Raw genomic sequence first — 57,671 nt, 5'->3', positions numbered from 1 at the left:
TATCGATGCATTCCGCCCAGAAAATCTGCCGAAGCATTATGGTATTCAAAAGGACGGTTTGTACAAGCTGTCCGACGATCAGGCGCAAGAAATTTTGCAGATGCGTCTGCAACGTTTGACTGGTCTGGAACAAGATAAGATCGTCAACGAATACAAAGATGTGATGTCGGTGATTGCTGATTTGCTGGATATTTTGTCCAAGCCAGAGCGCGTCACGGTCATCATTACTGATGAATTGACTGCTGCCCGCAATGAGTACGGTGAAGGTAACAAAGACGTTCGTCGTTCCGAGATCACGCACAATGCGACCGATCTCGAAACAGAAGACCTGATCACGCCAGTCGATATGGTCGTGACACTGTCACATACCGGTTACATGAAATCGCAGCCTTTGTCCGAATATCGCGCGCAAAAACGCGGCGGTCGCGGGAAGCAGGCGACCGCGACCAAAGATGATGACTGGATCGAGCAATTGTTTGTCGCCAATACGCATGACTACATCCTGTGCTTCTCGAACCGTGGCCGTCTGTACTGGTTAAAAGTCTGGGAAGTACCGCAAGGCTCACGCAACTCCCGCGGCAAGCCGATTGTGAATATGTTCCCGTTGCAAGATGGTGAAAAAATCACAGTGATTCTGCCATTGTCGGGTGATAACCGCAGCTTCCCTGAAGACCATTACATCTTCATGTCGACCAGCCTTGGTACTGTGAAGAAAACGCCATTGAATGATTTCAGCAATCCACGTAAAGCCGGCATTATCGCGGTGGATCTGGATGACGGTGACTTCCTGATTGGTGCCGCGCTGACTGACGGTAAGCACGATGTCATGTTGTTCTCTGACTCTGGCAAGGCAGTGCGCTTTGACGAAAACGATGTACGTCCAATGGGCCGTACGGCACGTGGTGTGCGCGGTATGAACCTCGAAGAAGGTCAGCAAGTGATTGCGCTGTTGGTGGCTGAGAACGAACAGCAATCGGTATTGACCGCGACCGAAAATGGCTTCGGTAAGCGTACGCCGATCACCGAGTACACTCGTCATGGTCGTGGTACCAAAGGTATGATTGCGATCCAGACGTCTGAACGTAACGGCAAAGTGGTTGCGGCGACACTGGTGGATAGCAATGATGAAATCATGCTCATCACAACCGGCGGTGTGCTAATACGTACCCGTGTCTCAGAAATTCGTGAAATGGGTCGTGCAACACAAGGCGTTACCTTGATCGCGGTAGAAGATGGCACCAAGCTATCTGGCTTGCAGCGTATTGTGGAAACGGATGTTGACGAACCAGATACCGATGCAAGTGCGGATACGGCTGCTGATACCGGCGCTAATGACGAGCCAGCTGCTGCGGAGTAAATTGTATGACAACGATCTACAATTTCTCTGCCGGACCTGCCGTATTACCTAAAGAAGTATTGCAGCAGGCCGCAGCAGAAATGCTGGACTGGCATGGCAGCGGTATGTCAGTGATGGAAATGAGTCATCGCGGACCGGAATTTATGTCCATCATCGCCGCAGCGCAAAGCGATTTGCGCGAGCTGCTGGCGGTGCCGGACAATTACAAAATTTTGTTTCTGCAAGGTGGCGGTTTAGGTGAAAACGCGATTGTTCCCATGAATCTGATGGGACGTAAACCGCAACCGGCAATCGCAGATTTCATCCATACTGGATCGTGGACTGCCAAGTCGATCAAAGAAGCGCAAAAATACGGCAAGGTGAATGTCGCCGCCTCCGCCGAAGCGAACGGACACACTGTGATACCGTCCCGTGATAGCTGGACCTTGTCCAAAGATGCTGCCTACGTGCATCTCTGTACGAATGAAACCATCGATGGCGTTGAATACCATTTCGCACCGGATGTGAGTGCCGACACGGGCGATGCGCCTATTGTGGCGGACATGTCCTCGCATATTTTGTCGCGTGTGATTGATGTTGCTAAATACGGTGTGATCTTTGGTGGCGCGCAAAAAAATATCGGTCCTGCCGGCTTGACCATCGTCATCGTGCGAGAGGATTTGCTCGGTCATGCGTTGCCAATTTGTCCCTCAGCCTTCGACTGGAAAATCGTCGCCGACAATGATTCCATGTACAACACGCCGCCAACCTATGCGATTTATATTGCCGGTCTGGTGTTCCAGTGGCTGAAGCGTCAGGGGGGCGTTGCCGCCATGGAGCAGAAAAACATCGCCAAGGCGCAACTACTGTATGACTATCTGGATGCGTCGGACTTCTATGTCAACCGGGTTGCTAAGGATTGCCGCTCACGCATGAACATACCATTTTTTTTGCGTGATGAAAGTTTGAATACTGAATTTTTAACGCAGGCAAAGCAACACGGCTTGCTGCAATTAAAGGGACATAAAGCGGTTGGTGGTATGCGCGCCTCGATTTATAACGCCATGCCGATCGAAGGCGTACAAGCCTTGGTTAGTTTTATGAAAGAATTTGCCCGCGCTCATACTTGAGCAGCGAGCGATCCGATAGCCTCTCCTCTTTAGCCCTTTCTTTGCATGGCATTCACCATCACCTGGAAACCGTGGCGCTAAGGACAACGACCAAAAGTCGGAAGAGAGGCGAGCATCATTACCATCACGCTACGCTAACCAGCGGGGATGCTGTGACTGGTAGAAGTGTGACTACGCCGCGACGTTTTCATCAACTCGCTAAACGGTTTTTAGGTTTCTTATGAGCGATAATAAATTACTCCCTTTGCGTCAAAGAATTGACGCCATCGATACACAAATTCTGTCTTTATTAAATGAGCGTGCTCGTGTTGCGGAAGAGGTCGGTCATGTCAAGGCCGAGACCAATGCACCGGTATTTCGCCCGGAACGTGAAGCGCAGGTTCTGCGTAGTGTCGCTGAGCGCAATCCGGGGCCGTTAGCGAGTCAGGATATCCAATTGATTTTCCGCGAAATCATGTCCGCTTGCCGTGCGCTGGAGCGTCGTGTCGTGGTGGCTTTTCTGGGGCCGGTCGGTACCTTCAGTGAGCAGGCGGTGTACCAGCAATTTGGACATGCAATTCAGGCTTTGCCATGCGTGTCGATTGATGAAGTGTTCCGTGCAACCGAGGCAGGCACCGCCGATTTTGGCGTGGTGCCGATAGAAAATTCAACTGAAGGCGCGATTAACCGCACTCTCGATTTGTTATTGCAAACCAGTCTCGCCATTAGCGGCGAACTCGCGATTGCGGTACAGCATAGTCTGATGACCAAGACCGGTAATATGGATGGCGTGACGCGGATTTGCGCGCACTCACAAGCTTTGGCGCAATGTCAGGCCTGGCTGAATCAGCATTATCCGCATATCGAACGACAAGCGATGGCATCTAATGCCGAAGCCGCACGCATGGCCAGTGGCGACGCTACGATGGCTGCTATCGCCAGTGAAATCGCCGGTCAGCAATATCAGCTCGGTGTGGTCAGTGCGCATATTCAGGATGATCCGCATAACCGCACCCGCTTTGCCGTGATCGGGCGTCTGCATACAACGCCAAGCGGTAAGGACCAGACCTCTCTGGTGCTGGCGGTGCCGAATAAAGCCGGTGCGGTATACAACCTGTTAGCGCCTTTGTCCAAGCACGGCGTTTCGATGACACGCTTCGAATCACGCCCGGCACGCACCGGCAACTGGGAATACTATTTTTACGTCGATGTAGAAGGCCATGTGCTGGACGATAAAGTTGCCAGGGCGATGTCGGACTTGAATGACAATGCCGCATTTTTCAAAATACTGGGCTCTTATCCTTGCACGATTTAACGCGTAGAAAATACATTGAACTTGCTATCCGCAACGTAGATGCGCCTTTCAAGTCAAAAATGCTTTGAAACCCGCACCGATATTGCGTGATGTAATTAAAAATATCATTTGTTTTGTCAATCCAGCCAGACGCTGGACAATTTTTGGAGTTGCTATGTCTATACAATTTGGTCCTGAATTTGGCCCCGCCTATGTTCGCGCAATTGCCCCTTACCAAGGCGGCAAACCTATCTCTGAAGTCGCGCGTGAATTTGGTCTGGACGAATCAAAAATCGTCAAGCTGGCATCAAATGAAAACCCGCTCGGCGTACCGCAATCTGCACAGGCAGCGATGCTCAAAGCGGCGGCTGATCTGGGACGTTATCCTGATGCGAATGGCTTTGAATTAAAAGCTGCGATCATGGCGAAATACCATGTGCCGCAGGACTGGATTACCTTAGGTAACGGCAGTAACGACATACTGGAATTAGCTGCGCATTCTTTTGTTGAGCCAGGGCAGTCGGTCGTGTTTGCGCAGTATTCATTTGCCGTGTATCCATTGGTAACGCAAGCGGTTGGAGGGCGTGCGATTGTGGTCGCAGCAAAAGATTTTGGTCATGATCTGGCCGCAATGGCGGCGGCGATTACTGCAGATACTAGATTGGTCTTCATTGCAAATCCTAATAATCCGACAGGCACCTTTTTGCCAGCGGCGGAGATTGAGGCCTTCCTGAAAGAAGTGCCTGCGGATGTCGTAGTGGTGCTAGATGAGGCGTATAACGAATTCCTCGCCGCCGACTTGCAATATGACTCGATCGCCTGGGTCAGACAGTTCCCTAACTTGCTGGTATCGCGCACCATGTCCAAGGCGTATGGCCTGGCTGGTTTGCGTATCGGTTTTGGGATCGCGCAGCCTGGCATCACGGATTTACTGAATCGTGTACGCCAACCGTTTAATGTTAATTCCATGGCACAAGCCGCTGCGATTGCTGCCTTGAATGACGCAGAGTTTTTGCAAAAAAGTGCGAAGCTGAATGCGGATGGATATGCGCAACTGACTACGGCTTTTAAAGAACTGAATCTGGCATTCGTTCCTTCTTTCGGTAACTTTGTTTTAGTCAAAGTCGGTGACGAAGACAGTGCTGGCGCGCGTATTAATCTCGAACTTTTGAAGCGCGGCATTATCGTGCGTCCGGTTGGTAACTACGGTTTGCCACAATTCCTGCGCATCTCCATTGGTTTACCGGAGGAAAATGCCGTGTTCATCTCTGCTTTAAAAGAAATACTGGCTGCCTGATCGCTGGATATTTGTGAGATTGATGATGGCTAATGACAAGCGATGATGAGTAACGATAAGTTGAAACCGACAGCGCAGCAGCCGATCCAACACCAGCTGAAACGGGTCGCTATTTTCGGCGTTGGCCTGATAGGCGGCTCATTTGCTCTGGCCTTAAAAAAGGCGGGAGTCGTTGAGCATGTGGTTGGCGTCGGCCGCAGTCTGGCCTCGTTGCAACGCGCGCAGCAACTTGGCATCATCGATGAGATTGCGGATTCTGCTGCCGCTGCGGTACGTGACGCCGATCTGGTGCTGATCGCCGCGCCAGTCGCACAGACGGCGACAATTTTGTCGTCGATTCAGCCGTATTTGCAGCCCGACACCGTCGTTACTGATGCGGGGAGTACCAAGTCCGATGTAGTCGAGGCGGCGAGGCTGGTGATGGGCGATCAGCTTGCGCAATTCGTTCCCGCGCATCCGATTGCGGGACGTGAACAAAACGGTCCCGATGCGGCATTAGTCGATTTGTATGTGGGAAAAAAAGCCGTTATCACGCGCTTGCCGGAGAATACGGATGAGGCAGTCGCCAGAGTCGCGTACGCGTGGCAGCAATGCGGTGCGATCATTCATTATCTGAGTCCGGCTGAGCATGACGCGGTGTTTGCCTCGGTCAGTCATTTGCCGCATTTGCTGGCGTATGCTCTGGTGGATGATATTGCGCGCAAACCGCATGCGGACACCTTGTTTCAATATGCTGCCAGCGGCTTTCGTGACTTTACCCGGATTGCCGGTTCGTCGCCGGAAATGTGGCGAGATATTACGCTGGCAAACCGTAGTGCAATGTTGCAGGAGTTGGACTCTTACACTGCGCGACTGGCGATTCTGCGTGAGCATCTGGTGAATGCCGATGCGACTGGTATTGAATCCATTTATAGTCATGCGCAGGCAGCGCGCCATAACTGGATCACGGCAATAGAAGCTGCCGAGAAGCAGAACAAGGAGGGTGGGGACTGAGCTTGATTATAGCAATGCAGTCATGCGTTGAAATAAATACTCCCCCATTTTTTACTTAAAATATGCTTAATCCCGCAACAATGATACGGACTATAAAAATATACTGATAGGAGTATGTACTTCTCTTAGTATGATGAGTGCATAACAAGCGCGCAATGAATGTGCATGCATATCCGTTCCAACCTTATTTAGTCGATATAAACCATCCGCATGAGCCAACAAGCCAAACACTATCCGCACTACCTCGATTTACATCCTGTGATGCAGGCGCAAGGCACGGTGCGTTTGCCGGGCTCTAAGAGTATTTCTAACCGGACTTTGTTGCTGGCGGCGCTGGCACAAGGAACGACGCAAATTCTTGAGTTGCTGGCGTCTGACGATACCCTGGTCATGCTGAATGCCTTGCAAAAATTAGGCGTGCAGTGGACGCAGGACGGCGCGACGCAGAACTACACGGTCACGGGAGCCGACGGCGTGTTGCCGCAGCATCAGGCCGATTTATTTATGGGAAATGCGGGTACCGCGATTCGCCCGCTGGTCGCTGCTCTCGCGGTGATCGGTGGCGATTACACCTTGCACGGCGTGTCGCGTATGCACGAGCGTCCGATCGGTGATCTGGTTGATGCCTTAAATCAAGTTGGTGCGCAGATTGACTACACCGGCAATCCCGGCTTCCCGCCGCTGCACATTCGTCGCGGTCATATTCATGCCCATCGTTTGCAGGTCAAAGGCAATGTTTCCAGCCAGTTCTTGACGGCATTGCTGATGGCCGCGCCGCTGATGGCGCGTGACCATGATGTGACGATTGAAGTGATTGGCGAGTTGATTTCTAAACCGTATATCGAAATTACCTTGAACCTGATGCAGCGTTTTGGTGTCATGGTGCAGCGCGATGGCTGGCAGGCATTTACGATTGCGACGGGGCAGCGTTATGTATCGCCGCAGACGATTCATGTCGAAGGTGATGCGTCGTCGGCGTCTTATTTCCTGGCTGCCGGTGCCATTGCTGGCGGGCCGGTGCGGGTTGAAGGCGTGGGGCTGAACAGCATCCAGGGCGACGTACGTTTTGCCGAAGCCCTAGAGAAAATGGGTGCGACAATCACCCGTGGCGACAACTGGATAGAAGCCCGGTCGAATGGCGCGCTGCAAGCGATTGATATGGATTTTAACCATATTCCTGATGCGGCAATGACGATTGCGGTTGCCGCTTTATATGCCAATGGCACAACGACCTTGCGCAATATCGCCAGCTGGCGCGTTAAGGAGACGGATCGTATCACTGCCATGGCGACAGAATTGCGTAAGCTGGGGGCGATTGTCGAAGAGGGTGCTGATTATATGACCGTCACACCACCTACCGAGATCCACCCTGCTACTATTGATACCTACGACGATCACCGCATGGCCATGTGTTTTTCTCTGGCCACTCTGGATGGTGCTGCACGCCGCGGTGCTGCAATGCGTATCAATGATCCTAAATGCGTGGCGAAAACCTTCCCTGATTATTTCGATGCGTTTGCCAAAATCAACCATAAGGAATTGTTTTGAGTATGCCGACTGTGCCAGTCATTACGATCGATGGGCCTACTGCCTCAGGTAAGGGTACGGTAGCGCATCGCGTCGCTAAGCAATTGGGTTTTCATTACCTCGATTCCGGTGCTTTGTATCGCCTGACGGCCTTATCGGCACAGCAAAATCACATTGCGCTCGATGATGAAGCGAGGCTGGCTGAGCTGGCAAGAGTGTTGCCTTGTCGTTTTGTGCATGGTCATGTGTTGCTGGATGAGCAAGATGTGACCGATGTCGTGCGGGCGGAAGCAATCGGTGTTGCTGCCTCCAAGATCGCGGTATTGCCTGAGGTCCGCAAGGCGCTGGTTGACCTGCAAGTGGCGTTTCGCTACCCCCCGGGACTGGTGGCGGATGGGCGTGATATGGGAACAGTGATCTTCCCCGATGCCACTCAAAAAATTTATCTTACGGCAAGTGTTGAGGCGCGTGCGTCAAGAAGATATAAGCAATTGATTGAAAAGGGTTTTTCTGCTAATATGGAAGACTTGGTAAAAGATTTGACGGAGCGTGATGCGAGAGACAGTGCCCGCACTGCGGCGCCGCTCAAGCCCGCACCAGGGGCGTATATCCTCGATACCTCAGCAATGGGAGTCGAGCAGGCGGTGCAGATCGTGCTGGATTTATACGCTGAAGCAAGCCGGTAATTCAATAACGTCACTGGAAAAAATGTCAGTGAAAATGTGGTCAGTCGGCGGTAAATTAATTTGTCAATTTGTGCATTCAATTGATTTCCGGTGCATCAGTCTTCTGGAAATCAATGCTGAAGTGCCTGTGCTGATGCAAAGTCAGTGCGGGTTTGTTTAACCTAACCCAGTGTACACAGCGTTTTTGCCGTGTTCTGGATAACTCGAGTACCTTATGTCTACTGTTTTTATGTCCCAAGATTTTGCTACCGGTGCAGATAGCTTCGCAGCTTTATTCGAAGAATCCCTGTCACGCCAGGATATGCGTTCCGGTGAAGTAATCTCTGCTGAAGTCGTTCGTATCGACCACAACTTCGTGATCGTGAACGCTGGCCTCAAATCTGAAGCCTTTATTCCTGTTGAAGAATTCAAAAACGACCAGGGCGAACTGGAAGTTAACATCGGCGATTTCGTTTCCGTAGCGATTGATTCGCTGGAAAACGGTTTCGGCGATACAATTTTGTCCCGTGACAAAGCTAAACGTCTGGCCTCATGGCTCGCGCTCGAAAAAGCGCTGGAGTCTGGCGAGATGGTTATCGGTACTGTCAATGGCAAAGTCAAAGGTGGCTTGACTGTTCTGACGAACGGCATCCGCGCTTTCTTGCCAGGTTCTTTGGTTGATACACGCCCAGTTAAGGATACAACTCCTTACGAAGGCAAAACCATGGAATTCAAAGTTATCAAGCTCGACCGTAAGCGTAATAACGTTGTGCTGTCCCGCCGCGCTGTTGTTGAAGCGTCCATGGGCGAAGAGCGTCAAAAACTGATGGAAACCCTGAAAGAAGGCACAGTGGTTACCGGTATTGTCAAAAATATCACTGACTACGGCGCGTTCGTGGATCTGGGCGGTATCGACGGTCTGTTACATATCACTGATCTGGCATGGCGTCGTGTACGTCACCCTTCCGAGGTGTTGACAGTTGGTCAGGAAATCACTGCAAAAGTATTGAAATTCGACCAAGAGAAAAACCGTGTTTCCCTGGGCGTAAAACAACTGGGCGACGACCCATGGACAGGTTTGTCCCGTCGTTACCCAGCGAACACACGTCTGTTCGGTAAAGTAACAAACCTGACCGACTACGGCGCGTTCGTTGAAGTCGAACAAGGTATTGAAGGTCTGGTTCACGTTTCCGAAATGGACTGGACGAACAAAAACGTTGCACCAAACAAAGTTGTTCAGTTGGGCGACGAAGTTGAAGTCATGGTTCTGGAAATCGACGAAGAACGTCGTCGTATCAGCCTGGGCATGAAACAGTGCAAAGCCAATCCTTGGGATGATTTCGCGATCAACCACAAGAAAGGTGACAAAGTTCGCGGCGCGATCAAGTCCATCACTGACTTCGGCGTATTTATCGGCTTGTCCGGTAACATCGACGGTCTGGTGCATTTGTCCGATCTGTCCTGGAACGAAACAGGCGAGGAAGCAGTTCGTCGCTTCAAGAAAGGTGATGAACTGGAAGCCATCGTGTTGGCAATTGATGTTGAACGTGAACGCGTTTCTCTGGGCGTTAAGCAATTGGAAGGCGACCCATTCAACAACTACTGCGCAATGAACGACAAAGGCGCAATCGTGACTGGTACAGTGAAATCTGTTGAAGCTAAAGGCGCAGTCATCCAGTTGGCTGATGATGTTGAAGGCTACTTGCGTGCTTCCGAAATCTCCCGCGATCGCGTGGAAGATGCCGGTACACACCTGAAAGTTGGCGACAGCGTTGAAGCATTGGTGTTGAACATCGACCGCAAAGCTCGTGGTATCCAGTTGTCTATCAAAGCAAAAGATAGCGCTGAAACACAAGAAGCAATGCAAAAAATGACAACTGACTCCAATGCAGCTTCCGGCACTACAAGCCTGGGCGCATTGTTGAAAGCTAAGCTCGACAACAAAAACTAAGCATCAATTAAGACGCTGAGTTTTAGATGACAAAGTCTGAGTTGATTGGTCGCCTGGCTGAGCGATATCCACAACTGGTAGCAAAGGATGTGGATGTCGCAGTCAAGACCATATTGGATGCAATGTCAGATGCGCTGGCAACAGGGCATCGCATTGAGATCCGTGGTTTTGGCAGCTTTGCCTTGAATAGTCGGCCTCCACGCATTGGACGTAATCCCAAGTCTGGTGACAAAGTGATGGTGCCTGAAAAACGGGTGCCGCATTTCAAACCAGGTAAGGAATTGCGTGAACGTGTGGATGCAATGGTAGGGCAACCGATACAAGACGATTAGTTTAGTCGTCAGTTCGGCGGCCTGACACTTAAAAAGTATGCAAAAAAGTGAAAACGGTATATCGGCTTGACCGATATACCGTTTTTTTTCACGTACAATTCCGTATGAGTTTATAGATGCCACCATGCATGCTTCAGAGCTTGTCGCTCTACTCTGTGTTACGGTGTCAATAACTCCATAAGAGCTACTTAGGATACTGTTATGAAAATCATTTCTCGCATCATTACTTTGATCTTATTCATCATCTTTTTTGGTTTCGCGATGAAGAACGATCAAATTGTTACCTTGCAATATTTTTTGGGATATCAGCAATCCGCACCTCTGGTTATACTGTTACTCGCCTTTTTTTTGTGCGGCGGTATTCTTGGTGCATTGGCGATGGTTCCTATGGTTTTTCGTCACAAACGTGATATTTCTAAGCATAAAAAAACTATCGCAGAAATTGAAAAAGAAAGACTTGCAGCACAACGTGCAAGCACCGAAGCGCCCCAGCCTGATGGCATTCGAAATATCTGATCACCATATAAGCGAAAATAAAAATGGAATTTGATATTTGGTGGTTGCTGGGCATCCCTCTGTTTTTTTCCCTGGGCTGGATTGCTGCACGCGTCGATATTCGTCAACTGATTTCCGAATCGCGCAGCCTGCCGCGTGGCTATTTCAAAGGATTGAATTTTCTCCTTAATGATCAGCATGACAAAGCGATCGATGCCTTCATCGAAATCGTTAAACTGGACCCTGAGACAGTGGAATTACATTTCGCGCTCGGTAATTTGTTTCGCCGTCGCGGTGAAACTGAACGTGCAATTCGCGTACATCAAAATCTCTTATCTCGCCCCGATTTGCCGCTAGATCAACAGACCCAGGCGATGTTTGAACTTGGTCAGGATTATCTGAAAGCAGGCCTGTTAGACCGTGCCGAAGAAACGTTTAATCAGCTGGTTGCCGGACAATACGCCATTCAGGCGAGGCGCGCGCTACTAGAAATTTATCAGCGTGAAAAAGAATGGGCGAGGGCGATCGAGGCGGCGTATGCCTTGCAAGAATCTGGTGCCGGCGGGCGGCAAAAAGAAATCGCACAGTTTTACTGCGAAATGGCACAGGATGAATTGGTACATACACATCCAGATGCCGCATTGGCGATGCTAGAAAAAGCGTTGGCCGCTGATCGCCATAATGTACGTGCAGCGATCCTGATGGGTGATGTCCATCTGGCAAACGGCGAAGTCGAAAAAGCCTTGCTTGCTTGGCGTCGTGTCGAGCAGCAAAGTGTTCCTCATGTTGCACTTGTCGCACAACGGTTGATGGATGGTTATCGTAAGTTGGACCGGCCGCAAGAAGGTTTGAATTTACTTAAAGGCTATCTGGCAGAAGCGTCCTCTATTGATTTATTGGAGGTCGTCTTTAAAGCGACTTTGGAGCTGGATACGGTTGATGCAGCGAACCAATTAGTTAGTGACGAATTACGCCGCACGCCAACCTTATTAGGTCTGGATAAGTTGCTCGATGCGCGTCTGATGGTAGCGCCGCCGGAAGTCAGGCCTGAACTGTCTTTAGTCAAAAATCTGGTGCATGGCTATGCACAAAAACTTGCACGTTATCAGTGTTCTCATTGCGGTTTTAAAGCACGCCAATTTTATTGGCAATGTCCAGGGTGCAGTCGTTGGGAAACGTATCCACCGCGCCGTACCGAAGAATTAAATGTAATGAATTGAGTTTTTGTACTCATAAAGAATAACGTAAAAATTATCTAGGGATTGTGATCACAACATGAAAATTACAATTATTGGTACGGGTTATGTAGGGCTGGTCACCGGTGCTTGTCTGGCTGAATTGGGTAATGACGTATTTTGCCTTGACGTCGATCAACGCAAAATCGACATCTTGAATAACGGTGGTATTCCTATTCATGAGCCGGGTCTGGAAGAACTTGTCGCACGTAACCGTGCTGCCGGACGCATCCAGTTTTCAACCGATGTTGCCGCTAGTGTCGCCCATGGCGATGTCCAGTTCATCGCGGTGGGTACTCCGCCGGATGAAGACGGATCCGCTGACTTGCAATATGTATTGGCCGCGGCACGTAATATTGGCAAATACATGACGGGTTTTAAAGTCATCGTCGATAAATCAACGGTGCCGGTCGGTACCGCGGATAAAGTGTCTGCTGCGGTCAAAGCAGAATTGTCTGCGCGTAATTCAGAGGGACAATTTTCGGTTGTTTCTAATCCGGAATTTTTGAAAGAGGGCGCTGCGGTAGAAGATTTCATGCGTCCTGACCGGATTGTGATTGGCTGTGACGATACACCGCAAGGCAGTATCGCGCATTCGCAAATGAAGAAACTGTATGCGCCTTTCAATCGTAATCACGAACGTACTTTCTGGATGGACGTGCGCTCTGCGGAGTTCACCAAATATGCCGCGAACGCAATGCTGGCAACGCGGATTTCGTTCATGAATGAGTTAGCGAATCTGGCAGATCATGTCGGTGCTGATATTGAGGCAGTAAGGCATGGTATTGGTTCGGATCCACGTATCGGACATAGTTTTTTATATGCCGGTTGTGGTTATGGAGGTTCTTGTTTTCCCAAAGACGTACAGGCTTTAGAGCGTACTGCACAGGATTATGGTCTGGACTTATTAGTCTTGCAGGCAGTTGAGGCTGTCAATGAACAGCAAAAACTGGTGCTTGGTAAAAAAATTGTGAAGCGCTTCGGCGATGATTTGCGCGGTAAGCATTTTGCGATCTGGGGTCTGGCGTTTAAACCGAATACGGATGATATGCGCGCTGCATCGTCACGTGTTCTGCTTGGCGAACTATTGCGTAAAGGCGCCAGCGTTGCAGTGTACGATCCAGTCTCTATGCCGGAGGCAAAGCGTGTATTTGCACTGGACTTCGCAGATAGTCCGGCATTACTGGAAAAAATCCGTTTCGCCAGCAACCCTATGGATGCCCTGAACCAGGCGGATGCTTTGGCCATCGTCACTGAGTGGAAGGCATTCCGCAGCCCCGATTTTGATAAAGTGAAATCCTTGTTGAATCATCCGGTGATTTTTGATGGACGTAACTTATTCGAGCCAGCGGTCATGACCGAAATCGGTATTGAATACCATGGCATCGGCCGCTCTGTCCTGACACGCACATGATCCGTATGCTTGAATCAAAACGTATTCTGGTCGCTGGCGATGTCATGCTGGACCGCTATTGGTTCGGTGAGGTCAATCGCATTTCTCCGGAAGCGCCGGTACCGATCGTTCGGATAGAAAAGCGTGAAGAACGTCTCGGCGGTGCTGCTAACGTCGCACGCAATGCCGCCGCATTGGGTTTGCACGCTGGCTTGCTGGGTGTGATCGGTGATGATGAGGCGGGTAATAGCGTCGAGCAATTGCTGGGGCAATCGGGCATTGATAGTTATTTAAGCCGTGATAAGGCGATCTCTACCATCATCAAGCTGCGCGTCATTGGACGGCAGCAGCAATTGTTACGCATTGATTTTGAAGAAAAACCGACCGAGCACGTTTTACAAGACAAACTGTCGCGTTTCAATGCACTCATTTCTGAGTATGATTTAATCGTCTTATCCGATTATGCAAAAGGCAGTTTGGTGAATGTTGTGGCGATGATTGCAGCGGCTAATGCAGTGGGCAAACCTGTGCTGGTGGATCCGAAGGGAAGTGATTTTGCGCGTTACGCAGGAGCAACCATGCTGACGCCAAATAAGTCAGAATTGCGTCAGGTTATTGGCGACTGGACTAGTGAGGGTGAGTTGACAGAAAAAGCGCAAGCCCTCCGTCACCAATTATCTTTAGATGCTTTATTGCTGACTCGCTCAGAAGAGGGGATGAGCCTCTACACAGAACATGATGTCACTCACGTGCCAGCGATGGCGAGAGAAGTCTATGATGTCTCGGGTGCGGGAGACACCGTCATTGCGACGATGGCAGCAAGCCTGGCTTCCGGCATGAGCATGAAAGATGCGGTGATGTTAGCAAATCGTGCGGGCGGTATCGTCGTTGGTAAGCTCGGTACTGCCACCGTATCCAAGGAAGAATTATTTGCCACAACATAACTCACTTTGTTAATCAAAGTTAATTTACTGTTAATATTGTTGTCGCTGTCAACCTGTGCATCCTCAGGTCGTTAATTGAAACAGAACGAGGTGGTATTTCGGTCTGATCTTATAAATCAATTCGACAGCGTCAATAATGAACGCAGTTCAATTCAACTTAATTGGGAGTGCTTATATGTTCAAGAAATTTCTTTTGGCTATCGCCGCAATGATTGTCACGATGGGTTTCGCTTTTGCGGACGTCGATGTGAATAAAGGTGATCAGGCCGCATTGGATGGCATTAAAGGTATCGGGCCAGCAAAATCTAAAGCAATTATCGAAGAACGTACCAAAGGCGGAAATTTCAAAGATTGGGCTGATTTTGAAAAGCGTGTTAAGGGTATCGGTGAAAAGAGCGCAGTCAAGTTGTCCGCTGCAGGTTTGACGGTCAATGGCCAGCCTAAAGCAGGCGCAGAGGCAAAGCCAGCAGAAAAACCGGCAAAACCAGCTAAGGCTGATAAAGCTGAGAAAGCTGAGAAAGCTGCTAGTGCATCCGCAGCTGCATCAACGCCTGCCGCTGCGTCAGCTACCGCTTCCACCGCCAAAGCGTCTGCCAAAGCATCCGCATCTAAGTAAGAAGTATCCGGCTGTATCTGCTGAAAAGTCAGAATCAAACAACCCTTGGGTATGGAAATACTCAGGGGTTTTTTATTTACACGTAAATTGATCGCACCTTGATTGGGAACCAAGCAGTAAGGCGCTACAGCGTTTAAAATGATGTTTTAAATTTCACACCAACGATCACCATGCCTTATTTGACCATAGAAGATACGATAGGAAATACTCCGCTTGTGATGCTGCAAAGAATTCCCAGCGAGGAAATTAAGCGTCGCAACAATATTATCTTAGGCAAATTAGAGGGCAATAATCCTGCTGGGTCGGTGAAAGACAGGCCTGCATTGTCCATGATCAAGCACGCCGAATTGCGTGGCCGTATCAAGCCCGGTGATACTCTGATTGAGGCAACTAGCGGCAATACCGGAATTGCGTTGGCCATGGCGGCGGCTATGCGTGGTTATAAGATGGTGTTGTTGATGCCTGAAAATTTAAGTATAGAGCGCCGTCAAAGTATGGCCGCTTATGGAGCGCAGATTGTATTGACTCCTAAAACGGGTGGTATGGAGTATGCCCGTGATCTGGCAGAGCAAATGCAAAAGGAAGGCAAGGGAGTGATCCTTGATCAGTTCGCGAATCCAGATAATCCGTTGGCGCATTATGAAACCACTGGCCCTGAAATCTGGCGTGATACAGAAGGTCGCATCACGCATTTTGTAAGTGCGATGGGAACTACAGGAACGATCATGGGAGTATCCGCTTATTTGAAAGAGCAAAATCCTGAAATTCGTATTGTCGGTGCGCAACCGGAAGAAGGTTCACAGATTCCCGGTATCCGAAAATGGCCAGAAGCGTATTTGCCAAAAATCTATGATAAGGCAAGAGTCGATCAGGAAGAGTCAGTCAGTCAGTCAGATGCTGAACACATGGCACGTCGTATGGCTGCGGAGGAGGGTATTTTTTGCGGTATCTCTGCAGCAGGTGCCTGTGAAGTGGCATTACGTATTGCGCATACAGTAGAAAACGCAACGATCGTATTTATTGTTTGCGATCGTGGCGATCGTTATTTGTCTACAGGTGTATTTCCTGCCTGAAATAGTATTGCGGATTGAAATGGCACCTCACAATACGTTTTAGGTACAAAAATGCCGTAAATGTACTCAGATACATTTACGGCATTCTCAATTAATTTAGTGTCTGACGACAAAATTTTTGTCGAAATTTTTTAGCTATTCGCCGCAGCTTCTTTTGGTTTGAATTGTTTGTCGCTGATACGGAATTTCGCACGACGGTCACCCATCAATTCACGCAAATCTTTAATGCTGACATCGCTGATTTCGTGCATGCGAATCAACAGGGATGCGCCAACTGGCAGACGGCGGTGACGGATTTTACTGATTACTGGCGGAGCTACTTCCAAGGCCCTGGACAAAGCGGCATCATTTTTTAAATGCAATTGTTTAATCAATGTGTCCAACAAATTATTTGGATCGTAGTCGATTTCATCGGATTCAAGCTGTGTCAGATTTGCCATAATTACCTCGCTATTTAGCTTATTGATTCAAAAAAACATTGCTTCAATAAAAGATTAATCAAACGGTAATATTGTATCTTTAAAATAGATTTTTCTTGCCAGAAGAATAGCAAAACATTGTTAAATCTCTTGACACATTGCTTTCTGATAACGTAAATGTATCATTAGATAATATTAATGTAGTTTAAGTCATACTATTTAGCAATATTAATCGGTGAAAATATCATTCAGGCGTGGAAAATTCTGCATGGCAACTTTTAGCTAATTCCGGTGATTTTTGTCGTAATTCGCCTTATTTTGTACGCGCAGCGGCAATGACTTTACCCAAATCAATCACCGACATGGCATAAAAATAGCTACGGTTATACTGAGTAATGGTAAAAAAATTCTCAGTAGCAAGCCAGTATTCTGTTGGTTCATTTCCGTTTTGCAAATCGATCAAACCATAGAGCAAGTTGTCTGCTGCATCGTGGCTGGCGGTTGTCGCCACCGGGCGTAACTCGTCAAGCTTATAGTTCGCCCGTAATCCCTGACCTAATATCGAACTGAGTTTGTTTGCATCTTGTTCATTGTCCGGATTAATCATCAGGGTAGCCGGAAATGCCGTCGGTAAATTTTTCTTCCAGCCATGCATGGACAAATAGTGCGCCACACTGCCAATGGCATCGGTTGGCGATGCCAGTAAATCAATTTGCCCATCGCCATCAAAATCGACAGCAAATTTTCTGATGCTGCTAGGCATGAATTGCGACCAGCCTATTGCGCCCGCATAAGACCCTTTGAACTGGAACGGGTCGAGACGCGATTCTCTCGCCATCAACAGCATGTTCTCTAATTCCCCGCGGAAAAATTCCATACGAGTTACGCGTGTTGGCGTATCAGGATAAGCAAACGCCAACGTTGTGAGTGCATCCATCACACGGAAATTGCCGGTATTTTTACCAAATACCGTTTCTACACCGATCAGGCCGACAATGATTTCCGCAGGAACGCCGTATTGGTTTTCTGCACGGTTCAGTGCGTCTGCGTATTTATCCCAAAATGCGATACCGGCATTGATACGATATGCGTCGACAAAGCGGGCGCGATAGGCTTTCCAGTTTTTGGGTTTGCCAGCAGGCGCAGGTTTCATGAGCTGAATTGCTGATTCTACGTACCGGATCTGATCAAATGTCGCAGTCAGTTCGGCTTTATCAAAGCCATGTTTTGCTACCATCTGATCAATAAATTCTGCAACTTCTTTCCACTGCGCAAAGTGTGCGAATTCTGCACTCTCTTCCTGTTTGGAAGGCATTTTTGTTGTTGTCGCAGAACTCGTTTTTTTCACCGCTGCTGTCGCATAGGGCGCGCTTGTTAAGGCGATGATGAGTAATGCAATGAGGCCGATATAGTTGGTCAGAGAATGAGTTTGTGCAGATAGTTTGAGCATGGAAATCAATAGGTCAGCGATATTGCTTAAGTAAAGTTTTTAAACGAGAAACGAGGATAGCAGATGGTAACTCGGCTTTGCCATATTTTGCTGCTGTATATAGATTCAGAAAAGCTTCTACCGTACCGTAATTATTCTTTGGCATGATCGTTTTTAGCCGCAGCAAATATGCCTGAGGTCCTTCATGAGGCGCTTTATGCCATCCCTTGAACTCCAGTTTTTTACATAACGCAAGATAAACGCTGTCCAGCGGTGATAGTTGCGTACGGTAGCGCATTAACGGTAACGCATACAGCGCCATCAACAGAGCACTAATGGCGAAAAATAACATTGTCATTTTCGGCCAATCTAAATCTCCCAAGCCAAGAGAGCGCATGAAGTCGAGTTGCTTCGCCTGGTTGTAATTCAGAACCCATTGATTCCAGGAGTTATTAACGGCATCCCATTGCATGCGTAATCCGGTCAACAGGGAGTTGTTACTAAGAGCGTTACTGATAGCACCTGTGATGCCGTTGCGAGGGATAGCATCATTTAAACTTAACATAACCCGATTTGGTGCTACGGCAGCAGTCGGGTCTACTCTTATCCAGCCTTTACCTTTTAGCCAGACTTCGGCCCAGGCGTGAGCATCTGATTGCCTGACCTCCATATAACCGTCAACAATATTCATATCGCCGCCCTGATACCCGGTCACGACTCGCGCCGGAATATCGATGGCACGCATTAGAACGACAAATGCGCTTGCATAATGTTCACAAAATCCTTCGCGTGATTTAAACAAAAAATCATCAATGCTATTCGCACCTAATAACGTAGGCTCTAATGTATAAACAAAATTCTCATCGCGAAAATAGTTAAGCACAGCCTTGATGACGCTTTCGTCATCTTGAAATTTTTGTCTGAGATCCGCTGCAAATGCTAGTGTTCGCGGATTGAATCCCGCTGGTAGTTCGACTTCAGGAATCAGATCTGCCAGTTCAGATTCCGCTTGCCATTGATAGGCAGGATAGGATCTCACCTCATAGCGCAGCCGACTATGGATTGCTTGGGATGCCGTCATTTCTTTGAGCTGATTGAGATTGCTACCAAGGTCTGTCAGGCTTGCGGGTTCGGCAGGCATGTCCAGCGCCATAAGCCAGCGCTGGTTGTTTGGCTCCATGATGATTTCTTGGTGTATCGGCTTGTCAGAAAATGCGATGACGTTTTTAGAGGTGGAGGCATTATTACTTAGCGGTATATCGCTATGCGTCCAGTTCCTCCCGTCAAAGTGAGTGAGCACGATGCCGCGCCAGTACAGCAGATTTTTAGGTGGTGCTTTGAATGGCGAAAAATCTGGAAATTTGACTCTGAACGCAATGTCTTCCGAAAGAGCAAGTTTGCTGATATTTCCCGGCGCCATCGAGTCTGATAATCCGGTATGTCCACTTTGTGCATCACCGGGTAATTTCCACAAAGGCCCTTGAATCCTGGGCACCAGATAGAACGCGACAACAGTCAACGGAATCGCGAGACCTAGAATCGACAAGCCTAATTTTAATCTTTGCCACAACGACGGTACTACGCCCGTATAGTGAAAGGACAATTGCGCCGTGAGTAAAGCGGCTAAGGCACACAATGACATCGCGGCGGTGCCGATCGTTTGGGCGTCAAAAAAATGCGTCAATAGCAAAAAATAACCCAAATAGATGACGACAAATAAATCCCGCTTGGCATGCATTTCTAATAGTTTACAGACTAGCAGCATCATCAACATGGTTACGCCGACTTCTTTACCGAAGAACGTGCGGAATTGCCAGAACACCGCGCACATCATCATGCTGGCAATCGGTACCAGCACCCATGATGGTGGCAGGCGGCGTCCGGTCAGCGTCACCCAGACTCGCCATGCAAACAGCCCCAGACAACTCGCCGATACCCACCATGCTGCGTGTAAAGTATGTGGCAGCAGCACCAGTAAACAGGCGAACATCAGTAGCAAGGTATCGGCCTTATCACGCGCCAGTGGCAGCTTGCGCCAACTGGTATGCATGGAGGCGATCCCATTTTCACTTTGCATGTTCGGGGTTGATTGGTTCATGAGTGACGCGTATCGGTGAGTTCGTGCAAGGCAAGGGCACGCAGACAATCCTGGCGATGTGCCTGACCGGTCGTGACGGGATAATCTATATTTCCAAGCCGAAATCCATATGGCAACGCCGTTGCATCTGCCTCAAGTACCCAGCTCGTCATTCTGGCGAGCTTTAATTCTAAGTCCATTGATCTTGGTAAGCTGGCAAAATCGAGAATGATATCGCTGGCGGAGCCGCCCGAAAATTGCTTTGTCACGAGTTGACCGCCCGACTCCAGATCAAGTTTGGCTATTTGTTTCCATGCTAGATGTTTCATGGGGTCACCGGTCTGGTAGGCGCGCACACCCGAAAAATCCTCATCTCCGGCATGGCCTTGACCGTCATTTTTTTCGTTACCTTGTTGTGGCAAGGGTGGCGCATTTTGTTCCGGTCGAGGATAGACTAATACCTGCGCATCAGGTAACCACGTGCTCCAGGCTCTCAATAAACCTAATGGAAACCAGGTTTGCAAACGTACTCTGGGGATAGACATGTAACCGCGCTCCGCTGTCGGGTAACTCAGTGTGACACTCGTGCGGCTCTCCTGTGCGACGTCGATTGCATGATCTGTCGCCCCTTTTTGAGAAAAACCTATCCAGATCGCATAACGCTGACGTTTGCGCCGGTTGATGATGTACAGGATGAATTGCGCATCCTCACCTGCAAATACGGGCTGTGCACTGCCAGCAAGCAAGTGCAGGTAGGCGAGGTTTAAAAAAGCAAAATATGCATTGATCATGCCACACGCAACCAGCACAAAAGTCAGTGCAAAACCCAGGCTAAGATTGTAGTTGGTGGAGGCAATGAATAAAACAATCATGAGTAAGCAAAACATCCATCCAGCTTTGCTAGGCAGCGTAAACACACGTCGTTGCTTGAGCAGTACCTCACCGCTCTCTGGTTTGTGTTCAAGAAAAACCAGTCGACGAAAGCGTGCGCGTATAGAGGTCAGCATAGATGGGCAATAATGACGATGGTCGTCCGTTGGCTGTTATTGGGCTATCGTTACACTGCGATACGCAACATCAGTTGCTGGAGCAATTCGCTGCTCGCATTGGTTTTGCCGCTCACAGATTTGAGTGGCCGCAAGCGATGGGCAATTACTGGTATCAGTACTGCCTGAACATCCTCAGGAATTACATGATCACGTCCCTCCAGGGCCGCCCAGGCACGGGCAGCTTGTAATAGTGCAATTGCAGCACGCGGGCTCATCCCGTCGGCAAACGTATCGCCCTGGCGAGTTGCATGCGCCAGAGACTGCACATAGTCAATCAGCGATGGTGAGGTGTGAATATGACGCAATAACTTTTGCGCTTCGACTAATTCCTCTGCTCGCATCACTGCCGGCAGGTTTTGCAACAGGGTCCGGCGATCTTCGCCCATCAGCAACGCACGCTCTGCCGCAGCGTCTGGGTAGCCGAGTGACAGGCACATCAAAAAGCGATCGAGCTGCGATTCTGGTAAAGCAAATGTGCCGACTTGGTGCGTAGGATTTTGTGTGGCGATCACAAAGAAGGGGGAGGGGAGTGGGCGCGTTTTACCTTCTACACTGACCTGGCGCTCCTCCATTGCCTCTAATAATGCCGATTGAGTTTTTGGTGTGGCACGATTGATTTCATCAGCGAGCAATACCTGGGTGAATACCGGACCAGGATGAAAAATAAACTGACTTTTTTCTCTGTCAAAAATCGAAATGCCCACTACGTCTGCTGGCAAAAGATCACTGGTAAATTGCAAGCGATTAAACTGCAAACCCAGAGAAATCGCTAAAGCATGTGCCAGCGTAGTTTTGCCCACACCAGGTACATCCTCGACCAGCAAGTGACCGCCAGCGAGCAGGCAGACTAAGGCCTGACGTATTTGCTGGTCTTTGCCAATAATGACTTGATTAACTTGTTTTGCGACAGCGTGAACTTTAGAAAACATAGTGGGCCTGTTAGGTCAGTCGGAGAAAGCATGCAAGGAGAAGCCGCTTAGTGTAAACCGAATCAAGGCGTTCTGTATTTTTGACACGCCAACATAAGCGCATATCAGTATCAGAAACCGTGTCAAAGCCAGAGGTAATTTGCAAAAAACATTAAATAGGGTGACACTTCTCCATGGAGACGTACTAATTTACCTAGGACACGCACAAATTCGCCAGACACCTGAATAGACGTTTGATGAGAGGCGCCAGTCCTGTTACGACAGCACACTAATGACAACCGCGTTTTATACCCACGCTGACTGCAAACGCCACGAGATGGGTTCATGGCATCCAGAATCACCCGAACGCCTGCAAGCGATTGAGGATCAGTTGATTGCAAGCCGTATCGACAGTTTGCTGGAATTTCGAGAGGCGCCAGTCGCTGATGAAAAAGATCTGGCAAGAGTGCATACGCAGGATGCCATTTATCGTATCCGTGAGAACTGCCCTGGGATCAATTCTGAATGCCAGCATTTTCCGCTTGATGCGGACACCCTGCTCAACGCTTACACCTGGCGTGCTGCGCTGCGTGCAGCGGGCGCAGCAATCGCGGCCACAGATGCGGTGATCGCCGGTGAATTAGACAATGCATTTTGTTCGGTCCGGCCACCCGGACATCATGCGACCCCGCGTGAAGCCATGGGCTTTTGTATGTTCAATAATGTTGCGGTCGCCGCCAAACATGCGATGGAAGTACATGGGCTTCAGCGTGTCGTCATTGTCGATTTTGATGTTCACCACGGTAATGGCACGGAGGAGGCTTTTCGTGATGATCCGAGGGTACTCATGGTGAGTTTTTTTCAGCACCCTTTTTATCCCTATACTGGCACAGATCGTCCTGCTGCCAACATGATTAATTTACCGATTCCAGCGCATAGCTACGGTGATGTTGTGCGTCAGGCCATTACCGAAAAATGGCTTCCGGCTTTACATCAGCATCAACCTGAGATGATTTTTATTTCAGCAGGATTTGATGCGCATAAGGAAGACGATATGGGGCAGATGGGCTTAGTCGAAGCGGATTACAGCTGGATTACTCGTCAGATCATGACGATTGCAAGACAGTACTCAAGAGGCAGGATAGTGAGCTGTCTTGAAGGGGGCTATAACTTGTCTGCACTCGGCCGCAGCGTTGTTGCACATATTAAAGTGTTAGCGGAATTAGATTGAGATGGTGTCAAAATGCGATTTTTGTATTGTTTATGATGAAAGACTTTGCAAGCCTCTCCTTGCTTGTGTAGAGTAAGTCACATTCAACTGCATTGAAGACCCTTGAAAGGAAGACGAATGGCAAGACCAGAGAAAGTCCGGTTAGGGGAAATTTTGCTGCAACAGAAGCTGATGTCGGAAGAGCAGCTTCAAATAGCATTGACTGAGCAAAAACGTAGCGGCAGAAAGCTCGGTAAAGTGTTTGTAGAAAATGGCTTTGTCACCGAAGAGCAAATCTCCGGCGCACTGGCGAAGCAACTCAATATCCAGTATATCAATCTGAAGCAATACAATCTCAGTCCCGGTGTTGTGAAGCTGCTGCCTGAGATTCAGGCCCGCCGATTCAGGGCGCTCGTTCTGGAGAATCAAGGAAGTGCAATACTGGTCGGCATGGCCGATCCTACCGATCTGTTTGCGTATGACGAAATCACCCGTATCGTCAAATCTCCAATTCTGTTAGCTGTTGTCAACGAAACAGAGCTACTGCAAACAATTGATCAGGTGTATCGGCGTACCGATGAAATATCCGGCTTGGCCAAAGAGCTGGAGCAAGAACTTGGTGACACCAATATCGATTTTGGCATGCTCAGCGTCACGCCGGGGATGGAAGACGCTCCGGTCGTCAAACTACTGCAATCAGTTTTTGATGATGCAACTCAGATACGTGCCTCAGACATTCATATAGAACCTCAGGAAAAACGGTTGCAAATACGTTTCCGGATTGACGGTGTCTTACATCTGCAAACTGAAACCGATATTAAAATCGCTCCGTCCATGGTGCTGCGCTTGAAGTTGATGTCCGATATGGACATCTCAGAAAAACGCATACCGCAAGATGGCCGTTTTGTAATCAAGGTAAGGCAGCAACAGATTGATGTCCGTATTTCCACGATGCCGACTCAATACGGTGAATCAGTCGTCATGCGGCTACTGAATCAAAGTGGCGGTACGCTAAATCTGGAACGCATCGGCATGCCTAAGCATATGCTGGCAAGATTTCGTTCTATCATTAACCGGCCTAATGGCCTGGTATTGGTCACCGGTCCTACCGGTAGCGGCAAAACGACGACACTATACGGCGCCTTATCTGAATTAAATACTGAGGGACGTAAGCTGATTACGGTCGAAGACCCGGTTGAATATCGCCTTGCAGGCATCAATCAGGTGCAGGTAAATGAGAAGATTGAGCTCAGTTTTGCAAGGGTATTGCGTGCCAGCTTGCGTCAGGATCCTGATGTGTTACTGGTCGGCGAAATGCGCGATCAGGAAACAGCACAAATCGGTATGCGTGCTGCGATGACGGGTCATTTGGTATTGTCTACTTTGCATACGAATGACGCCGTCAGCACGCCGATACGTTTGATGGATATGGGTGTGCCACGTTTTATGGTCGGCAGTTCTTTGCAGGCAGTCTTGGCGCAAAGGCTGGTCAGGGTCATCTGTGAAAGTTGTAATGAGCCGACACCGCTCAGCGCTACCGAGAGGGAGTGGCTAAAGCAAGAACTTCGTGAGAATGTGGATGCATACGCCTACCATAAAGGTCGTGGTTGCAGTCATTGTAATGGCACAGGATACCGTGGCCGGGTTGGCGTGTACGAATTACTTGAGGTCACCCAAGCCGTAGCGGACGCGGCAAATCACGCTGATCCGGCAAGCTTCATTAAAATTGGCCAGCAGCAGATGGCAGGACATACTTTGCGTAAGCATGCGGTAGATTTGGCTATTGCCGGTAAAACGACGATTGCTGAGGCAATGCGCATCAGTAATCAACTAGAGGAATAACATGCCTTTTTTCGCTTACAAAGCCAGAAATGCTCGCGGTGAGCTAGTCGAAGGCGTCTTGGAAAGCGCGGATAGTGGCGCGGTAGCGAGTCAGTTATTTAATAGCGGAATTACACCGATACATATTAATCCCACCAGTCAACCAGCCCAAAGCGGTGAGATGACCTGGTGGAAAAAGTTTACCGAGCCCAAAGTACTGTCGCTGGATGTGCAGCTTTTTAGTCGTCAGCTCTACACTTTACTTAAATCCGGCGTGCCTATCATGCGTGGCCTCGCGGGCTTACAAGAGTCTGCAATCAATAAATCATTTGCCAGAGTGATTTTGGATCTGCGTGAGTCCTTGGATGGCGGGCGTGAGCTCTCAGCAGCAATGCGTCGCCATCCTGATATATTTTCGACGTTTTATATCAGTATGGTGCGTGTGGGAGAGATGACGGGACAGCTGGAGGATATTTTTATCCGCCTGTACGCGCATCTTGAGTTTGAACGAGAGATGAAGGAGCGCGTCAAGTCAGCATTGCGTTATCCGACTTTCGTCATGATTGCGATGGTACTCGCGATGGCGGTGATTAATATTTTTGTTATTCCTGCATTCGCTAAGGTTTTTGCCGGATTTAATGCGGAACTACCTTTGATGACCAGGATTCTACTAGGCGTATCAAATTTTACCGTGGAGTATTGGCCGGTCTGTTTATTTGCGTTAATTGCTTCGATCGTTGCTTTCAAAACCTATGTTGGTACACGTAATGGCCGTTATCAATGGGATAAAATGAAATTAAAAATCCCGATTGTTGGCCGCATCATCCTTAAAGGAACTCTGGCCCGTTTTGCACGTAGCTTTGCCCTGTCCAGCAAAAGTGGTGTGCCAATTGTGCAGGCACTTAATGTTGTGTCTCAAACGGTCGATAACAGCTACATCTCGGTCCGGATAGAGCAAATGCGTGACGGCGTAGAGCGCGGCGAAAGCATTTTACGTACCGCTGTAGTCGCCGGGATTTTTACCCCCGTCGTATTGCAGATGATCGCGGTAGGCGAGGAAAGCGGCGAGCTGGATGATCTGATGGACGAAATCGCCAGTATGTATGAGCGCGATGTTGAATACGAATTAAAAACCTTATCCTCTAATATTGAACCGATACTGATTGTCGGGCTAGGTGTTTTGGTGTTGGTGCTCGCTTTGGGGATTTTCTTACCGATTTGGGATTTGGGGAAAGTCGCGCTCAAGAAATGAAGACTCCCCTGCGCGATTAGGCCTGGAAAATATGAGCGTAATTTTTAAACTAAGAAGCATATACGGAGCTAATACGAGCGTTTGTCATTAAGTGTAAACACGGCTTTTGTGATTTTGCTTAAGTCCTAGAAGTGTTGTAATTTTGATAGACCTATACCAACGGACTAGGTGAATGGTGGTGGAATGTCCTTCTTTAACAATTGTTTGCTACTATTGCGGTATGGAAATGCTAGTCTGAATCGAATATGATTTTAGATGCCTTTTGTATCCTCAAACAGTATGGTCATCATCTGGAAATCTGGAGTACATCATGAATAAAACAGCTCAACGACAAAATGGCTTCACGCTGATAGAACTGATTGTCGTTATTACGATTCTTGGTATTCTGGCTGCTTTAGCCTTGCCTAGATTTGCGGCGATACAGACAGATGCTCGTATCGCCAAAATGAATGCTGCTTTGGGCACAATTAAAGCCGCTGCGGTGCTGGCGCACTCTATCCAGTTGACGCAACAACTTGCCCCGGGTGCATCGGTTGTGATGGAAGGTTCAACGATATTGATGACCGATGGCTATCCGACCAGTGCATTGACATCAATTGGTCATGCTGCCGGATTTACGACGGCTGCAGGCCTTGCTTTATCAGACTATGTACCCGTCGCAACCTCGGCAACGGTCTTTACCGTAAGTGCTGATGCATCCCATGCTGCTTGCGCCGTAACTTACACCGTACCTGCCGGCGCTGGCTTCGCACCAACTTACAGTAACGCCGGCGTGACCGCTGCAAACTGTTAATGTGTATTGAGATTGATGCTCAAAAATGAGCTTATTGTCGGTATGATTTGTTATTGAGCAACAGGGATAGTTTATTATGTCTACTCAATGGCTACAGAAATGATGCAGGCATGACGTAAGTATCGGGTAACAGTTCACGTAAAAAAAGGAGATGAAAATGAAGAAGCAACAATCGGGTTTTACCCTTATTGAATTGGTCATGGTAATTGTGATTCTTGGTATTTTGGCCGCAACCGCCCTGCCCAAATTTGTCGACTTGAGATCTGATGCAAATGCATCCGTCGCAGCAGGATACGGCGGTGCGCTTAGCTCTGCTGCAGGTATTAACTATGCCGGCTGTGCAGCCAAAAATTTTACTGTGACAGCGAATGTCTGCGTGAAAGTAGCAAAATGCTCCGATGCCGGTGCTTTACTTAACCCTGCTGTCACGATTACTGTCGGTGCATTACCAGCACCAACGGTGGCAAAAACCTTGTACATCGTGACCGATACTGCTGCAGCGACAAGTGCGACTGCTACATGTAATGCTGTCTATGGTGATGGTACTAATGCTGGTGTTGCATTTGCCTATTCGATAACTGGCACCTGATTCTCATCGTCTGGTTGCAATTGTAATGAAGCGGACATGAATTTCTTCTAGTTCATGTCCGTTATGTATTGATCTCGCTGTAGGGAGTTTATGCCAACAATATGAGGCTTCTTCAGTGACCACCAGTGTTGTATCAATACCGTATCGAACTAAGCTTTATTCTTACATGCCTGAATTGCCGGGCATGCCATCGGATTCAAATAAATCAACTTGGTAAGCGATCTGATTATGCGAACCAACAACATCCACATTTCATTGAAGGCGACAGGATTTACTTTGATCGAAATGATCATGGTACTGGTATTGATCGGTATTCTCTCCGTAGCAATCATCCCTCGGTTTTCTGATAAAAAGGCCTTCGATGCGCGCGGTTTTTTTGACCAGAGTCAAAGCATGGTGCGCTATGCACAAAAAGTAGCGATTGCGCAGCGAAAAAATGTATTTGTCCGGATTGATTCCACTGCAGGTCCTATTTGTGTTTTATACGTATCAACGGTCACTTGTCCGTCGGCCACACTTGCCAATGCTGTGTTGAATCCGGCAGATCAAAAAATATTTTCCCGCACACCTCCTGGTGCCATCAGTTTTACCGGCTCTGCACTTTTTTCTTTTGATGCGCTTGGTAAACCGAGTTTTTCCAGTGCCATCACTTTAGGTGTAACAGGAGATGGTTCCACACGAACGATGACCATAGAAAGTGATACGGGTTATGTTCACTAAGCTCGTCATCACCACCAGGCAATCGGGTATGTCGCTGATCGAGCTGATTATGTTTATCGTCATCGTCAGTCTGGCCATGGTCGGCATTTTGTCTGTGATGAATGTAACGAGTAAAGCCAGTGCTGACCCTATGTTGCGTAAACAGGCGATTGCGATAGGCGAGTCTCTGCTGGAAGAAATCACATTGCAAGCTTTTACTTACTGTCTTCCTACTGATGCGAATGCAGGTACAGCAACCAATACGTCGGCTTGTACTGGCGGAGCTCCAAATTCAGAGGATGTACTGCCGGCGACCGCCAGAGTGAGCAATCTCGCCGGTGTTCCTCGTACCGCGAATAATGTGGCGGACTACAATAATCTGGATTTGCCGACGACTATTTATGACATCAGTGGTAACGCGGTCGGTACAACTGGCTATACCGCCAAAGTCGCCATCACACAGGTGGGTGCGACTGCCTTTACGCCGGCCCTCAATAATAATGACGCGCTGCAGATTGATGTGACAGTCAAGGATCCCGCTGCGAATACGATACTGCTCACTGCTTACCGCTTGCGTTATGCACCCAGGGCGGTACCCTGATATGTCTCATCATCCGCTTTTTCAGCATGACCAAAAAGGATTTACCTTAGTTGAAGCCATCATGGTAATGACAATCACCGGCATATTAGCTGCCGGTGTTGCCGTGTTTATACAAAAGCCGGTACAGGGTTATTTCGATCTGGCAAGGCGTACAGAATTGAGTGATATCGCAGACACAGCGGTGCGACGTATTTCGCGTGACTTGCATCTGGCTTTACCGAATAGTGTCAGAACAGTAGCTGCTGATACCAGCTGTATTGAATTTTTACCGACCAAAATGGGAGGGCGTTATCGCGCCGATGTTCCTGGTAATGTGGTAGACACAGCCGTCGCGACATCGATTGTAGAGACCATCGGTCCGTTGAGTACCGCGCCTGTCGCTGGTGATAGAGTGGTTATTTACAATCTCGGTATCACTGGTGCTGATGCTTATAACAGTGATAATTCAGGTGTAGTCGCCTCCAGTGCGACCAGCGCTACATCGACTCAGATCACTTTGTCACCTTCAAAATTATTTCCTTTTACCTCACCGGCAAATCGTCTTCATATCATTTCCGGAACAGAGCAAGCCGTGTTTTATGCATGTAAGCTAACAGGCGTAGATGCGGCAGGTAATGGTCTGGGGCACTTATATCGTTTCTCCGGTTATGGCATCAATTCTAGTGTTAGTAGCTGTCCGGCTATAACCTCCAGCACTCCTGTACTGGCCGATAATGTCAGTAGTTGTAGTTTTAACTTTGCCTCTGGTGTGACAGCAAGAACCGGTCTGGTCTCGATACGGCTGGGTATCACCAAGAGTAATGAAACCGTTACGCTTTACCATGATGTTCATGTCAGCAATGTGCCCTGAATTTTATTCACTCCGTGAGAATGCAAAGCCCGCCTGTTGCGCTGATTCTGTCCATTCTATGAGCGCGGTGCGTGCACGTGGGTTCTCCTTGGTGGCTGCTATTTTTTTATTGGTCATATTGTCTGCACTGGGAACGTATATGCTTTCTCTCTCGACGATGGAACAGACTAGTTCAACGCAGGATTTATTAGGAAGTAAAGCCTATCAGGCAGCAAAAGCCGGGATAGAGTGGGGAACTTACCAGGTCATGACACCGGAAAACGCCAATCCGGCAACGACACCATTTACAACCCAGTATGCCTGTCCGTCATCACCGACCACTATTACGACTCTTGCCGGAGGATTAAATAAATTTTCTGTTCAGGTGAGCTGTCAGAGTACGAGCTTGCCTGAGGGGGGCAACGTCATTACGGTGTATCAGATTACATCGACAGCGACATTTGGTACATCACCGGCATCGAATTTTGTAGAGCGACAGATTTCTGCCAGTGTGAATACCTGTCGTAAGGTGGTAAATGGTGCTAGTTGTTAAGTTGATAAACGGATCAGGCAGATTCTTTAATGTGGACAAGCGGTTTTCAATTGTGTTGTCCTCAGAATGTTATTGGAAGTGAGTGAAATGAATTCCTTCATCAAGTCAGCCTCTTATCGGTATTGTCTGTATGTGATGAGTCTGTTGTTATCGGGCTTTGGCGTAACGACGGCATCTGCTGCCGGAATCGAATTTAATACGACGGGTGGTAGCAACGCCAATAACGGTTTGCATATCTATATTGAAGACACGACACACATTCAGGTGAAGCGTCTTGATGGCACCGGGCAGGTCTACAGTCCGGGTGCTGTGCCACCGAGTACCAGTCTGGATAACGGCGTGTTTTTGCGTGCAAATGGCAAGGTATATGGACCAGGCCATAACGTCACGACTTTTACGCCAACCGGCGGTATGTTTAGTACCTACAGCATTTCGGCAACAACACCACCCAATCCGGCTTCTTTTGGTGTTCAGCAGACGGCAACCGGTAATTTTGGTGTCACATCCGGCCCTCAGGTTACCGTTGTTTGGCGGTACACGACGCCACTCGATTTTATGACGGCTGAGGTAACACTGGTGATCCCTGCGGCTTACGCTGTGAGTGCTGCCAATCCGGTGCGCTACTACCATGTATTCGATACTTATTTGGGAGGCAGTGACAACGGTTGTGGTGTGAAGTACGGTGGTGGCGGTGCTTCGGTAGTCGTCGGTACTTATCCCCCTCCGGCGCCGAGCACGACTTGTACGTCAAGCACCAGTATTCCCAGTGGCGTTAATATTGTAGAGTCCTTTCGCGAGCGCAGCGGGCTCTCCTTCTCGCATTATTGTGCCTCGGGATGGAGTACTTTTTTTACAGGTAGTACTTGCTCCGTATTACAAACTGCCTCAATGAACGACACTATTGCGACGACGTATCAGGATACGGGTATCGGCATTGAATATGATTTCATCGCTCCTGGCACCTATACTTTCAGTTACGACTTTGTGATCGGTTCGCCAGTTGTACCACCTTATGATCATCTGGAGATTCAGCATGACGGCGTTGGAACTTTATGTCCGGAAAATGTCACTGTCCTAGCATGTAAGACTTCGACTGTGCCATGCAATGCCAGTGACTATGTGAATTCTGGTACTTTGACAGGCAGTCTGACGGTCACTCCCGCAGCACCTGTCGTAACGGCTACACCGTCTACATTTACACTAGGTTCGGGGGCGCCTAGCGCGACTGTCGCTTTGCAGCCAACGGCACCTGGCGGCGCTTATGTCTTGGGCGTCAGCAGTCTGAGCGCACTTCCTCTTAATGGCGTCAAATGTTATAACACCGCTACCAGCACAGCCAGCTGCGCGATTGTTTTTGCGAATACACCTTGCGTCGCTAATTTTGAATGTATGGAAACTGGCAAGCCGACCCAGTTGGCATATAACAATCTGGTTGTGACGCCATCTGCAAGAAATCCTCTTTATACCAAGTTGGCCGGAAGTAATTTTAAGTTCGATATCGTTGCCTTGCTGGCTAACGGATCTCAAGCGACCAATTACACCGCTGCATCAAATGTAGTGGTTGAGCTTTTTGACGATACGACGCCACCCGCATCATGCAGTGCCTACAGCTCACCGATTGCGAGTCAGTCCATCACGTTTGTTGCAGGCGATGCAGGTCGCAAGACATTAGTGACAGATTTTAATCTTCCTCAGTCGTACAAAAATCTGCGTTGCCGCGTCCGCGATCAGAATATGACACCGAATATTTATGGATGTTCGTCGGATAATTTCTCCGTTAGGCCTGTGGCACCGGTAATGAACACGACAGCCTTGGCTGTGCCGGCCTCGATTAATGATACAACCGTCATCAAAGCTGGTACGCCTTTCACTTTAGGCGCAACGACCAGCCCCGTCGCAGGTTATAACGGTATCTTACTTCTCGATATATCCAAATTAACTGCGCAAGATCCAAGTGCCGCCTCGCAGCAGAATGGCGGTCAGGTCGGTAATCTGTACGCCGCTAACACGACGAACAACCTGACTGTCGGCACCAACGCCAGTGGTGTTAGTAATAATGCGAGTTATTCCGAGGTTGGCTATCTGTATGCAAGTATTGGTAGTTTTCGCGATGATAATTTCACCAGTATCGATCTCAAGCCTGCCAATTGCGCGGCTAGTAATACGTGCGATTGTGTGACCTCAACGACAGGCAATGCATACCTCTCAGATGTAATTGACGCGAACGGACGTTATGGATGCTCGGTCGGGAACAAGACAACGCAGTCATTTGGCCGATTCATTCCGGATCATTTTTCTGTTGTCAAACCGACGACCTTCAATGGATTTTGTACCGCAGGCGGATTCATTTACATGGATCAGTCTTTTAACCTGACTGCCTCCATAGAGGCGCGTAATTTCAGTAATGCCAAAACCTTGAATTATCAGCAGCTATACGGACACGCCACCGTGACGGGGCAGATGCTGGATGGCTCTACTACGGTTGCCATTAATCGCCTGGCGATTACTGCACCTCCAGCCTCACCGTGGGTGAGTGGTGCCTATTCTTTTGTCGCAAATAAATTTACGCGACTGGCAGCTCCCGATGGCCCATTTGACGCTTTATCAATTGGATTAGGCGTTGCTGAGAGTTCAGGCATTGATAATGGACTTGTTCCACTTTGGGACAGAGACATGGATACAACCAATCCCGCATGCGTCCCCGATCCTACAGGCACCAGCAGCAACGCAGCCAGTGCCTGTAAAGCCGTCAAAATAGCCAGCACCAAAATGCGCTATGGACGCTTGAAATTATCGAATGCATCTGGATCTGAATTGCTGGCCTTGCCTGTTCCGTTAAAACTCGAGTACTGGAATGCAGCTTCTGGCTGGAATCTGAATACTCTGGATAGCTGCAGTAATATCGTGGCCAGTGATATGGCGTTTGCCTATCCCGCAACGAGTACTAAAACTCAATTGACGGCATGTGAGACGGCAATCACCGTAACCGGTACAGCGCCGAACCAGACTCTCAAATTAAGTGCTCCCGGCGCAGGCAATTTTGGCTGGACAGACTTGACGCTGAATCTGGATAGCGTCGCTGCAGGTAATCGGTGTGTCGCTGTTGGCGGAACCGGACCGCTCGCAACGACGGCTAATTTCCCCTGGCTTAAATATAATTGGCTGGGCACAGGCGTAGATAATCCAAAATCAAAAGCCAGCTTTGGCATTTACAAGAACGCCGGTGAATTTATCTATTTGCGTGAAAATCACTGACATCTGTCTGCTTATCGTCGTCAGCGCATCATTTTTGCGCATCATTGATTGACACTGGTTCGATATTAACTTAACGTCAAGTGAAACAATTCTTTGGATTCTGTGCATGAGATTTTTTGCAAAAAACAAGAAATATGCAGGATGGATGGCAATCAGTCTGGAGCGTGATTGTGCGCGAGTCGCACACGTGACCCGACCTGCAAATGGTAAGCCGGTATTAGAGATGCTGACCTCATTTCCTAATGCGGCAAGCCTGACAGAAACGCTGAAGCTCCTCAAAAAACAATTGAATGCGCAAAACTATCGATACAGTCTGATGCTATCGCAGGGTGAGTTTCAGTTGTTCTCGATTGAGTCACCGAATGTGCCACCAGATGAACTAAAAAATGCGATGCGCTGGCGGTTGAAAGATATGCTGGATTATCACATTGACGATGCCACCATTGACGTTCTTGATATTCCCGCAGACAAAGCGATCCAGGGGCGAGCACACTCCATGTATGCGGTAGCCGCCCGTAATCAAATTATTTCCGAGCGTCAGGCCGCTTTTGAGAATGCCGGTATTCCATTAGATGTCATCGACATCACTGACCTCGCACAGCGCAATGTATCCGTATTGCTGGAGCCTGAGGGCAGGGGGCTGGCCTTATTATCATTTGATGGAAATGGCGGTCTATTGACAGTCAGCTATGCCGGTGAGTTATATCTGTCTCGTCGAATTGATATCAATCTCACGCAGTTGCAGACTAAAGATACCGATAGCAAAAATGCTGTTTATGAACGGATCGCGCTTGAGTTGCAACGCTCACTCGATAATTTTGACCGGCAGCATACTTTTATTACCACGGCTAAACTGGTATTGGCACCATTAGGCGATGAGATATCCAAAGATTTGCAGGCCTATCTTGCTGCGAATATTTATATGGGGGTAGAGGTACTGAATTTTGCAGATGTATTGGATATATCGAAGACGCCTGTGCTGGCTCACCAGGATAGTCAGCAAGCGTTTTTTATGACAATCGGTGCTGCGCTACGTCATGAAGAGACAGTGTTATGAGCCAGCAGATTAATCTCTTTAATCCGATTTTTCTCAAGAAAAATACATATTTTTCAGCTGCCACCATGTTGCAGACCGCGGGTTTGCTGATGTTGGGCGTATTCGCCATCACCATCTATACCTCGCTACAAACGGCTAGTTTTGTCAAAACGGCAGATATCGTCAATATACAATTGCGCGACGCAGAAGCGAAAGTGGGAAAAGTAAGGGCGAATGCCATCGAGCCACAAAAAAACAGGCAAATCGAAAATTCAATTTTGAAAACAGAAACAGAACTAGCCAGCAAGCAAAAAATTTTGAATTTATTGCAAAAAAGTGATTTTGGTAATACCAAAGGTTACTCGGCATATTTGCAGGCATTTGCAAGGCAAATTCCCAATGGTGTCTGGCTTACGGGATTAAGTATTGACGGTGCAGGTAGCGATATCGGATTGCAGGGAAGAGCGCTTAAACCTGAATTGCTGCCTGTCTATGTCAACAGACTCAAGCAAGAAAATAGCCTGCAAGGAAAAAGCTTTTCTTCTTTACAGATGCAGATGCCATCCGGTGACGCAGATAAGCAAGATGCCGGTGCCGCCGCTTTAATAAAATCAAAAGGGCAGGTTTCGTTTATCGAATTCTCGTTAAAATCCTCTGGCAGTGCCGATGCCGCAGATGGTACCGGAGTCAAACCAAAATGAACCAACAATTACGTCTGCAATGGACTAACTTTGCCGCTAAAGTTGATAAATTGAGTTTGCGTGAACGATGCATTACGTTTGCCGTTTTAGTGATGGCGATCATGCTTGGCGCAAATACCTTTTTTATTGAGCCCCAATTCTTAAAACAAAAAACGCTATCAGAGAAAATTAAACAAGAGCAAGCACAAATCAGCGCAATACAAGCAGAGATCGGGCAGAAAATCACGATCAAGCAGGTTGATCCAGATGCCGGGAACAAGCAAAGATTGCTGTCTGTCCAGCAGCAGTTAGCAGAGCTTGAAAAGCGTATGCAGCATGTGCAAAAAGATCTGATTCCTCCTGAAAAGATGGGGACATTGCTGGAAAATATCTTAAAGCGTAATCAGAAATTGCAGCTCGTGTCACTGAAAACTTTGCCCGTGTCCAGTGTTGCCGAAGAGGTCGATGCCAATGCCAGAGTGGCGCCAGTCGCTACTTCGATTACTCCTCCAGCGGGTGCCGCAGCCGGCGTTGCCACCGATAGTATGAGTACCGAAAACGGTGTCATTTATAAGCATGGGTTCGAGATAGTGGTGTCCGGTAATTACCTTGATATGTTGACGTATATGCGTGAGCTTGAGCAAATGCCTGAACAGGTCTACTGGAGCAAGGCAAGAATTCGGGTAGATACCTACCCCACCGCAAGCCTGACACTGACTTTATTCACCTTGAGTCTGGAAAAGAAATGGCTCAATTTATGAGTTACTTTAACGAGAACCCCGGACATGACTCTCGTCAGCCTTTGATCTTGACTCTTGTGACCTTGTTTATTGCCGTGTCGTTGTTGAGTAAGCCTGCGCTTGTCGCTGCCCAGAGTATCCCGGATCCTACCCGTCCACCGGATACCTTGCTGCTGCCAGCGACGATGGCTAGTAATGAAATAGCTGCAGGCCCGGTATTGCAATCGGTATTGATTTCACCCAGTCGCAGGCTGGCGATCATTAGTGGTAAAACCGTTAGGGTGAATGACAAATTCAATGATCAGACGGTAATCAAGATTAATGAAACAGAAGTTGTTTTGCGCAATGGTAAAGAGTTGCAGACACTGAAGCTATTTCCGGATTTTGAAAAAAAATCTCATCGCGCGCCAAGCACTCTTCCCGCTAACGCGAACAAATAATACGGTGCGACTTTAAAGGTATATCAGCATGAGAAAAAACATATCGTCACATTTTCTAACGACATTTCCCGCGATAGTGCTATTGCTGGCGGGTTGCGCTGCACCTGCATCGAAACAAGAGACATATGATTTGATCAAGGAAGAAATACGCAAGGCCGCGATTGTGCCAGTGAAGCCCGCGGCACCCGAGACGGTATCGTTGTCCTTGCTCCCCGAACTTAAAGTAGATTTGCCGCTGGCCAGTAAATCTGTTGAGGAGCGTTTTAATCTGAATTTTATTAATGCGCCTGCGAATCAATTTTTTATGGGGATTGTCTCTGGAACGCGCTATAACATGTTGGTTCATCCTGATGTTACCGGTACGATTTCGGCGAATCTGAAAGACGTCAGCCTGATGGAAACACTGGATGCGATCAGAGAATTATACGGTTACGAATATAAGGTGGAAGGCACCCGCATTTATATCAAACCATTGACTTTGCAGACCAGGATTTTTCAGATCAGCTATCTGGCGTCAAGCCGTAAAGGGACATCGGATATCCGCGTCATCTCAGGCTCAGTATCTGACTCAGTACAAAGTAGCAGCAGCTCGTCGAATAACGGTGGCCAAAATAATCAGGGTAACAATTCACAGTCGATTAATTCGAGCAAAATCACAACAACATCCAATAGCGATTTTTGGTCCGAGTTAAAGCTGTCTTTAGACACCATCGTTGGCGCTGGTAAAGAAGGTCGTCAGGTCGTCATCAGTCCTCAATCCGGTGTTGTCGTGATCCGTGCAATGTCGGATGAGATGCGTAATGTCAGTGCCTATCTGAAGGCGACGCAACTGTCGGTTGATCGCCAGGTCATTCTGGAAGCAAAGATACTTGAAGTCGAATTGAATGACCGCTTTCAGTCTGGCATTAACTGGGCGTCATTCGCTGCCCTGAATGCGGCTCCAAACAGTCGTGCTTCGCTGGGATTTGTGTCGCCGGGCACCAACCTCAGTACGACGACGGTGACGGCGACAGATACGGGTTTAACAGCAACTAGCGGTACTGCACTGGGTGCTGTCAGCACTGCTGCCGGCTCCTTATTCGGATTGGTTTTTCAGACCAGCAATTTCGCTGCACTGCTATCCTTTTTAGAGTCTCAAGGTAATGTTCATGTCTTGTCCAGCCCGCGAATTGCGACACTGAATAATCAAAAGGCTGTACTTAAAGTTGGTAAAGACGAGTTCTTCGTTACCAAGGTGACCTCTACGCCCGGAACAAGTTCTACTACAGGCTCTTCTGCGCCGACATCAAGTGTCGAGGTACAACCATTCTTTTCCGGTGTGGCTCTGGACGTGACACCGCAGATTGATGAGAACGGCAATATCACTTTGCATGTACACCCGTCTGTCAGCAATGTCACAACAGTTGAAAAAACCTTGAATCTCGGAACGTCCGGCACGCTGACATTGCCACTGGCATCGAGTGCCGTGTCAGAGACTGATAGTGTCGTGCGCGGACAGGATGGCCGTATCGTTGCGATCGGCGGACTGATGCGCCAGGCGACGACGAATGATCGCTCACAGATCCCGGGGGCAGGTGATGTACCATTGGTCGGCGCCTTGTTCCGTAATACGAATCAGGTCGTGCAAAAGCGTGAGCTCGTGATACTGATCAAACCGACCATCGTGCAGGGCGACGGCGCATGGGAGCAGGATATTCTGGAAAGTCAAAATCGTATTCAGAATCTGGCACCGCGCGGGAAGATAGAAAAAAAATAAGTATGTACAAGTCTCACTTTGGTTTGCGTGAAATTCCGTTCAGTATCACGCCGGATACGAGTTACTTCTTTTTATTTGCAACTTTCCAGGCGGCCCTAAATACTCTGCTGGTTGCCGCAAAAAATGGGGAAGGCTTTATCAAGATTACCGGTGAGGTCGGTACCGGTAAAACGATGTTGTGCCGGAAATTCATGGCGACTCTGGGGTCTGATTTTTTCACTGCCTATATCCCTAATCCTTTATTGGATCCGGCAAGCCTGATGCGGGCAGTGGCTGATGAGCTTGAAGCGCCCGCAAATCAGGATCCGCATCAGTTACTCAAATCGATCAATCATCGTCTGCTTGATCTGGCCAGACAAGGCAAGCGTGTTTTGTTATGCATTGATGAAGCGCAGGCGCTGCCTCTGGAGACCATGGAGGCCTTGCGTCTGCTCAGTAATCTGGAGACGGAAAAAAGAAAACTGCTACAGATTGTTCTGTTCGGACAGCCCGAATTAGATATCAAGCTCGCCCGCAATGACATTCGCCAGTTAGCACAACGCATCACTTTTCACTACCATCTGCGTCCCTTGAACAGGCAAGAAATCCGGATCTATATTGCCCACCGTCTGGCGGTCGCAGGCTGTCAGCGGAATAACCTTTTTACTCCGGCTGCCCTGAGTACGCTGTATTTGTGCAGTCACGGCATCCCGCGCCTGCTGAATGTACTCGCCAACAAGGCACTGATGCTCAGCTTTGGCGAAGGCAAGCAACAGGTTGGCTTGCGTCAGGTACTTCTGGCTGCTAACGATACGCTGGGCAGCGTTAGTTTGTTAAGTGCCCGACATTGGTTTTCTCGTCTTTCGCTTGGAGTTTTGGTGCTGGCGTTCATTTCGGTCTGGGTCTATTTCAAATGAGTCTGATCAATCAAATGTTGCAGGATCTGGACAAGCGCGGCGTCGCGATTAATCCGGTTGAAAACGGCCCTGCAATGGTCCGGGCAGTTCCTGATGTATCGTTTGACCGTGGCAATAGTACCGGTCTGCTGATAAAAATACTGATCGCCGGTATGATCGTCGTCGTTGCCGTTATGGCCATCTGGATGAACTGGCGACCTGCCAGACCTGCTGGCGGCATCACCATATCAGCAACGCCTGCGCAAAAAAAATCTACTGACGTGCCTGTAGTTTCTACTGCTACGCCAATTGCCACATCGCTTGCTAAGACTGTTACTACAGCAGTTGCTACAGCGGCACCGGCGGGAGCAGACACCGCTCGTTTAAGTCCGGTAGAAAAGCAGCTCAATACCGGTACTTTGTCTCCCTTACCCCCACAATTGCTGCATCTAAAAATGAGTTCTGATCTTGACGCGATGGGACGCTGGGCGATTGCAGAAAAAAATGCCCGCTCTCAAGAGGACGACCGCAACAATAACCGCCAACAACAGAAAACGACCAGAGTAGTGCCTAGCAGTGTGTCAGCTAACGCTGACGGACGCACAGTAAGTGGCAAAACAAATCCTGCTCCGGCAGTGCCGTCAAATACACCAGCTACAGTACCAATACCATCAGGAGCGTCAACAACGTTCCCCGCCGCACCTGCCGCAACCTCCGTTGTAACAGCGATGAAAACGGTTAAAGAAATCACACCGCAACAACAAGCAGATAACGAATACCGGCAAGCCAGAGCACTGCTGCAACAAGGTCGTAATGCCGATGCGATTGCCAGCCTTGAACAGGTACTGAAATTTGACCCTCAGCATGCCGCAGCAAGACAAACCCTGATCAGCATACTGATCGATAGCAAACGTCATGAAGAGGCGATGCGCTGGCTGCAAAGTGGCCTGGCGCTCGACAAGAGTCAAGTCAATCTGGCGATGATACTGGCGCGACTACAGGTTGAAAAAGTGAGTGTCCTTTCCGCGATTGAGACTTTGCAGCGTAGCGTCAGTTATGCCGCGGAACGCGCAGATTACCTCGCGTTTCTGGCCGCATTACAGCAACGTGAGGGGCGTCATAAAGAAGCCGCAGAACTATACTTAAATGCGCTGAAGAAAAATCCACAGAGCGGATTATGGTGGATGGGATTGGGGATTTCATTGCAGGCAGACGGACGTTCCGGCGAAGCGGCTGACGCGTTCCAGCGGGCAAAGTCAAGCAACAGCCTCAGTCCCGAATTGCAAGCCTATGTAGAGCAAAGAATCACACAATTACATACGCGCTAGAGATAGTGGAGCGCTACGCCGGACCGCTTGCTCTTCTATGTACGCTTGCAATGCGTCACCTGCAAAAACTGCGCTTAACTATCCGTCGTCAGATACACCACGCACTTACGCACGAGTGGCGCAATCACCAGTACGGTAGGAAAAGCAATCGGCCACGTGCTCAAAAAGCTTTTGAGCCAGCGTGTAGCGAAATCAGGTGTTATGCCTTGATTGACCACCAGCACTACCGCAGAAATAATCGACACCATAATGATGGACAGCATGCCACCAAATAATATCGGTGCGAAGCGGGCAGGGATACGGCCTCTCATGTAAATTTCCTTTGTGCTAAGGGATGACAGTCAAGCAAAATTGATCTGTGCATCGCCATCTGATCTACTGATAAATCGCATCTTAAATCGTATCTTAGGTCGGATATCAGATCGATCATGCAATAGCGTATAACGCACTATGTATGAACATTGATCAATTGCTATACTGGTTAGTGTATATTTTAAACACTAGGTATTACAAGCGTATAAGACATTAAAAATGCCTATACTCCCTTTATTGTCTGCTGATGCGAATCAGTGGACGTTACCGACAGAAGGTGGCGCGATGAACAAACGATGCTCTCAATATTTTCGTATCTTTCTAATTGCAGCGAGTTTATCTGCAATAACCTTTGCCGCCGGTGCAGCGCCCGCGGCAGAGCCTTCCCTGTCGCAAGCCGCTCAACCCGCCGAGATGAAGGCGCTACATGCTTTTCTCGACGAATGGCATGACGATGCAGCGCATTCCCGCCTCGCCTATTTCGATAAGATCGCCAAGAACGGCGTGTACATCGGTACCGATAAAACCGAGCGCTGGACACGCGATGAATTTAAAGCCTGGGGCAAAGTCCATTTCGAACGACCCAGCGCCTGGACGTTTAAAGCAATCAACCGCCATATTGCCATGTCGTCTGACAAAGCCTGGTTCTGGTTCGACGAGCAGCTAGCCACACAAATGGGTATCTGCCAGGCATCCGGTGTCGTACATAAAACGGACAAAGGGTTTGAGATCGAACACTATCAACTGTCGATCGCTGTGCCAAATCCACTGGTGAACCAGCTTGTCGACAGTATCAAAAAATTTGAGGCGGATGAATATAAGAAATAATTATTTCTAGTGAACTACTTTATTTTCTTTAACCCTATTTTTTTCTCAATATAACTTGTTCCATCGAATAGGAAATGGGTTGCCTCTGAGGACGCAGCACCTCCTGGCAATCCTGTTAATCCGTAGTAGTCGTTGAGCAGAGTGGCTTTATTGATCTCGATAGAATGTGCATGTAAGTGCCCTGCAAAACAATATGAGGAGCCACATTGCCGGATTATCCAGAACGAGCAGGTATGAGCGCCGCAAAGGCAGGATTCTGCTGGTTTAACCAAAATACTCAGCTTATCAGTGGGTGAAAGCCTTACAAAAGAGGCTTCCAGCGATTGCCTTAGTGATGCAGCGCATCCAGACCTTTCAAATGGTGAATCAAGATGTTCATTAACCAGTGACACTAATTTACTGGGTAGTTTTATTGGCGTGATAAATTGTGTCTCCATGTTGTATGTTTCAGCTACGCAAACCGAACTTAAGACAAGCAATAGAAACATAAAAACGCGAGAGATCAGACGCATACGATTCCTGATTGATGATGAATATGCCGGAAAATTATTACTCTTCATTGACGAGTGTTTGACTGAGGATGAGCTAGTTTACTTGCGCTTACGATCAAATTTTTGCCAGTATTGAAATTCTTCTTCGTGCACCTCAAAGTCTAATTCTTGCACTCGCGCGGCTAGCCGCTGTTGTGCATCGGTTACGGCCTGGTTATAAATAATCGGGCCAATCTCTTCCAGAAAATAGCTCAGTAAGGCGTCTGCAGCGAGGTTGCCGATATTCTCATCCATGTTTTCCTGAAAGTAACGCTCAATGGAGGAGATTGCTCTGGTGCGGATCTCTTTTGGGATGTTGATGCTCATGATTTGATTGAAAATTGATAGTCCTGAATAAGTGGTTGCAGGTATTTTGTTGGTTGCTGCTAGATGAATTGACCGGCGGCGTATCCGCGCATTACGCCAAATTATTCCAGGCGCTACACCAGCCTTTTGCAGTGACCAGCTTATCAGGGAATATGGAGCATGCGCCGCTGGCATCGCTCGATTTACCTTGATAAAGAGCGCAATTCGCGCATTCTTGTCCGACGACATAATCAGGAAATTTCTTGCTATCGACTTTGCTCGCATCAGATTTATAGCCCAAGCCAATTGCCGTTGGATCGCTTTCGCTGAGCAGGGTATTTTCTGCACTAAGCTGAGAACCGGCTAATGCGCTACTTGCCAGACTAATCTGGAGGATAAATTGGCGGCGGCTGATCATATATTTTCCTGGTTTGGTTGAATAATTTAGGGCTGATCCAGTGAGGTTGAAATATCCTCGAATGGATATGTAGAGGACGAGATTATCGCAAATTGATTCACACAATCTTATATTTTTATGTGAGCGTAATGAGTCGCGGCGATGCGCTCCTCTTCTTATCGGTACCCAAACACCCATTCTAAGACGATGTTAATTTGCCGATGCGAATTAATGACGCAAACACATGTCAATGTTTTATGATTGTATAAACAGGTAGCATTCATCCGGGGGTATTTTTAATGGCAACGGTTAGAGAAGGTAGTAAAAGCGTCTTGCTGGTCGTCGATGTGCAGGTCGGTGTGATGAAAAGTGCGTGGGATGCACCGAGAATTATCAATAACATTGCGCGCACGGTGGAGCGCGCTCGCATGCAGGGAATTCCGGTAATTTGGGTTCAGCATGCCGATGAGGATTTACCGTATGACAGTCCGCAATGGCAATGGGTGCCAGAGTTAGTGGCACTAAAGGATGAATTGCTCATCCACAAGCATTTCAATTCGTCGTTTGAGCAAACAGTGTTAGACGAGGAGCTTGCCCGGCTTGGCGTAACGCATATCGTGCTCGCCGGAGCATCAAGCAACTGGTGTATTCGCGCCACGGCCTACGGCGCGCTGGAACGTGGATACGATCTGACGCTAGTCAAGGACGCCCATGCGACCAACAGCATGGATCTCGATCATGGCACAAGGCTTGAGGCATCAAGTATCATCAGCGAGCTCAATATCGCGATGACCTGGTTGAGTTATCCTGGTCGCGTTAACGGTATTGCGACGGCGGAGACGGTCGATTTCAGTCTGCTTGGTGGTGTTCGAAAGTAAGATTGATTTGATCATTTCACATTTCACATTTCGCAGTTGGTAAAGGAGACCTCGTATGTCCGACCGAACCATTCAATTGCACCGGGTATTACGTACTAAGCCTGAAAAAGTGTATCGCGCCTTTCTTGAGAGTGGTGCCATGGCAAAGTGGATTCCTCCATATGGCTTCACTTGTACGGTGCATCACATGGATGCCCGTGTCGGAGGTACATTCCGCATGTCGTTTCATCACTTTTCTAGCGGGAATAGCCACTCGTTTGGCGGCGAGTATCTGGAGCTGGTGCCGAACGAGAGGATTCGCTATACCGATCAATTCGACGATCCTGGTTTGTCTGGTGTGATCGAGGTGACTGTGACGCTCAAGCCTGTGTTATGCGGGACGGAGCTCTGCGTAACTCAGGCGGGTATTCCGGATGTCATACCGCTTGAAATGTGTTATCTCGGTTGGCAGGAATCGCTAGTCCAACTGGCGGCGCTGGTCGAGCCTGATATTCCGGGGTAATTATGAGCACTGATTTTTACCAGGTGGTATTGGTTAGTATTGATCAGTTTCCTCAATGAGATTAGCCCCTGTTAGTGCGACCTGCCATGGAGGCCTCTGATTGGGGCGGCACACTGAACCGGGAATCGGATGTCGCTAAAGTTCAGATTTCAAGGTTTTTTCAAATATATATACTGGGATAGAGTATATTTTCATCACCCCCATAAAACATGCGGAATTGGCACTAAATTAGCCAATACTCCCCTAAAAATAGAGTTTAATCGGCTTAATCCAGAAACTTCCGGCTCATTGGCGGCAGACTTCCGTACAATATCGCTTTGTTTTACCAAAAAGAAGAATAAGCATGTCCATACAATGGTTCCCCGGTCACATGAACGCTGCGCGCAAAAAAGCCGCAGAGACCATGGAAAGTACCGATCTGGTGATAGAAGTGCTCGATGCACGTATCCCGCAAGCGAGCTGCAATCCCATGGTTGAGCAGTTGCGTAATTTTCGTCAGCGTCCCTGTCTGAAAATTTTGAATAAAAGCGATCTGGCCGATCCGCATGCGACTAAGGCATGGCTGGATTTTTATAATGCGCAAAAGGGCGTGCATGCGGTTGCACTGAGTTGCAAGAAGCCGTCGGATGTCGCCAAAGTACCCGGTCTGGCGCTGGCGCTGGCACCGCACCGAGGCGTACCGACCAAGCCTTTGCGCATGATGATCATGGGGATTCCCAACGTCGGTAAATCGACGCTGATGAATGCCTTGCTAAAAAAACGTGTGGCCAATGTGGGTGACGAGCCTGCGGTGACTAAGGTGCAGCAACGCCTGTACCTCGGCAAGAATATGATTCTGGTCGATACGCCGGGTATGTTGTGGCCAAAGATTGCGCATCCTACCGATGGCTTGATGCTGGCGGCGAGTCATGCGGTCGGCGTAAATGCCTTGATCGAGGAAGAGGTCGCGACCTTTTTGGCAGAGCGTTTATTGCTGAATTATTCTAAATTTCTCACCGCCCGTTATGGCTTTTCTACAGACGGTATCGATGGCGTTAGCGTGATCGAAGGCGTGGCAAAAAAACGTGCGTATCGACTCAAGGGCGGTGAGTGGGATCTGGAAAAAGCCGCGCACACTCTGTTACTCGATTATCGCAGTGGCGCGCTCGGTCGCGTCAGTCTGGAGACGCCTGCAAGCCGCGAACATCTGCTGGCAACTTATGTGCCGCCAGTGCTGCTCGGTCAGGGCAAAACGACGGATGTCTCGCAAGGTGAACAGGGCGAGCTGGATCCGCTGCCACGTCAATAAATAATCGGTGAGCGGCGATGATCTCTTTCTTCTTCCGCTTGCTGTTTTGTTCCGCCATGTCCTATGTGGCGTGGAAAATCGGCGCTATTCTTGATGAAAAATACGCTCCGATCGGACTGTTAATCACATCGCCCTTATGGGGGCATTTATTTGCCCGCGATCTGCTGGCAATTCTTCCTGCAATCAAATATTGGGCCGAGTATGCTGCGCTACATAAATGGCAGGGCAAATACTATGTATTTGACGGCTACCATCTGCGCTTTTATCTGGTTGATGATGTGGTATGGGTACCGCTGAAAGACGTGTCTGAGCTGATCAAACCAGTGGTCGCCGAACGCGAGTTACGTCTGCTCGGTGCTGACTATGCGACGATCCCCGAACATACGATGCTTGGCATCACCGAGTCAGGTTTGTTGAAGTTGTTAATGGCACGCACCGAACACCGGCGCGTCGATCCGCAAATGATACGGCTGAAATTATGGTTGTTAAGCAGCGCATTGCCGAACGTCAAACGCTTGCCCGGATCGCGGGCAAATGCCAAATAGATTGCCGAAAAATGATCACAGGTGAATTTTACCCCGCTCCTTAATGTGATAAGCGATTGGTAAGAGATTAGCAAAAATCTGCATCGCAGCGGTTATCGTATGATGCATTGGGCCTAGCGGGGGAGTGGTCGCATCGGATGGCATGGTCAATACCAGCTCTCTCAGCCGTTGATGACCTTACGCGCAAATGATTCCAGATAATCCATCAATGATTCTGCGGCTTTGACCGCTTGTTCTTCATTGCCCTTGGCAATTGCTTTGGCAAGTAACAGGTGGCAGCGCGCACCCTCTTCAATATCACCTTCATGCTGAAACGCATACCAGAAGCGGCGGCATTTAATCACTAAAGGCACGACCGCCGCGACAGCAGAGGGATTGCGGCAAGCCTCGTGTACCACATGGTCGAGCGCCTGATCTGCTGCCATATAGGCATTTAGATCCGCGCATTTGGCGGCAACGATCATGTGATTCGCACATTCGACCATGTTGATACGATGCTGAGGTGTCGCGCGGCGGGCAGCACTACTGGCGATCAGTCGCTCGATCACGCGGCGGGTCTCAATCAGCGTCATGTGTTCAGCGGCTTCGATATCGCTCACTATTAGACCGCGGCGCGGCAATTGTTCTATCAGGCCGTTCGATGACATGCGCATCAATGCTTCGCGTAGCGGCGTGCGTCCCATGCCTGTGAGGTCGACTAAATCGGCTTCGACGATGGGTGAGCCTGGTTTGAGTTGCAGCGTAACGATCATGCTCTCTATCGCATCGTAGGCGATATCGGCGGCGCGTAATTTCGGGGCCGGAAGACTCAGTGGCGTCATTGGTGCTGGGGGCGACTTGGGGGCTGTGGCAAACATCGGGTATCCGAATTCTGTATTTTGTATGGATTTTATCGCTAATTTTTCGAATTTTACTTTGTAATTTTGATGTTTTATCAAATTCTTACTTGTTCTGTTTGTTTGGGCACGGATTTGTCATGCAGACCCGTGCCGGTGTTATCGTGAGAAATGATGATGGAGGCCGGTGACGACCTGCCACTCTGGCTTAGGTAGCTTAGGTTGTTTAGATGGCTTAATTAGCCTGAAGATAGGCCGAGACGTCAGGGCGGGTATCGAGTGCCTTGCGCACGATTGCGCTTACCCGGTCACGTTCTGCGCCGATCAGAGGCTGGCGTGGCAGGCGGACATTTTCATTGCCGACACCAACGAGTGCTTCGACTAGTTTCAGGTTCTGGACGAGCTTGGTCGACACATCGAGATGCAGCAGAGGCATAAACCATTGATATAGCTTCAGCGCTTCGTCGTAACGTTTTGCCTGCATCAATTGATAGAGCGCAACGGTCTCTTTGGGAAATGCAACAACCAGACCTGCCAGCAAGCCGTCCGCACCGACGGCCAGCCCTTCAAATGAAAGGTCATCGACTCCCATGAATAACTGATAGCGGTTGCCTACAGCGTTGCGCAGATCCGTGATACGTCGGATATTGTCGGTAGATTCTTTGATCGCCACCAGCCATTCGCAATCGGCCAGATCCTGGAAGTCTTCGGGCGTCAGGTCGACTTTGTAGGTTACCGGATTGTTGTACACCATGATGGGCAGTTGCGCTGCTTTGGCAATGGTGCGCAGATTGTCTTTAGCCTCGCGTGCATCGGCGGCATACAGCACGGATGGCATGACCATAAAGCCCTGCACTCCCATCTCTGCTGCGCGCTGGACAAAGCGTACCGCATTGGCGGTGCGGGTTTCAGAGACGTTGACCAGCACCGGCACTCGCTTGTCGGCAACCCGCAAAGCGATCTGAGCAATCTCTAGTTTTTCATCAAACGACAGGGTGCTGGCTTCTCCCAGGGAGCCGCAAGTCACCAGGCCATGCACGCCGCTCTCAATCTGGAAGGCGTAATGCTTTTCCATCTCTGCATGATCAAGATCCTCATTGGCTTTAAATTTTGTGGTGACTGCGGGGAAGACACCGTGCCATTTCCTGTTGTTCATGCTGTTTCCTTGATGGTTGATGATGTTAGTGATGACTTTATTGAATTCGCTTGATTTATTGGACGAAACTTTTGAGCGACGCTGGTCAGTGATGAAGTGGAAGTCTCAGTGCGGGTTGAAGCTCATTAGCTCATTCGATATGCTAATATACTTTAAATATATTTACAATATATGTGAAATGTTGCATGATATTCAAAATATTGTTGAATATTTATCTTGTTGTTGTTGTTCCATGTAAAATGAATAATATTAATTATCCTTAAAATAATATTCACGGCCACCATTCATGCTTATTGATTCCATGCCCATCACCTCCAGCGCCGACGTTAATTCCAAGCGACATCAGATTGCGAATGAAATTGCCGACGTTTTTTTTGCTGAAGCTTTATTTGATGCGATGCCGGATGTTGTCTTTTTCGTGAAAGATATGGCAGGGCGTTATGTGGTGGTGAATCAGACTTTGGTCAATCGGGTCGGCGAAAGAGAAAAATCAGCGTTAATTGGCAGAACTGCTGCAGAGATTTTTCCGGCGTCTTTGTCGGTAAATTACGATGAGCAAGATCAGTTGGTATTGAACGGTGATGCCGCACTCAATGATCAGCTAGAACTGCATCTATACCCGAATATGGATCCCGGCTGGTGTCTGACCAAGAAGTTACCTTTGCGCGATGTGAATAATGTCATCATCGGCTTGACCGGAATCTCACGCGATCTGGCGATGCCGGATCAGCGGCATCCGATTTATCATCAGATAGCTGCTGCAGTAAGACACTTGCATAGTCATTACTTTCAGAATATCCAGATGGCAGATCTGGCGCAGCTGACAGGCTTGTCCGTGGCTCAGATTGAACGGTATTTCTATAAAATATTTGCTTTGACACCACGTCAGATGATAGTCAAGATTCGCCTCGATGCAGCCTCATCGATGCTGGCTGATCCGACAAAGACCATTACTGATATCTCCGCCGCATGCGGTTATCAGGATCACAGTGCGTTCTCCAGAATGTTCAAGTCTACCGTCGGCATGACGCCGAGCGATTACCGCGATGTTGTATTGAGTCGCGCTTAAACTAGCTCCGCCGCACCGCGGAACGCTGTACCTGGTGCAGATCTTTTTTCGACGATCCTAGCTAATTTTTCTTTAGCGAATTCCCCAGATGAACGGATCGTTCTCATTCAGAAGTAAGCTCGCTTCGGCATTCACATAAGCGCGACCGCGTATGCTGGGCAGAATGCTAGTTACCTGAGCGTTGTCCGGTGCGCGTTTGTATGAGGCTTCAAATACGCTGCCGATGATGCTCTCCTGCCGCCAGATTTCGCCCTCTGCCAATTTGCCATCAGCTGCCAGACAAGCCAGCTTTGCGCTGGTGCCTGTGCCACAAGGCGAACGGTCATAAGCTTTGCCGGGACATAGAACAAAATTCTTGCTATGGTTTTGCGACAAGTCCGGTGCTGCAAACAGTTCGATATGATCGATCACGGCATCGTTTTCGCCAGTAATGCCTTGCGCCTCAAGTGCTTGCCGTACTCGCCAGCAATAATCGGTGAGGGTATCAATATCCGCCCGGTCCAAGCTCAGTCCATGTGTTGCGATTAAAAAGAACCAGTTGCCCCCCCAGGCTATATCACCGGTGACTGCGCCTATTCCATCGACTTCAAGCGTCACTGCGTGGCGATAGCGTCGTGCAGCGACGTTATGTACGGTCACGCTATGATCTGCATGCAGTTCGACTTGCACAGTCCCTACGGGAGTATCAATACGATGCTGCCCAATATGGATTTTATTTTGATAGGCCAGGCTTGCAACAAAGCCGATCATGCCGTGACCACACATGCCAAGGTAGCCGACATTATTAAAAAAAATCACACCCGCCGTACATGAGCTATCGTGCGGTGCGCAGGCCAGGGCACCGACGATAACATCGGATCCACGCGGCTCACAGACTGTGGCAGAGCGGTAGTGATCGAATTCTGAGCGAAACCGCACCAGCCGGTCTGCCAAGGAGCCGGCACCGAGATCCGGCCCGCCATCGATAATCAGGCGAGTAGGTTCACCGCCTGTATGGGAGTCAATAATGGATATTTTTTTCATGCGATCAGCATACGATATTGTTTTGCGGATGTCTTGACGAAATTCCACCGTAAATATGCTGAATTGAGCATAGCAAGCATGACCATAATGTCAGCCTGTCAGTTGCTAAATATTTCATCTTCTCAGGTAGGTCAATTCTGCTGACTTACAGCAGATTGATAGATTGGGTAGTGCACATAAAAATTGCCATGCGATAATGCACGTTGAATTACGAAAAAACCATCACCTTGCATGAATTTCGGACCACGACAACGCGAATCATCAATGCCTGATCCAGTAACCAAGCGCCTGCTGACAGGCGTGCTGATATCGCTATTGATCCACGCCTTCGTGCTGTCTTTGCAGTTTGGCATTCCCGGACTAGGACTACCCGGCATAGAAATGCCCTGGGAAAAGCGGCTAGCTCCGACCCCACCGACCCCTTTACGTGTACAAATTGCGAACACCTTGCCAGCAGCGCAGACCTTAGCGTTACCGCCACTACAATCTTTGCCTGTGCCTGATGTGCCGGTTCCGCCGTTACCATCAAACCCACAGCAAGCGCTGGTCACGCCGCCGCCAGTGACGGCGATACAACTTGTCGCGCCGGCGATTCCCAAGCCTGCTCTAGCACCGACGAAGTCGACTGCCGTGAAAAATAAAACAGCGCTCAAAAAAATAGCCAGATTACCTGCGCCGCCGATCTCTAGCAGAAGCGCGACACCAGTTACACCTGAAGATGTGCCCGAAAATCCTCCACGCATCATTGCTCAGGATGAGATGAAGGACGACAGCTTCGTGGTTCCATTACCAAGTCCGGAAGAGCCGGAGAGAAAAAGCACACCCAAGCCAGAATCGAAACCAAAACCGGAGAAACAGGCTGAGCCAGTCAAGCTTGCCGATCTGCCCGAGGCTCCTGATCCAGCCTTACAGCAAGCGGCGGAGGCGGCTAAGCTAGCTAAATTGGCGGATGAGAAAAAACAGGCAGAGATGATTCAGCAAGAAATTGTCCAGCAAAAAAAACTCAAAGAGGAAATGCGCCAGTTAGCTGAGGCGCAAGTACAGCAACAGCAACAAAAATTCGCAACAAAAAAACTTGAAGAAGACAACCGCCAGTTAGCCGAAGAAGTAACACGTAAACAAAATGAAAAATTGGCGGAGCAGGCCGCCAAACAGGCTGCCACGCTGGCTTTGCAAAAGCAGCAGCTAGAAGAACAGAACAAACGCACCCAGGAGCTGGCGCAACAGCTACGGCAGGACGAATTAAAACGTCAGCAGCAAGAAGCTGTGCGCCTGGATCTGGCACGTCGTCAGGACGAAGACAGCAAACAAAAGCAGGCACTTGACTTACAGCTACGCAAACAGGCTGAGGAGCTCGCTCAGCAACAAGCCATTGCAATAGCGCGTCAAAAGCAGCTCGAAAAACAAATGGAAAAGCAGGCAGAAGAAATAGCCCTGCGTCAAAAACTTGAGAAGCAGGCAGAGGAACTCGCCGCACGACAAAAGGCAGAAGAGCAGGCGCGTCAACTAGCCGAGGCGTTGGCGCAAAAAGAACGAGAACGTGTTGCTCAAGCAGCTCAGGCAAGCTCCGGACAAGCGAAATTTGAACCAAGAACCTTAGCGCCGCTTGGAAATAATAGTAGTGAGCGTAGCGGTGATCGCAGTGGCGATAGCCTGGCCGGCGCTGGTAATGACAGAGGGGCAGATAAGGGAATCGTCTTGCCCAAAAATTTACTCAGCAGCGATCTGGCTAGCCGCGCCTTGGATCAGGCACGTGGTCTCGATTTGTTGCGCGGTAATCCACCTGTGCCGCGATCCACGGAGGATATGACTAAATCCCGTCGTCGTAGTTTCCTGGGTAGCGAGGATAAAGAATTTCCAGTACGGATGTATGTAGAGAGCTGGCGTCAAAAAATTGAGCGCAATGGTAATTTGAATTATTCGCAAGTGGCAAAAGACAAGGCGCGTGGCGATCCGGTCGTGACCGTGATTATCCGCAGTGACGGCAGCGTAGAAGATGTGGTGATCAACCGCTCCAGTGGCAGGGCTGATCTGGATGAGGCGGTACGTCGTATCGTCAGGGTCAATGCACGTTACGCCGCATTCCCGCCAAATATCGCCCTGAAATATGACGTCATAGAGATACGCCGTGTTTGGAATTTTGATGAGACTTTAAAAATTCTTGAAGAGATGCGGTGATTTTTTTCGGACATGTAGCATCATTGTAAAAATAAAAAACACACGTCACTCACGCAGAATCTGTGTCAGTAATTCTTCTGGATTGAATTGACTGTTTTCTTGTAATTGCCCGTCACCTTGTGCTTGCCTCATTGCGCGTAATGCCAGCCAGGTGAGTACGTGAGCTTTTCCGCTAGGAACCCACAAGGGCTCTCTCAAGCATGTTGCCAGGTTTGTGAATGGAACACGCACTGTATGACCTTCCCAGTTATCGTGTATATCATCGAGTGTTTTAGCACTGATTCCGATACCGATTGCCGCACATTGTATGAAGCCATTACTACTTTCTTTGACCAGTGACAGAAGCGGAATATCGTCGAGTTCGATCGTCAACTCAGTTTCTTCCTGCACTTCTCTTTGTATGGTTTTCAAGAGATTCAATTGTCCTTGATCAAGGTCAAGTTGCGGATGCATTGCACCGCCGATTACATGCCAGTGATTCGGGTGAGTGACGACACTTTCAGAGCGACGATGCAGAATGAGTTCCTGCGTTTCTTCACATACGAGCAACGCACTTGCACTCAGGATTGCTGGTTGTTGCGATTGATCCCGCAGGCTGCAAATCCCGGAGAAATTGATTTCCTCTACTTCTAAGCAACTTGTATTGCTCAATGCTGAAGTAACAATCAGATGCGGATCATCTGGCCTATTTATTGCCGCTAGCCGTGTGGCATGTTGACGGCTTGCTGCCAGTTCAGCAGCAGACAAACTCGTGTGTCCCGTGATTTTAATGGAGGGGGCTATCGTAAGAAACGCAATGAATTCCAGCGTGTCGCCAAAATAATGTTGGAATTCCGGACGACGTGTTTGAAGTAGAGTGGGGTCGATAGGCATGTCGGAAAAATCCGGTTGTGGCAAGATGGTGATATCAATTGAGATCAATGGCATCGTACTTTGCTTTAGGGATTTGGTGTCAGTCAGTACGGTCGTTTCAATCATTTCACTCATTCTAACAGGCAAGGAATATGCGGATTCTCATCACAGGTGGTACTGGTTTGATCGGGCGACGTTTGTGTGGTGCGCTGCTGGCAAAGGGGCATGAAATCACCGTCTTGAGCCGGCGACCTGCAAGGGTCGGCGATGTGTGCGGGCCGGGTGTGCGAGCGATGGCAGCGCTCAGTGAATGGACCCCGGAAGTACAATTCGATGCCGTAGTGAATCTCGCCGGTGAGCCGATTGTTGATGCACGCTGGACGGCAAAACGGCAGGAAATTTTACTCGATAGCCGGGTCGCATTGACACGCGATCTGGTCGCCTGCATGGCGGTTGCGAAGAGCAAGCCCAGCGTTTTTTTGAGCGGCTCAGCGATTGGCTGGTACGGTGACACTGGCGATCAATTGATTAACGAAAACGGCGTCGCCGGACTGGATTTTGGGGCGCGTTTATGTGTGCAGTGGGAACAGCAAGCAGTCAAGGCAAATGATCTCGGTATTCGTACAGTGATATTGCGTACTGGACTGGTTTTTGATGCAACTGGCGGTATGCTGCATAAAATGCTGCTGCCTTTTAAACTCGGCCTGGGGACGCGTCTTGGCGATGGTCAGCAATGGATGAGCTGGATACATATCGAAGATTATGTCGCGGCATTACTGTTCGTTTCAGAACAAACTAATGTGAACGGTGTCGTCAACATGACGGCCCCTGGCGCGGTCAGGAATGGGGAATTCACGCAAACTCTAGCTGATGTGTTACATCGGCCTGCATGCCTAGTCGCACCTGCTGGTTTATTGAAGATGGCGATGGGAGAAATGGCGATCTTGTTGTTAGGCGGGCAGCGGGTGATACCGCAGGTCTTGAACAAGGCAGGTTTCGTATTTCGCTATCCGGTGTTACAACCTGCCTTGAAAAATTTATTGCAAAAAGAGTGAGTTGTAATGCATCGGAATCAGTGGTTATGTTTGCCGATAAATAAAGTGGGATGCAAATCCGGACTATGGCAATGCCGCTGGCGCAGACAGATAACGTTCAGATAAAGTCTTGTACTGACCGCCATCTGTATTGATCGTCGTCTGATGACTTTCTCCGGGGCTGAAAACGACACCCAGGCCGCCTGCGCCAACCAATTCACTCGCATGCGTCAGAAAATAACGTACACGATTGTCACGCCACGCACCGGACGATCCTGATTGTGTCGCCGCGACGCCCAATGGGGTTTGCCACCATAAAATAGGTAGTTGCAGACCTTGATAAAAACTTTTTGCAATCACAAAATGCTCGGAAAAATTGGGTGAGGTCTGGTTTGTTTCATCCCAGTACCAGTTGCTTCCGTCTCGTATGCAATAGCTGGGTTGCGGCTTGGTTTCAAAGCATCCAGCGTCCCTGTCTAGCGTCTGCATAACGATAAAATCAGCTTTGCCCGCACCGAACTGCTGCATGAAGCTCAGGTGCGATGATTGAATATCGCCAAACAAGGCAGGTGGAAAACCGACGTACGCATTCGGTGCGTATTTTCGCGCAATCTGTAGCAGGCAACTCGCTACCCCGCTGACATTATTGGCGAGTGTGCTGCAGTCAGCATCGGTGTTCACATAGGCAAAGACGGTTGACGGATCATTGTTGGTCGAAGCGCGCTGCGCATAACCCCAGAAATCCGGCTCCAGATTCACCAGCGCGGGTTTGCCGTAGGTTTTGATTTGTTGAAACAGCAGGCGCACGTTTGCCCAGTATTGACTCATAAAGCTGGCGTTGCTGAGTCCGCTTAAATTGCCATCCCCGTTAGCCGCCATCTGGTACAGGGTGAACATGGGTACTGCGCCGATGGTGTCAGCGTTTTTGGCAACGACTTGAATGTAGGCACCTGACGGACTATTCCAGGTTGGCCAGGCACCGGCACCTACACCGGTCAGGTACATGTCGTAGATGTCAGGTTTAAGCGTTTGTTTTTGCATTGACGCCAGATCGACAGAGCCGAGGCCTAGCAGCAACCGCGACGATCTGCCCCAGCGAGCGGCGAGCCATGCGGCACGTTTTTCAAAAGCAGCTGGTGGCGTGTCTGGCACAACTACGGTACCGGTGTTCGTTCCCGTTGTTGTGCTTGTAGTGGTATTGGTGGCTGTACTACTGGTCGCAGCACCACCGGAGCCGCCACCGCAACTCACAAAGAGTGGTATCAGGATCAGGTAAATTAAGGGACGAATTCGAGTCAGTATCATAAACGGCACAATAAATAATCAATCAGCGGATAATATCGCGCCCGGCTGGTGCCGGGATCGCGGAAAATGTAAAACATTATGACGGATGATTTTGAACCATGCAGAACCATACAGCCGACCCGGCCGACCCAGTCGCCCCACCAGTGATGACCAGGCGACCTGGTTGCGAACGATGCTTGCGTCCGCAATCGGCGTGCATTTGCCCTTGGGTTAACTGCATCAGCAGCGAGGTAGAGGTCGTTATATTGCAGCATCCCTTTGAGGTTCAGCATGCCAAGGGGAGCGCCCGTCTGCTACATCTTTGCCTGCAGGGAAGTCAGTTGCATGTGGGGGAGGTGTTTGATGAAAATTGGCTCCGCACGATATTGCAGGCAGGTGACAGGCATAATGTGCTGCTGTACCCAGAGACGCCGCAAGGAGCATCGCCAGGAATGCAGCCGGCAACTTTGTTGGATCCGGCAATACTGGAGCAACCTCATTTATTACGCTTGATCGTACTCGATGGAACCTGGCGCAAAAGCCGTAAGATGCTGTATCAAAATCGTTTGCTGCAGGCTCTGCCGCGTGTGACTTTATGTGATACGGGAGAATCGCACTATCGGATTCGCAAAGCGCATAAGCCTGATCAGTTGTCCACCTTAGAGGCGACATGTTATGCGTTAATGCAGCTAGAGAAATCGCATGAAAGTGAGCAAAGATCCGTGATTCTGTTGACGGTCTTTGAGCAGTTTATCGCACAGCAAGAGGCGATGCAGGCGATGTATCAAAAAGGATGTATGTAAAGAGAGTTTTTAAAACATCAGCACCTTGATTAATGCGCCTTCCGGAGTCTTTTCGGGCTGAAGGCCGCATGGAATGAACGGATTCTGTTTTGGGAATGCGATTTATTCTGATGATACTGACTGTTTTTGTTGATTGGCAGCGTCATGCCCGTTGTTATCAGGTTAAACCTTCGGACGCTTCACCGCGACGCAGGCAATGCTTGCCGCTTTGTTTGCCCGAGTACATCGCAGCATCTGCGCGCTTTAGCAGGCTGATTGCATCATGCCCGTCTTGCGGCGCTAATGCATAACCGATGGTGAGGCCCACACTGCAAATCTGTTCGCGTAGTTTGAATGGCATACTGAACGCATCAAGTAATTTATTGCCGAGATCGTGTGCTTGCTGCACATTACTTAATCCCATTGACATCACGACAAATTCGTCACCGCCGAGGCGCGAGACGATATCAACACTGCGTAAATTGGCTTGCAGTCGCTGTGCTACAGCGATCAGCAACTCATCCCCGATATCATGTCCGTACTGATCATTTACTTGCTTAAACCCGTCGAGGTCGAGCATGTACACAGCGAGTATGTTATCTGATGACGCATGTGGCAGCAGATTGTTCAGGTTGGTATTGAGTCCGCGCCGGTTCGGTAATCCGGTTAACGGGTCGGTGTGCGCCATAGAATGTAGTGTATCGCGTTCACGCGTTGCATTTTGTGCGGCAGTATGCAGCGCTTTGGTGCGCAGACCGAGGACGCGCATGAATACCAGCATATCAAATGTCGCACCGAACTGGAATGAATGTAAGGTCCAGAAATTCGCCGGGATACTACCCTTGATAACACCAATCAGAATAGCAGTAGTGACAAAATATACGACCCAGGCGCTGAGGAAGTAGCCGCCTACCGTATCACCACGCCGCGCCCTTGCAATAGCCCCCGGCATGCCCATCAGAACTGGCGTCATGCCAAGCGTACTGATGATGGCGGTCACGATATGGATGTCTATCATATCGAACGAATAGAGCGCAGCGAAGACCATCGTCAGGCAAGCGCCGCCTTTCATCATGACGCTGAAGTAACGATTGCGATCACGTCCTGCCAGTGCTTGCTCGATAAAGAGGAAGGAGCCGCATGCGGCGATCAGTGCAGAAAGACCACCGGCGTGTAACTCCATCCAGACGTTGTCAATCCAGACGTATTGAGCACCAACACCAAACTGTAGCAGGGAAAACATCAGGCTACCCGTCAGCAGGATGGCGTATT

At 49.0% G+C, this 57,671-nt stretch carries 56 protein-coding genes (2 of these 56 cut by a window edge); 41 read left to right on the top strand and 15 right to left on the bottom strand.

The window, feature by feature from the left end:
• The 15 genes from gyrA to cysM form a co-directional block, all read left to right on the top strand.
• Positions 1-1,357, top strand: the 3' portion of a protein-coding gene (gene gyrA / locus ACO0K4_RS17985) for a DNA gyrase subunit A (protein WP_422958055.1). The gene continues 1,301 nt to the left of window position 1, outside the view; the window shows 1,357 of its 2,658 coding nt (coding positions 1,302-2,658); its start codon lies beyond the left edge, outside the window; the stop codon is at positions 1,355-1,357.
• A 5-nt stretch (positions 1,358-1,362) separates the two neighbouring features.
• Positions 1,363-2,466 (top strand): 3-phosphoserine/phosphohydroxythreonine transaminase, encoded by a 1,104-nt coding sequence (gene serC / locus ACO0K4_RS17980; RefSeq protein WP_422958054.1) that lies wholly within the window; start codon positions 1,363-1,365, stop codon positions 2,464-2,466.
• 220 nt (positions 2,467-2,686) lie between these two features.
• Entirely contained in the window at positions 2,687-3,760 is a 1,074-nt protein-coding gene (pheA, locus tag ACO0K4_RS17975) for a prephenate dehydratase (protein ID WP_422958053.1), read from the top strand.
• A gap of 154 nt (positions 3,761-3,914) precedes the next feature.
• Positions 3,915-5,036: a histidinol-phosphate transaminase gene (gene hisC / locus ACO0K4_RS17970; protein WP_422958052.1), complete on the top strand. Its 1,122-nt coding sequence runs from the start codon at positions 3,915-3,917 to the stop codon at positions 5,034-5,036.
• A gap of 42 nt (positions 5,037-5,078) precedes the next feature.
• Positions 5,079-6,029, top strand: coding sequence for a prephenate dehydrogenase (locus tag ACO0K4_RS17965; RefSeq protein WP_422958051.1), 951 nt, complete (start codon positions 5,079-5,081; stop codon positions 6,027-6,029).
• 210 nt (positions 6,030-6,239) lie between these two features.
• Positions 6,240-7,577: a 3-phosphoshikimate 1-carboxyvinyltransferase gene (aroA, locus tag ACO0K4_RS17960; protein ID WP_422958050.1), complete on the top strand. Its 1,338-nt coding sequence runs from the start codon at positions 6,240-6,242 to the stop codon at positions 7,575-7,577.
• On the top strand, positions 7,574-8,242 hold the full coding sequence (gene cmk / locus ACO0K4_RS17955; RefSeq protein ID WP_422958049.1) for a (d)CMP kinase: 669 nt from the start codon (positions 7,574-7,576) through the stop codon (positions 8,240-8,242). Before aroA ends, cmk begins: the two co-directional genes overlap by 4 nt.
• Positions 8,243-8,456: 214 nt before the next feature.
• Positions 8,457-10,172 carry a 30S ribosomal protein S1 gene (gene rpsA / locus ACO0K4_RS17950; protein ID WP_422958048.1) on the top strand — a complete coding sequence of 572 codons (1,716 nt, stop codon included), beginning with the start codon at positions 8,457-8,459 and terminating at the stop codon, positions 10,170-10,172.
• 26 nt (positions 10,173-10,198) lie between these two features.
• Positions 10,199-10,504, top strand: coding sequence for an integration host factor subunit beta (locus tag ACO0K4_RS17945; protein ID WP_422958047.1), 306 nt, complete (start codon positions 10,199-10,201; stop codon positions 10,502-10,504).
• Between the two features lie 201 nt (positions 10,505-10,705).
• Positions 10,706-11,020 (top strand): LapA family protein, encoded by a 315-nt coding sequence (locus tag ACO0K4_RS17940; RefSeq protein ID WP_422958046.1) that lies wholly within the window; start codon positions 10,706-10,708, stop codon positions 11,018-11,020.
• A gap of 23 nt (positions 11,021-11,043) precedes the next feature.
• Entirely contained in the window at positions 11,044-12,219 is a 1,176-nt protein-coding gene (lapB, locus tag ACO0K4_RS17935; RefSeq protein ID WP_422958045.1) for a lipopolysaccharide assembly protein LapB, read from the top strand.
• Positions 12,220-12,274: 55 nt separating this feature from the next.
• Positions 12,275-13,648 carry a UDP-glucose dehydrogenase family protein gene (locus ACO0K4_RS17930; protein WP_422958044.1) on the top strand — a complete coding sequence of 458 codons (1,374 nt, stop codon included), beginning with the start codon at positions 12,275-12,277 and terminating at the stop codon, positions 13,646-13,648.
• Positions 13,649-13,653: 5 nt separating this feature from the next.
• On the top strand, positions 13,654-14,571 hold the full coding sequence (gene rfaE1 / locus ACO0K4_RS17925; protein ID WP_422958043.1) for a D-glycero-beta-D-manno-heptose-7-phosphate kinase: 918 nt from the start codon (positions 13,654-13,656) through the stop codon (positions 14,569-14,571).
• 175 nt (positions 14,572-14,746) lie between these two features.
• Positions 14,747-15,187 carry a helix-hairpin-helix domain-containing protein gene (locus ACO0K4_RS17920; RefSeq protein WP_422958042.1) on the top strand — a complete coding sequence of 147 codons (441 nt, stop codon included), beginning with the start codon at positions 14,747-14,749 and terminating at the stop codon, positions 15,185-15,187.
• Between the two features lie 170 nt (positions 15,188-15,357).
• On the top strand, positions 15,358-16,260 hold the full coding sequence (cysM, locus tag ACO0K4_RS17915) for a cysteine synthase CysM (RefSeq protein WP_422958041.1): 903 nt from the start codon (positions 15,358-15,360) through the stop codon (positions 16,258-16,260).
• A gap of 131 nt (positions 16,261-16,391) precedes the next feature.
• Here cysM and ACO0K4_RS17910 read toward each other — a convergent pair whose 3' ends face one another.
• The 5 genes from ACO0K4_RS17910 to ACO0K4_RS17890 form a co-directional block, all read right to left on the bottom strand.
• Positions 16,392-16,700, bottom strand: a complete 309-nt coding sequence (locus ACO0K4_RS17910; protein ID WP_262835522.1) for a hypothetical protein — start codon at positions 16,698-16,700, stop codon at positions 16,392-16,394.
• A 292-nt stretch (positions 16,701-16,992) separates the two neighbouring features.
• Positions 16,993-18,129, bottom strand: coding sequence for a lytic murein transglycosylase B (mltB, locus tag ACO0K4_RS17905; protein WP_422958040.1), 1,137 nt, complete (start codon positions 18,127-18,129; stop codon positions 16,993-16,995).
• 13 nt (positions 18,130-18,142) lie between these two features.
• On the bottom strand, positions 18,143-20,206 hold the full coding sequence (locus ACO0K4_RS17900) for a transglutaminase TgpA family protein (RefSeq protein ID WP_422958039.1): 2,064 nt from the start codon (positions 20,204-20,206) through the stop codon (positions 18,143-18,145).
• Positions 20,203-21,192 (bottom strand): DUF58 domain-containing protein, encoded by a 990-nt coding sequence (locus ACO0K4_RS17895; RefSeq protein WP_422958038.1) that lies wholly within the window; start codon positions 21,190-21,192, stop codon positions 20,203-20,205. The genes ACO0K4_RS17900 and ACO0K4_RS17895 overlap by 4 nt, the downstream gene beginning before the upstream one ends.
• Positions 21,193-21,242: 50 nt before the next feature.
• Positions 21,243-22,163 carry an AAA family ATPase gene (locus ACO0K4_RS17890; RefSeq protein WP_422958037.1) on the bottom strand — a complete coding sequence of 307 codons (921 nt, stop codon included), beginning with the start codon at positions 22,161-22,163 and terminating at the stop codon, positions 21,243-21,245.
• A 271-nt stretch (positions 22,164-22,434) separates the two neighbouring features.
• Here ACO0K4_RS17890 and ACO0K4_RS17885 point away from each other — a divergent pair, with 271 nt between their 5' ends.
• The 17 genes from ACO0K4_RS17885 to ACO0K4_RS17805 all read left to right on the top strand — a co-directional run bounded on the left by ACO0K4_RS17885 (position 22,435) and on the right by ACO0K4_RS17805 (position 40,599).
• On the top strand, positions 22,435-23,373 hold the full coding sequence (locus ACO0K4_RS17885) for a histone deacetylase family protein (RefSeq protein WP_422958036.1): 939 nt from the start codon (positions 22,435-22,437) through the stop codon (positions 23,371-23,373).
• Positions 23,374-23,490: 117 nt separating this feature from the next.
• A complete protein-coding gene (locus tag ACO0K4_RS17880; protein WP_422958035.1) occupies positions 23,491-25,194 on the top strand; it encodes a GspE/PulE family protein in 1,704 nt (567 codons plus the stop codon).
• 1 nt (position 25,195) lies between these two features.
• Entirely contained in the window at positions 25,196-26,425 is a 1,230-nt protein-coding gene (locus ACO0K4_RS17875) for a type II secretion system F family protein (RefSeq protein WP_422958034.1), read from the top strand.
• Positions 26,426-26,735: 310 nt separating this feature from the next.
• Positions 26,736-27,218, top strand: a complete 483-nt coding sequence (locus ACO0K4_RS17870) for a type II secretion system protein (protein ID WP_422958033.1) — start codon at positions 26,736-26,738, stop codon at positions 27,216-27,218.
• A 157-nt stretch (positions 27,219-27,375) separates the two neighbouring features.
• A complete protein-coding gene (locus tag ACO0K4_RS17865) occupies positions 27,376-27,807 on the top strand; it encodes a type II secretion system protein (protein ID WP_422958032.1) in 432 nt (143 codons plus the stop codon).
• 228 nt (positions 27,808-28,035) lie between these two features.
• Complete coding sequence (locus ACO0K4_RS17860) at positions 28,036-28,527, top strand: pilus assembly FimT family protein (RefSeq protein ID WP_422958030.1); 492 nt, start codon at positions 28,036-28,038, stop codon at positions 28,525-28,527.
• Complete coding sequence (locus tag ACO0K4_RS17855) at positions 28,517-29,107, top strand: type IV pilus modification PilV family protein (RefSeq protein ID WP_422958029.1); 591 nt, start codon at positions 28,517-28,519, stop codon at positions 29,105-29,107. Before ACO0K4_RS17860 ends, ACO0K4_RS17855 begins: the two co-directional genes overlap by 11 nt.
• 1 nt (position 29,108) lies before the next feature.
• Positions 29,109-29,957 (top strand): type II secretion system protein, encoded by an 849-nt coding sequence (locus tag ACO0K4_RS17850; protein ID WP_422958028.1) that lies wholly within the window; start codon positions 29,109-29,111, stop codon positions 29,955-29,957.
• Positions 29,958-30,096: 139 nt separating this feature from the next.
• On the top strand, positions 30,097-30,489 hold the full coding sequence (locus ACO0K4_RS17845) for a hypothetical protein (protein WP_422958027.1): 393 nt from the start codon (positions 30,097-30,099) through the stop codon (positions 30,487-30,489).
• Between the two features lie 87 nt (positions 30,490-30,576).
• On the top strand, positions 30,577-33,744 hold the full coding sequence (locus ACO0K4_RS17840; protein WP_422958026.1) for a DUF6701 domain-containing protein: 3,168 nt from the start codon (positions 30,577-30,579) through the stop codon (positions 33,742-33,744).
• Positions 33,745-33,850: 106 nt separating this feature from the next.
• A complete protein-coding gene (locus tag ACO0K4_RS17835; RefSeq protein ID WP_422958025.1) occupies positions 33,851-34,801 on the top strand; it encodes an agglutinin biogenesis protein MshI in 951 nt (316 codons plus the stop codon).
• The gene (locus ACO0K4_RS17830; RefSeq protein ID WP_422958024.1) at positions 34,798-35,481 is read left to right on the top strand and encodes a PilN domain-containing protein; all 684 of its coding nucleotides are present in this window, start codon (positions 34,798-34,800) and stop codon (positions 35,479-35,481) included. The genes ACO0K4_RS17835 and ACO0K4_RS17830 overlap by 4 nt, the downstream gene beginning before the upstream one ends.
• Entirely contained in the window at positions 35,478-36,221 is a 744-nt protein-coding gene (locus ACO0K4_RS17825; RefSeq protein WP_422958023.1) for an MSHA biogenesis protein MshJ, read from the top strand. Before ACO0K4_RS17830 ends, ACO0K4_RS17825 begins: the two co-directional genes overlap by 4 nt.
• Positions 36,218-36,640 (top strand): MSHA biogenesis protein MshK, encoded by a 423-nt coding sequence (locus ACO0K4_RS17820; RefSeq protein WP_422958022.1) that lies wholly within the window; start codon positions 36,218-36,220, stop codon positions 36,638-36,640. Before ACO0K4_RS17825 ends, ACO0K4_RS17820 begins: the two co-directional genes overlap by 4 nt.
• A gap of 28 nt (positions 36,641-36,668) precedes the next feature.
• Entirely contained in the window at positions 36,669-38,396 is a 1,728-nt protein-coding gene (gene mshL / locus ACO0K4_RS17815; RefSeq protein WP_422958021.1) for a pilus (MSHA type) biogenesis protein MshL, read from the top strand.
• A 2-nt stretch (positions 38,397-38,398) separates the two neighbouring features.
• The gene (locus tag ACO0K4_RS17810; protein ID WP_422958020.1) at positions 38,399-39,292 is read left to right on the top strand and encodes an ExeA family protein; all 894 of its coding nucleotides are present in this window, start codon (positions 38,399-38,401) and stop codon (positions 39,290-39,292) included.
• Positions 39,289-40,599, top strand: coding sequence for a tetratricopeptide repeat protein (locus tag ACO0K4_RS17805; protein ID WP_422958019.1), 1,311 nt, complete (start codon positions 39,289-39,291; stop codon positions 40,597-40,599). Before ACO0K4_RS17810 ends, ACO0K4_RS17805 begins: the two co-directional genes overlap by 4 nt.
• 74 nt (positions 40,600-40,673) lie before the next feature.
• Here the strand turns inward: ACO0K4_RS17805 and ACO0K4_RS17800 are convergent, their stop codons facing one another.
• The gene (locus tag ACO0K4_RS17800) at positions 40,674-40,910 is read right to left on the bottom strand and encodes a DUF2798 domain-containing protein (RefSeq protein WP_422958018.1); all 237 of its coding nucleotides are present in this window, start codon (positions 40,908-40,910) and stop codon (positions 40,674-40,676) included.
• A 220-nt stretch (positions 40,911-41,130) separates the two neighbouring features.
• On the opposite strand from ACO0K4_RS17800, the gene ACO0K4_RS17795 reads away from it, so the two are divergent.
• On the top strand, positions 41,131-41,739 hold the full coding sequence (locus ACO0K4_RS17795) for a nuclear transport factor 2 family protein (RefSeq protein WP_422958017.1): 609 nt from the start codon (positions 41,131-41,133) through the stop codon (positions 41,737-41,739).
• Between the two features lie 14 nt (positions 41,740-41,753).
• Here ACO0K4_RS17795 and ACO0K4_RS17790 read toward each other — a convergent pair whose 3' ends face one another.
• The 3 genes from ACO0K4_RS17790 to ACO0K4_RS17780 all read right to left on the bottom strand — a co-directional run bounded on the left by ACO0K4_RS17790 (position 41,754) and on the right by ACO0K4_RS17780 (position 42,993).
• Positions 41,754-42,251 (bottom strand): hypothetical protein, encoded by a 498-nt coding sequence (locus ACO0K4_RS17790; RefSeq protein ID WP_422958016.1) that lies wholly within the window; start codon positions 42,249-42,251, stop codon positions 41,754-41,756.
• Positions 42,252-42,329: 78 nt separating this feature from the next.
• Positions 42,330-42,596 carry a DUF2164 domain-containing protein gene (locus ACO0K4_RS17785; RefSeq protein ID WP_422958015.1) on the bottom strand — a complete coding sequence of 89 codons (267 nt, stop codon included), beginning with the start codon at positions 42,594-42,596 and terminating at the stop codon, positions 42,330-42,332.
• A gap of 91 nt (positions 42,597-42,687) precedes the next feature.
• A complete protein-coding gene (locus ACO0K4_RS17780; protein ID WP_422958014.1) occupies positions 42,688-42,993 on the bottom strand; it encodes a high-potential iron-sulfur protein in 306 nt (101 codons plus the stop codon).
• Positions 42,994-43,271: 278 nt separating this feature from the next.
• Here ACO0K4_RS17780 and ACO0K4_RS17775 point away from each other — a divergent pair, with 278 nt between their 5' ends.
• From ACO0K4_RS17775 to ACO0K4_RS17760, 4 genes are all read left to right on the top strand, one after another.
• Positions 43,272-43,850 (top strand): cysteine hydrolase family protein, encoded by a 579-nt coding sequence (locus ACO0K4_RS17775; RefSeq protein WP_422958013.1) that lies wholly within the window; start codon positions 43,272-43,274, stop codon positions 43,848-43,850.
• 55 nt (positions 43,851-43,905) lie between these two features.
• On the top strand, positions 43,906-44,352 hold the full coding sequence (locus ACO0K4_RS17770; RefSeq protein ID WP_422958012.1) for an SRPBCC family protein: 447 nt from the start codon (positions 43,906-43,908) through the stop codon (positions 44,350-44,352).
• Between the two features lie 343 nt (positions 44,353-44,695).
• Positions 44,696-45,640 (top strand): ribosome biogenesis GTPase YlqF, encoded by a 945-nt coding sequence (gene ylqF, locus ACO0K4_RS17765; RefSeq protein WP_422958011.1) that lies wholly within the window; start codon positions 44,696-44,698, stop codon positions 45,638-45,640.
• A 17-nt stretch (positions 45,641-45,657) separates the two neighbouring features.
• Positions 45,658-46,185, top strand: a complete 528-nt coding sequence (locus ACO0K4_RS17760; protein WP_422958010.1) for a hypothetical protein — start codon at positions 45,658-45,660, stop codon at positions 46,183-46,185.
• A 161-nt stretch (positions 46,186-46,346) separates the two neighbouring features.
• Here ACO0K4_RS17760 and ACO0K4_RS17755 read toward each other — a convergent pair whose 3' ends face one another.
• Together ACO0K4_RS17755 and ACO0K4_RS17750 are read right to left on the bottom strand one after the other, a co-directional pair.
• Positions 46,347-47,042 (bottom strand): GntR family transcriptional regulator, encoded by a 696-nt coding sequence (locus ACO0K4_RS17755; protein WP_422958009.1) that lies wholly within the window; start codon positions 47,040-47,042, stop codon positions 46,347-46,349.
• Positions 47,043-47,256: 214 nt separating this feature from the next.
• Positions 47,257-48,177 (bottom strand): dihydrodipicolinate synthase family protein, encoded by a 921-nt coding sequence (locus ACO0K4_RS17750; protein ID WP_422958008.1) that lies wholly within the window; start codon positions 48,175-48,177, stop codon positions 47,257-47,259.
• Positions 48,178-48,463: 286 nt separating this feature from the next.
• Here ACO0K4_RS17750 and ACO0K4_RS17745 point away from each other — a divergent pair, with 286 nt between their 5' ends.
• The gene (locus ACO0K4_RS17745; RefSeq protein WP_422958007.1) at positions 48,464-49,246 is read left to right on the top strand and encodes a helix-turn-helix domain-containing protein; all 783 of its coding nucleotides are present in this window, start codon (positions 48,464-48,466) and stop codon (positions 49,244-49,246) included.
• 72 nt (positions 49,247-49,318) lie between these two features.
• Here the strand turns inward: ACO0K4_RS17745 and ACO0K4_RS17740 are convergent, their stop codons facing one another.
• A complete protein-coding gene (locus ACO0K4_RS17740) occupies positions 49,319-50,269 on the bottom strand; it encodes a proline racemase family protein (RefSeq protein ID WP_422958006.1) in 951 nt (316 codons plus the stop codon).
• Positions 50,270-50,533: 264 nt separating this feature from the next.
• Here ACO0K4_RS17740 and ACO0K4_RS17735 point away from each other — a divergent pair, with 264 nt between their 5' ends.
• Positions 50,534-52,447 (top strand): TonB family protein, encoded by a 1,914-nt coding sequence (locus ACO0K4_RS17735; RefSeq protein WP_422958005.1) that lies wholly within the window; start codon positions 50,534-50,536, stop codon positions 52,445-52,447.
• 45 nt (positions 52,448-52,492) lie between these two features.
• Here ACO0K4_RS17735 and ACO0K4_RS17730 read toward each other — a convergent pair whose 3' ends face one another.
• Positions 52,493-53,425, bottom strand: coding sequence for an NUDIX domain-containing protein (locus ACO0K4_RS17730; RefSeq protein ID WP_422958004.1), 933 nt, complete (start codon positions 53,423-53,425; stop codon positions 52,493-52,495).
• A 26-nt stretch (positions 53,426-53,451) separates the two neighbouring features.
• On the opposite strand from ACO0K4_RS17730, the gene ACO0K4_RS17725 reads away from it, so the two are divergent.
• Positions 53,452-54,354, top strand: coding sequence for a TIGR01777 family oxidoreductase (locus ACO0K4_RS17725; protein WP_422958003.1), 903 nt, complete (start codon positions 53,452-53,454; stop codon positions 54,352-54,354).
• 63 nt (positions 54,355-54,417) lie between these two features.
• Here the strand turns inward: ACO0K4_RS17725 and ACO0K4_RS17720 are convergent, their stop codons facing one another.
• Entirely contained in the window at positions 54,418-55,638 is a 1,221-nt protein-coding gene (locus ACO0K4_RS17720) for a hypothetical protein (RefSeq protein WP_422958002.1), read from the bottom strand.
• A 98-nt stretch (positions 55,639-55,736) separates the two neighbouring features.
• On the opposite strand from ACO0K4_RS17720, the gene ACO0K4_RS17715 reads away from it, so the two are divergent.
• The gene (locus ACO0K4_RS17715) at positions 55,737-56,420 is read left to right on the top strand and encodes a tRNA-uridine aminocarboxypropyltransferase (RefSeq protein ID WP_422958001.1); all 684 of its coding nucleotides are present in this window, start codon (positions 55,737-55,739) and stop codon (positions 56,418-56,420) included.
• A 157-nt stretch (positions 56,421-56,577) separates the two neighbouring features.
• Here the strand turns inward: ACO0K4_RS17715 and ACO0K4_RS17710 are convergent, their stop codons facing one another.
• Positions 56,578-57,671, bottom strand: partial view of a diguanylate cyclase domain-containing protein gene (locus ACO0K4_RS17710; RefSeq protein ID WP_422958000.1) — the 3' portion only. It continues 745 nt past the right edge of the window; the window shows 1,094 of its 1,839 coding nt (coding positions 746-1,839); the start codon falls outside the window, past its right edge; its stop codon occupies positions 56,578-56,580.

Source organism: Undibacterium sp. RuTC16W, from assembly GCF_049339445.1.
Classification (GTDB): domain Bacteria; phylum Pseudomonadota; class Gammaproteobacteria; order Burkholderiales; family Burkholderiaceae_D; genus Undibacterium.
The sequence above is the reverse complement of the archived record's forward strand: the minus strand, read 5'-3'. Positions and strand labels throughout refer to the sequence as shown.

Bases quoted from the DNA above. Each gene is read 5' to 3' on its own strand.
- serC (WP_422958054.1), top strand. From the start codon at position 1,363: ATGACAACGATCTACAATTTCTCTGCCGGACCTGCCGTATTACCTAAA.
- pheA (WP_422958053.1), top strand. From the start codon at position 2,687: ATGAGCGATAATAAATTACTCCCTTTGCGTCAAAGAATTGACGCCATC.
- hisC (WP_422958052.1), top strand. From the start codon at position 3,915: ATGTCTATACAATTTGGTCCTGAATTTGGCCCCGCCTATGTTCGCGCA.
- ACO0K4_RS17965 (WP_422958051.1), top strand. From the start codon at position 5,079: ATGATGAGTAACGATAAGTTGAAACCGACAGCGCAGCAGCCGATCCAA.
- aroA (WP_422958050.1), top strand. From the start codon at position 6,240: ATGAGCCAACAAGCCAAACACTATCCGCACTACCTCGATTTACATCCT.
- rpsA (WP_422958048.1), top strand. From the start codon at position 8,457: ATGTCTACTGTTTTTATGTCCCAAGATTTTGCTACCGGTGCAGATAGC.
- ACO0K4_RS17945 (WP_422958047.1), top strand. From the start codon at position 10,199: ATGACAAAGTCTGAGTTGATTGGTCGCCTGGCTGAGCGATATCCACAA.
- ACO0K4_RS17940 (WP_422958046.1), top strand. From the start codon at position 10,706: ATGAAAATCATTTCTCGCATCATTACTTTGATCTTATTCATCATCTTT.
- lapB (WP_422958045.1), top strand. From the start codon at position 11,044: ATGGAATTTGATATTTGGTGGTTGCTGGGCATCCCTCTGTTTTTTTCC.
- ACO0K4_RS17930 (WP_422958044.1), top strand. From the start codon at position 12,275: ATGAAAATTACAATTATTGGTACGGGTTATGTAGGGCTGGTCACCGGT.
- rfaE1 (WP_422958043.1), top strand. From the start codon at position 13,654: ATGCTTGAATCAAAACGTATTCTGGTCGCTGGCGATGTCATGCTGGAC.
- ACO0K4_RS17920 (WP_422958042.1), top strand. From the start codon at position 14,747: ATGTTCAAGAAATTTCTTTTGGCTATCGCCGCAATGATTGTCACGATG.
- cysM (WP_422958041.1), top strand. From the start codon at position 15,358: ATGCCTTATTTGACCATAGAAGATACGATAGGAAATACTCCGCTTGTG.
- ACO0K4_RS17910 (WP_262835522.1), bottom strand. From the start codon at position 16,700: ATGGCAAATCTGACACAGCTTGAATCCGATGAAATCGACTACGATCCA.
- mltB (WP_422958040.1), bottom strand. From the start codon at position 18,129: ATGCTCAAACTATCTGCACAAACTCATTCTCTGACCAACTATATCGGC.
- ACO0K4_RS17900 (WP_422958039.1), bottom strand. From the start codon at position 20,206: ATGAACCAATCAACCCCGAACATGCAAAGTGAAAATGGGATCGCCTCC.
- ACO0K4_RS17895 (WP_422958038.1), bottom strand. From the start codon at position 21,192: ATGCTGACCTCTATACGCGCACGCTTTCGTCGACTGGTTTTTCTTGAA.
- ACO0K4_RS17890 (WP_422958037.1), bottom strand. From the start codon at position 22,163: ATGTTTTCTAAAGTTCACGCTGTCGCAAAACAAGTTAATCAAGTCATT.
- ACO0K4_RS17885 (WP_422958036.1), top strand. From the start codon at position 22,435: ATGACAACCGCGTTTTATACCCACGCTGACTGCAAACGCCACGAGATG.
- ACO0K4_RS17880 (WP_422958035.1), top strand. From the start codon at position 23,491: ATGGCAAGACCAGAGAAAGTCCGGTTAGGGGAAATTTTGCTGCAACAG.
- ACO0K4_RS17875 (WP_422958034.1), top strand. From the start codon at position 25,196: ATGCCTTTTTTCGCTTACAAAGCCAGAAATGCTCGCGGTGAGCTAGTC.
- ACO0K4_RS17870 (WP_422958033.1), top strand. From the start codon at position 26,736: ATGAATAAAACAGCTCAACGACAAAATGGCTTCACGCTGATAGAACTG.
- ACO0K4_RS17865 (WP_422958032.1), top strand. From the start codon at position 27,376: ATGAAGAAGCAACAATCGGGTTTTACCCTTATTGAATTGGTCATGGTA.
- ACO0K4_RS17860 (WP_422958030.1), top strand. From the start codon at position 28,036: ATGCGAACCAACAACATCCACATTTCATTGAAGGCGACAGGATTTACT.
- ACO0K4_RS17855 (WP_422958029.1), top strand. From the start codon at position 28,517: ATGTTCACTAAGCTCGTCATCACCACCAGGCAATCGGGTATGTCGCTG.
- ACO0K4_RS17850 (WP_422958028.1), top strand. From the start codon at position 29,109: ATGTCTCATCATCCGCTTTTTCAGCATGACCAAAAAGGATTTACCTTA.
- ACO0K4_RS17845 (WP_422958027.1), top strand. From the start codon at position 30,097: ATGCTTTCTCTCTCGACGATGGAACAGACTAGTTCAACGCAGGATTTA.
- ACO0K4_RS17840 (WP_422958026.1), top strand. From the start codon at position 30,577: ATGAATTCCTTCATCAAGTCAGCCTCTTATCGGTATTGTCTGTATGTG.
- ACO0K4_RS17835 (WP_422958025.1), top strand. From the start codon at position 33,851: ATGAGATTTTTTGCAAAAAACAAGAAATATGCAGGATGGATGGCAATC.
- ACO0K4_RS17830 (WP_422958024.1), top strand. From the start codon at position 34,798: ATGAGCCAGCAGATTAATCTCTTTAATCCGATTTTTCTCAAGAAAAAT.
- ACO0K4_RS17825 (WP_422958023.1), top strand. From the start codon at position 35,478: ATGAACCAACAATTACGTCTGCAATGGACTAACTTTGCCGCTAAAGTT.
- ACO0K4_RS17820 (WP_422958022.1), top strand. From the start codon at position 36,218: ATGAGTTACTTTAACGAGAACCCCGGACATGACTCTCGTCAGCCTTTG.
- mshL (WP_422958021.1), top strand. From the start codon at position 36,669: ATGAGAAAAAACATATCGTCACATTTTCTAACGACATTTCCCGCGATA.
- ACO0K4_RS17810 (WP_422958020.1), top strand. From the start codon at position 38,399: ATGTACAAGTCTCACTTTGGTTTGCGTGAAATTCCGTTCAGTATCACG.
- ACO0K4_RS17805 (WP_422958019.1), top strand. From the start codon at position 39,289: ATGAGTCTGATCAATCAAATGTTGCAGGATCTGGACAAGCGCGGCGTC.
- ACO0K4_RS17800 (WP_422958018.1), bottom strand. From the start codon at position 40,910: ATGAGAGGCCGTATCCCTGCCCGCTTCGCACCGATATTATTTGGTGGC.
- ACO0K4_RS17795 (WP_422958017.1), top strand. From the start codon at position 41,131: ATGCCTATACTCCCTTTATTGTCTGCTGATGCGAATCAGTGGACGTTA.
- ACO0K4_RS17790 (WP_422958016.1), bottom strand. From the start codon at position 42,251: ATGCGTCTGATCTCTCGCGTTTTTATGTTTCTATTGCTTGTCTTAAGT.
- ACO0K4_RS17785 (WP_422958015.1), bottom strand. From the start codon at position 42,596: ATGAGCATCAACATCCCAAAAGAGATCCGCACCAGAGCAATCTCCTCC.
- ACO0K4_RS17780 (WP_422958014.1), bottom strand. From the start codon at position 42,993: ATGATCAGCCGCCGCCAATTTATCCTCCAGATTAGTCTGGCAAGTAGC.
- ACO0K4_RS17775 (WP_422958013.1), top strand. From the start codon at position 43,272: ATGGCAACGGTTAGAGAAGGTAGTAAAAGCGTCTTGCTGGTCGTCGAT.
- ACO0K4_RS17770 (WP_422958012.1), top strand. From the start codon at position 43,906: ATGTCCGACCGAACCATTCAATTGCACCGGGTATTACGTACTAAGCCT.
- ylqF (WP_422958011.1), top strand. From the start codon at position 44,696: ATGTCCATACAATGGTTCCCCGGTCACATGAACGCTGCGCGCAAAAAA.
- ACO0K4_RS17760 (WP_422958010.1), top strand. From the start codon at position 45,658: ATGATCTCTTTCTTCTTCCGCTTGCTGTTTTGTTCCGCCATGTCCTAT.
- ACO0K4_RS17755 (WP_422958009.1), bottom strand. From the start codon at position 47,042: ATGTTTGCCACAGCCCCCAAGTCGCCCCCAGCACCAATGACGCCACTG.
- ACO0K4_RS17750 (WP_422958008.1), bottom strand. From the start codon at position 48,177: ATGAACAACAGGAAATGGCACGGTGTCTTCCCCGCAGTCACCACAAAA.
- ACO0K4_RS17745 (WP_422958007.1), top strand. From the start codon at position 48,464: ATGCTTATTGATTCCATGCCCATCACCTCCAGCGCCGACGTTAATTCC.
- ACO0K4_RS17740 (WP_422958006.1), bottom strand. From the start codon at position 50,269: ATGAAAAAAATATCCATTATTGACTCCCATACAGGCGGTGAACCTACT.
- ACO0K4_RS17735 (WP_422958005.1), top strand. From the start codon at position 50,534: ATGCCTGATCCAGTAACCAAGCGCCTGCTGACAGGCGTGCTGATATCG.
- ACO0K4_RS17730 (WP_422958004.1), bottom strand. From the start codon at position 53,425: ATGATTGAAACGACCGTACTGACTGACACCAAATCCCTAAAGCAAAGT.
- ACO0K4_RS17725 (WP_422958003.1), top strand. From the start codon at position 53,452: ATGCGGATTCTCATCACAGGTGGTACTGGTTTGATCGGGCGACGTTTG.
- ACO0K4_RS17720 (WP_422958002.1), bottom strand. From the start codon at position 55,638: ATGATACTGACTCGAATTCGTCCCTTAATTTACCTGATCCTGATACCA.
- ACO0K4_RS17715 (WP_422958001.1), top strand. From the start codon at position 55,737: ATGCAGAACCATACAGCCGACCCGGCCGACCCAGTCGCCCCACCAGTG.